The sequence below is a fragment of the Shewanella sp. MF05956 genome (genome assembly GCF_059758055.1).
Window position 1 is genome coordinate 346028 of record NZ_JCAYNV010000001.1, and the last position, 55795, is coordinate 401822.

Annotated in this window: 66 protein-coding genes (2 of these 66 cut by a window edge); 18 read left to right on the forward strand and 48 right to left on the reverse strand. The window is 44.6% G+C overall.

Annotated elements, in window-relative coordinates; genetic code table 11:
- The 5 genes in view from bamA to uppS are tightly spaced (at most 31 nt apart) and all read right to left on the reverse strand, a layout consistent with a single transcriptional unit that may run on beyond the window.
- Positions 1–2398, reverse strand: the 5' portion of a protein-coding gene (gene bamA, locus AC19MX_RS01405; RefSeq protein WP_432401475.1) for an outer membrane protein assembly factor BamA. 86 nt of this gene lie to the left of the window's left edge; only the first 2398 of its 2484 coding nucleotides appear in the window; it begins with the start codon at positions 2396–2398; its stop codon lies beyond the left edge, outside the window.
- Positions 2399–2429: 31 nt separating this feature from the next.
- Entirely contained in the window at positions 2430–3800 is a 1371-nt protein-coding gene (gene rseP / locus AC19MX_RS01410) for a sigma E protease regulator RseP (RefSeq protein WP_432401556.1), read from the reverse strand.
- 12 nt (positions 3801–3812) lie between these two features.
- Positions 3813–5003 (reverse strand): 1-deoxy-D-xylulose-5-phosphate reductoisomerase, encoded by a 1191-nt coding sequence (ispC, locus tag AC19MX_RS01415; RefSeq protein ID WP_432401558.1) that lies wholly within the window; start codon positions 5001–5003, stop codon positions 3813–3815.
- 5 nt (positions 5004–5008) lie between these two features.
- The gene (locus AC19MX_RS01420) at positions 5009–5866 is read right to left on the reverse strand and encodes a phosphatidate cytidylyltransferase (protein ID WP_432401477.1); all 858 of its coding nucleotides are present in this window, start codon (positions 5864–5866) and stop codon (positions 5009–5011) included.
- Between the two features lie 22 nt (positions 5867–5888).
- Complete coding sequence (gene uppS / locus AC19MX_RS01425) at positions 5889–6713, reverse strand: polyprenyl diphosphate synthase (protein ID WP_432401479.1); 825 nt, start codon at positions 6711–6713, stop codon at positions 5889–5891.
- An 852-nt stretch (positions 6714–7565) separates the two neighbouring features.
- Here uppS and AC19MX_RS01430 point away from each other — a divergent pair.
- Positions 7566–7778, forward strand: a complete 213-nt coding sequence (locus AC19MX_RS01430; RefSeq protein WP_498296306.1) for a hypothetical protein — start codon at positions 7566–7568, stop codon at positions 7776–7778.
- 38 nt (positions 7779–7816) lie between these two features.
- Here the strand turns inward: AC19MX_RS01430 and AC19MX_RS01435 are convergent, their stop codons facing one another.
- From AC19MX_RS01435 to AC19MX_RS01465, 7 genes are all read right to left on the reverse strand, one after another.
- Positions 7817–9235, reverse strand: coding sequence for an SGNH/GDSL hydrolase family protein (locus AC19MX_RS01435; RefSeq protein WP_498296307.1), 1419 nt, complete (start codon positions 9233–9235; stop codon positions 7817–7819).
- 1 nt (position 9236) lies between these two features.
- Positions 9237–9407: a hypothetical protein gene (locus AC19MX_RS01440; protein WP_498296309.1), complete on the reverse strand. Its 171-nt coding sequence runs from the start codon at positions 9405–9407 to the stop codon at positions 9237–9239.
- Between the two features lie 9 nt (positions 9408–9416).
- On the reverse strand, positions 9417–9683 hold the full coding sequence (locus tag AC19MX_RS01445; RefSeq protein WP_498296311.1) for a hypothetical protein: 267 nt from the start codon (positions 9681–9683) through the stop codon (positions 9417–9419).
- A gap of 219 nt (positions 9684–9902) precedes the next feature.
- On the reverse strand, positions 9903–10379 hold the full coding sequence (locus AC19MX_RS01450) for a hypothetical protein (protein ID WP_498296313.1): 477 nt from the start codon (positions 10377–10379) through the stop codon (positions 9903–9905).
- Between the two features lie 9 nt (positions 10380–10388).
- Positions 10389–11201, reverse strand: a complete 813-nt coding sequence (locus AC19MX_RS01455; protein ID WP_498296315.1) for a phage antirepressor KilAC domain-containing protein — start codon at positions 11199–11201, stop codon at positions 10389–10391.
- The gene (locus AC19MX_RS01460; RefSeq protein WP_498296316.1) at positions 11194–11415 is read right to left on the reverse strand and encodes an Arc family DNA-binding protein; all 222 of its coding nucleotides are present in this window, start codon (positions 11413–11415) and stop codon (positions 11194–11196) included. The genes AC19MX_RS01455 and AC19MX_RS01460 overlap by 8 nt, the downstream gene beginning before the upstream one ends.
- Positions 11412–11576 carry a hypothetical protein gene (locus tag AC19MX_RS01465; protein ID WP_498296318.1) on the reverse strand — a complete coding sequence of 55 codons (165 nt, stop codon included), beginning with the start codon at positions 11574–11576 and terminating at the stop codon, positions 11412–11414. The genes AC19MX_RS01460 and AC19MX_RS01465 overlap by 4 nt, the downstream gene beginning before the upstream one ends.
- A 120-nt stretch (positions 11577–11696) precedes the next feature.
- Here AC19MX_RS01465 and AC19MX_RS01470 point away from each other — a divergent pair, with 120 nt between their 5' ends.
- Positions 11697–12119 carry an Arc family DNA-binding protein gene (locus tag AC19MX_RS01470; RefSeq protein ID WP_498296320.1) on the forward strand — a complete coding sequence of 141 codons (423 nt, stop codon included), beginning with the start codon at positions 11697–11699 and terminating at the stop codon, positions 12117–12119.
- Positions 12120–12151: 32 nt separating this feature from the next.
- On the opposite strand, the gene AC19MX_RS01475 is transcribed toward AC19MX_RS01470, so the two are convergent.
- The 35 genes from AC19MX_RS01475 to AC19MX_RS01645 all read right to left on the reverse strand — a co-directional run bounded on the left by AC19MX_RS01475 (position 12152) and on the right by AC19MX_RS01645 (position 45526).
- On the reverse strand, positions 12152–13039 hold the full coding sequence (locus AC19MX_RS01475; RefSeq protein WP_498296322.1) for a hypothetical protein: 888 nt from the start codon (positions 13037–13039) through the stop codon (positions 12152–12154).
- 38 nt (positions 13040–13077) lie between these two features.
- The gene (locus AC19MX_RS01480) at positions 13078–20886 is read right to left on the reverse strand and encodes an LPD38 domain-containing protein (protein ID WP_498296324.1); all 7809 of its coding nucleotides are present in this window, start codon (positions 20884–20886) and stop codon (positions 13078–13080) included.
- 59 nt (positions 20887–20945) lie between these two features.
- Positions 20946–21794, reverse strand: a complete 849-nt coding sequence (locus AC19MX_RS01485; RefSeq protein WP_498296326.1) for a hypothetical protein — start codon at positions 21792–21794, stop codon at positions 20946–20948.
- Positions 21794–22336 carry a hypothetical protein gene (locus tag AC19MX_RS01490; RefSeq protein ID WP_498296327.1) on the reverse strand — a complete coding sequence of 181 codons (543 nt, stop codon included), beginning with the start codon at positions 22334–22336 and terminating at the stop codon, positions 21794–21796. The genes AC19MX_RS01485 and AC19MX_RS01490 overlap by 1 nt, the downstream gene beginning before the upstream one ends.
- 15 nt (positions 22337–22351) lie before the next feature.
- The gene (locus AC19MX_RS01495; RefSeq protein WP_498296329.1) at positions 22352–23263 is read right to left on the reverse strand and encodes a hypothetical protein; all 912 of its coding nucleotides are present in this window, start codon (positions 23261–23263) and stop codon (positions 22352–22354) included.
- 2 nt (positions 23264–23265) lie between these two features.
- Entirely contained in the window at positions 23266–23688 is a 423-nt protein-coding gene (locus AC19MX_RS01500) for a GNAT family N-acetyltransferase (protein ID WP_498296331.1), read from the reverse strand.
- Between the two features lie 42 nt (positions 23689–23730).
- Complete coding sequence (locus tag AC19MX_RS01505) at positions 23731–25650, reverse strand: hypothetical protein (protein ID WP_498296333.1); 1920 nt, start codon at positions 25648–25650, stop codon at positions 23731–23733.
- A 130-nt stretch (positions 25651–25780) separates the two neighbouring features.
- Complete coding sequence (locus AC19MX_RS01510) at positions 25781–27130, reverse strand: hypothetical protein (RefSeq protein WP_498296335.1); 1350 nt, start codon at positions 27128–27130, stop codon at positions 25781–25783.
- A complete protein-coding gene (locus AC19MX_RS01515; protein ID WP_498296337.1) occupies positions 27127–28062 on the reverse strand; it encodes a hypothetical protein in 936 nt (311 codons plus the stop codon). The genes AC19MX_RS01510 and AC19MX_RS01515 overlap by 4 nt, the downstream gene beginning before the upstream one ends.
- Positions 28052–28528, reverse strand: a complete 477-nt coding sequence (locus AC19MX_RS01520) for a hypothetical protein (RefSeq protein WP_498296338.1) — start codon at positions 28526–28528, stop codon at positions 28052–28054. Before AC19MX_RS01520 ends, AC19MX_RS01515 begins: the two co-directional genes overlap by 11 nt.
- A 2-nt stretch (positions 28529–28530) precedes the next feature.
- Entirely contained in the window at positions 28531–29181 is a 651-nt protein-coding gene (locus AC19MX_RS01525) for a hypothetical protein (protein ID WP_498296339.1), read from the reverse strand.
- Between the two features lie 9 nt (positions 29182–29190).
- A complete protein-coding gene (locus AC19MX_RS01530) occupies positions 29191–30783 on the reverse strand; it encodes a hypothetical protein (protein ID WP_498296341.1) in 1593 nt (530 codons plus the stop codon).
- A complete protein-coding gene (locus AC19MX_RS01535; RefSeq protein ID WP_498296342.1) occupies positions 30783–31427 on the reverse strand; it encodes a phage adaptor protein in 645 nt (214 codons plus the stop codon). Before AC19MX_RS01535 ends, AC19MX_RS01530 begins: the two co-directional genes overlap by 1 nt.
- Before the next feature lie 11 nt (positions 31428–31438).
- Entirely contained in the window at positions 31439–31951 is a 513-nt protein-coding gene (locus AC19MX_RS01540; protein ID WP_498296344.1) for a hypothetical protein, read from the reverse strand.
- A gap of 60 nt (positions 31952–32011) precedes the next feature.
- The gene (locus AC19MX_RS01545) at positions 32012–33022 is read right to left on the reverse strand and encodes a N4-gp56 family major capsid protein (RefSeq protein WP_498296345.1); all 1011 of its coding nucleotides are present in this window, start codon (positions 33020–33022) and stop codon (positions 32012–32014) included.
- A gap of 12 nt (positions 33023–33034) precedes the next feature.
- Positions 33035–33934 (reverse strand): hypothetical protein, encoded by a 900-nt coding sequence (locus AC19MX_RS01550; protein WP_498296347.1) that lies wholly within the window; start codon positions 33932–33934, stop codon positions 33035–33037.
- Between the two features lie 89 nt (positions 33935–34023).
- The gene (locus AC19MX_RS01555) at positions 34024–34224 is read right to left on the reverse strand and encodes a hypothetical protein (RefSeq protein WP_498296349.1); all 201 of its coding nucleotides are present in this window, start codon (positions 34222–34224) and stop codon (positions 34024–34026) included.
- Positions 34224–36434: a portal protein gene (locus tag AC19MX_RS01560; protein WP_498296351.1), complete on the reverse strand. Its 2211-nt coding sequence runs from the start codon at positions 36432–36434 to the stop codon at positions 34224–34226. Before AC19MX_RS01560 ends, AC19MX_RS01555 begins: the two co-directional genes overlap by 1 nt.
- A gap of 5 nt (positions 36435–36439) precedes the next feature.
- On the reverse strand, positions 36440–37942 hold the full coding sequence (locus AC19MX_RS01565) for a hypothetical protein (RefSeq protein ID WP_498296352.1): 1503 nt from the start codon (positions 37940–37942) through the stop codon (positions 36440–36442).
- 1 nt (position 37943) lies between these two features.
- Positions 37944–38501, reverse strand: coding sequence for a terminase small subunit (locus AC19MX_RS01570; protein WP_498296354.1), 558 nt, complete (start codon positions 38499–38501; stop codon positions 37944–37946).
- Complete coding sequence (locus AC19MX_RS01575) at positions 38491–38745, reverse strand: phage holin family protein (RefSeq protein WP_498296356.1); 255 nt, start codon at positions 38743–38745, stop codon at positions 38491–38493. Before AC19MX_RS01575 ends, AC19MX_RS01570 begins: the two co-directional genes overlap by 11 nt.
- Entirely contained in the window at positions 38729–38980 is a 252-nt protein-coding gene (gene lysC / locus AC19MX_RS01580; RefSeq protein ID WP_498296425.1) for an Rz1-like lysis system protein LysC, read from the reverse strand. Before lysC ends, AC19MX_RS01575 begins: the two co-directional genes overlap by 17 nt.
- Positions 38883–39320 carry a hypothetical protein gene (locus AC19MX_RS01585; protein ID WP_498296427.1) on the reverse strand — a complete coding sequence of 146 codons (438 nt, stop codon included), beginning with the start codon at positions 39318–39320 and terminating at the stop codon, positions 38883–38885. Before AC19MX_RS01585 ends, lysC begins: the two co-directional genes overlap by 98 nt.
- Positions 39313–39786: a lysozyme gene (locus tag AC19MX_RS01590; RefSeq protein WP_498296358.1), complete on the reverse strand. Its 474-nt coding sequence runs from the start codon at positions 39784–39786 to the stop codon at positions 39313–39315. Before AC19MX_RS01590 ends, AC19MX_RS01585 begins: the two co-directional genes overlap by 8 nt.
- A gap of 5 nt (positions 39787–39791) precedes the next feature.
- Positions 39792–40355 carry a Gp49 family protein gene (locus tag AC19MX_RS01595; RefSeq protein ID WP_498296360.1) on the reverse strand — a complete coding sequence of 188 codons (564 nt, stop codon included), beginning with the start codon at positions 40353–40355 and terminating at the stop codon, positions 39792–39794.
- A gap of 146 nt (positions 40356–40501) precedes the next feature.
- Positions 40502–40732, reverse strand: coding sequence for a hypothetical protein (locus AC19MX_RS01600; protein WP_498296362.1), 231 nt, complete (start codon positions 40730–40732; stop codon positions 40502–40504).
- Positions 40733–40980: 248 nt separating this feature from the next.
- The gene (locus tag AC19MX_RS01605; protein ID WP_498296364.1) at positions 40981–41160 is read right to left on the reverse strand and encodes a hypothetical protein; all 180 of its coding nucleotides are present in this window, start codon (positions 41158–41160) and stop codon (positions 40981–40983) included.
- Positions 41161–41274: 114 nt separating this feature from the next.
- Positions 41275–41853 (reverse strand): hypothetical protein, encoded by a 579-nt coding sequence (locus AC19MX_RS01610; RefSeq protein ID WP_498296365.1) that lies wholly within the window; start codon positions 41851–41853, stop codon positions 41275–41277.
- Positions 41854–41856: 3 nt separating this feature from the next.
- A complete protein-coding gene (locus AC19MX_RS01615; protein ID WP_498296367.1) occupies positions 41857–42336 on the reverse strand; it encodes a hypothetical protein in 480 nt (159 codons plus the stop codon).
- Positions 42326–42778: a hypothetical protein gene (locus AC19MX_RS01620; protein WP_498296369.1), complete on the reverse strand. Its 453-nt coding sequence runs from the start codon at positions 42776–42778 to the stop codon at positions 42326–42328. The genes AC19MX_RS01615 and AC19MX_RS01620 overlap by 11 nt, the downstream gene beginning before the upstream one ends.
- On the reverse strand, positions 42775–43053 hold the full coding sequence (locus AC19MX_RS01625) for a hypothetical protein (protein WP_498296371.1): 279 nt from the start codon (positions 43051–43053) through the stop codon (positions 42775–42777). The genes AC19MX_RS01620 and AC19MX_RS01625 overlap by 4 nt, the downstream gene beginning before the upstream one ends.
- Positions 43031–43744 (reverse strand): replication protein P, encoded by a 714-nt coding sequence (locus AC19MX_RS01630; protein ID WP_498296373.1) that lies wholly within the window; start codon positions 43742–43744, stop codon positions 43031–43033. Before AC19MX_RS01630 ends, AC19MX_RS01625 begins: the two co-directional genes overlap by 23 nt.
- Positions 43695–44519 carry a hypothetical protein gene (locus AC19MX_RS01635; RefSeq protein WP_498296374.1) on the reverse strand — a complete coding sequence of 275 codons (825 nt, stop codon included), beginning with the start codon at positions 44517–44519 and terminating at the stop codon, positions 43695–43697. Before AC19MX_RS01635 ends, AC19MX_RS01630 begins: the two co-directional genes overlap by 50 nt.
- A gap of 328 nt (positions 44520–44847) precedes the next feature.
- On the reverse strand, positions 44848–45333 hold the full coding sequence (locus AC19MX_RS01640; protein WP_498296376.1) for a phage regulatory CII family protein: 486 nt from the start codon (positions 45331–45333) through the stop codon (positions 44848–44850).
- A gap of 13 nt (positions 45334–45346) precedes the next feature.
- Positions 45347–45526: a Cro/CI family transcriptional regulator gene (locus tag AC19MX_RS01645; protein ID WP_498296377.1), complete on the reverse strand. Its 180-nt coding sequence runs from the start codon at positions 45524–45526 to the stop codon at positions 45347–45349.
- 142 nt (positions 45527–45668) lie between these two features.
- On the opposite strand from AC19MX_RS01645, the gene AC19MX_RS01650 reads away from it, so the two are divergent.
- The 16 genes from AC19MX_RS01650 (at position 45669) to AC19MX_RS01725 (ending at position 55300) form a co-directional block, all read left to right on the forward strand.
- Complete coding sequence (locus tag AC19MX_RS01650) at positions 45669–46412, forward strand: S24 family peptidase (RefSeq protein WP_498296379.1); 744 nt, start codon at positions 45669–45671, stop codon at positions 46410–46412.
- 12 nt (positions 46413–46424) lie between these two features.
- Complete coding sequence (locus AC19MX_RS01655; protein ID WP_498296381.1) at positions 46425–46682, forward strand: hypothetical protein; 258 nt, start codon at positions 46425–46427, stop codon at positions 46680–46682.
- Positions 46683–46837: 155 nt separating this feature from the next.
- Entirely contained in the window at positions 46838–47134 is a 297-nt protein-coding gene (locus AC19MX_RS01660; protein ID WP_498296383.1) for a hypothetical protein, read from the forward strand.
- On the forward strand, positions 47127–47459 hold the full coding sequence (locus AC19MX_RS01665; RefSeq protein ID WP_498296385.1) for a hypothetical protein: 333 nt from the start codon (positions 47127–47129) through the stop codon (positions 47457–47459). The genes AC19MX_RS01660 and AC19MX_RS01665 overlap by 8 nt, the downstream gene beginning before the upstream one ends.
- A gap of 2 nt (positions 47460–47461) precedes the next feature.
- Positions 47462–48682, forward strand: coding sequence for a PD-(D/E)XK nuclease-like domain-containing protein (locus AC19MX_RS01670; RefSeq protein WP_498296387.1), 1221 nt, complete (start codon positions 47462–47464; stop codon positions 48680–48682).
- Between the two features lie 9 nt (positions 48683–48691).
- Entirely contained in the window at positions 48692–49672 is a 981-nt protein-coding gene (locus AC19MX_RS01675; RefSeq protein ID WP_498296389.1) for a RecT family recombinase, read from the forward strand.
- A gap of 59 nt (positions 49673–49731) precedes the next feature.
- Positions 49732–50781: a hypothetical protein gene (locus AC19MX_RS01680; RefSeq protein ID WP_498296391.1), complete on the forward strand. Its 1050-nt coding sequence runs from the start codon at positions 49732–49734 to the stop codon at positions 50779–50781.
- Between the two features lie 11 nt (positions 50782–50792).
- Positions 50793–51017, forward strand: a complete 225-nt coding sequence (locus AC19MX_RS01685; protein WP_498296393.1) for a hypothetical protein — start codon at positions 50793–50795, stop codon at positions 51015–51017.
- Positions 51018–51038: 21 nt separating this feature from the next.
- Positions 51039–51341, forward strand: a complete 303-nt coding sequence (locus AC19MX_RS01690; protein WP_498296395.1) for a hypothetical protein — start codon at positions 51039–51041, stop codon at positions 51339–51341.
- Between the two features lie 5 nt (positions 51342–51346).
- The gene (locus AC19MX_RS01695) at positions 51347–51766 is read left to right on the forward strand and encodes a zinc-finger-containing protein (RefSeq protein ID WP_498296397.1); all 420 of its coding nucleotides are present in this window, start codon (positions 51347–51349) and stop codon (positions 51764–51766) included.
- 3 nt (positions 51767–51769) lie between these two features.
- Positions 51770–52054 carry a hypothetical protein gene (locus tag AC19MX_RS01700; RefSeq protein ID WP_498296399.1) on the forward strand — a complete coding sequence of 95 codons (285 nt, stop codon included), beginning with the start codon at positions 51770–51772 and terminating at the stop codon, positions 52052–52054.
- Positions 52051–52695: a hypothetical protein gene (locus tag AC19MX_RS01705; RefSeq protein ID WP_498296401.1), complete on the forward strand. Its 645-nt coding sequence runs from the start codon at positions 52051–52053 to the stop codon at positions 52693–52695. The genes AC19MX_RS01700 and AC19MX_RS01705 overlap by 4 nt, the downstream gene beginning before the upstream one ends.
- A complete protein-coding gene (locus AC19MX_RS01710; protein ID WP_498296403.1) occupies positions 52692–52961 on the forward strand; it encodes a hypothetical protein in 270 nt (89 codons plus the stop codon). The genes AC19MX_RS01705 and AC19MX_RS01710 overlap by 4 nt, the downstream gene beginning before the upstream one ends.
- On the forward strand, positions 52961–54673 hold the full coding sequence (locus AC19MX_RS01715; protein ID WP_498296405.1) for an MT-A70 family methyltransferase: 1713 nt from the start codon (positions 52961–52963) through the stop codon (positions 54671–54673). The genes AC19MX_RS01710 and AC19MX_RS01715 overlap by 1 nt, the downstream gene beginning before the upstream one ends.
- On the forward strand, positions 54670–54921 hold the full coding sequence (locus tag AC19MX_RS01720; protein ID WP_498296407.1) for a hypothetical protein: 252 nt from the start codon (positions 54670–54672) through the stop codon (positions 54919–54921). Before AC19MX_RS01715 ends, AC19MX_RS01720 begins: the two co-directional genes overlap by 4 nt.
- Before the next feature lie 22 nt (positions 54922–54943).
- Positions 54944–55300 (forward strand): hypothetical protein, encoded by a 357-nt coding sequence (locus AC19MX_RS01725; RefSeq protein WP_498296408.1) that lies wholly within the window; start codon positions 54944–54946, stop codon positions 55298–55300.
- A 10-nt stretch (positions 55301–55310) separates the two neighbouring features.
- On the opposite strand, the gene AC19MX_RS01730 is transcribed toward AC19MX_RS01725, so the two are convergent.
- On the reverse strand, positions 55311–55795 hold the end of the coding sequence (locus tag AC19MX_RS01730; RefSeq protein ID WP_498296410.1) for a tyrosine-type recombinase/integrase. 775 nt of this gene lie beyond the right edge of the window; only the last 485 of its 1260 coding nucleotides appear in the window; its start codon lies off the right edge, out of view — the gene reads right to left on this strand; the stop codon is at positions 55311–55313.

Sequence of the window (55795 nt, forward strand, 5' to 3'; positions counted from 1 at the left end):
TCGGACCCATTGGTGATAGCCACTGTACGCTCATACCCCATGACGCACGAATACGTTCAGGGTCACTATAATCACTTAACTGCGAGAATTGATCGGCTGGCAAATAACGATAGCCATCGTAATCAAACTCAGTATCCCATACGTTACCGGCGTCTAAGAAGAAGCTGGTACGTACCGAGTTTGTGTAAGCTTCATCTAAGAATGGTGTAGGCACAATCACTTCTATACTCGCCGTTGCAATAGCATTACCGCCGATAGAGTTTCCATCACTCACATAAAGTGTATCTAGGTTGCCAGGCAAGTTACAACCCTCTCCAGATGGATCTGGTGAACAGGCTTCACTACCACGATATAAGTAAAATGAACGAGGTCCTACGGAGTTAGACTTAAAGCCACGTAATGAGCTTGAACCACCTGAGTAGTAATTTTCCCAAAACGGTAGAATTTGATCATTATCTTTAAAACTGCCATAACCGTTCGCGTAACCTAAATGGGCGCGAGCTAACAACACAAATCCATGCTGACGAGTTAACGGTAAATAGTAGTTAGTGTCAAAATCGGTTTTGAAATATTGTAAATCCGACCCTGGCACTGTCATTTTACCACTTAAGCGCTGAGATGAACCGTCTGTTGGGAACGTGCCACGGTTGAGCGTGCTGCGGTACCAACCCGCAGTTAATTCAAAGTTATCAAAACTTAAATCAGCATCAACTTCATCGTTTTCACGGTAAATATTGTAAAAACGCACAGCTTGTTCATAAGACGAAATTTCTGAAATCGTGTTATGACGATAACCAATACCGCCATTTAAACGGTTAGATTCGTTAATCGGGAAACCAGAGTTAAGCGCTAAGCCATAAGATTTATTCTTATAACGTTCAAGGTTAGCCTGGTTCGCGTCAAACTCATTCCAGTAAACACTGCCACCTAAACTCACGCCATCTTTAGTAAAGTATGGGTCGGTATAAGACAAGTTCGCACTTTTTGAATACTTGTTAGTATTGACACTGAAACCAGCTTGGTTACCTGTACCAAGGAAGTTATTTTGTTCAACCCCAAACTGCAAGCTTACGCCTGATTCAGTACCATATCCCACACCTGCGTTGAACGAGCCAGATGGCTGCTCTTTAACTGTAACGGCTACATCGACAAGATCGTCACTGCCAGGCACTTGAATCGTCTCAGTTTCTACCGTTTCGAAGTAACCTAGGCGGTTAAGACGAGTTTTAGATTGCTCAATTTGTGATGAGTTTAACCAAGCCCCTTCCATTTGACGTAACTCACGGCGCATGACTTCATCTTTAGTCACAGTGTTACCTGTGAAATTGATGGAGCGAACATACACACGCTTACCTGGTTTAATATTGATGTTTAATACAACTTCTTTGTTTTCATCATCAATTTCAGGATAAGTTTTCACTTCTGGGTAAGCATAACCAAAGCGGCCTAAATATTTGCTGTACATTTCTTCGGTGAATGTCACATCCGCACCGTTGTACATATTGCCCGCTTTAATTGGCAAAATTGAAGTCATTAACTCTTCGCGGCCCATTAAGTCGCCGACTAAGTTAACTTCTTTAACTTTGTATTTCTCGCCTTCTTTAACGTTGATTGTGATGTACAAACCTTTACGGTCTGGCGTCATCGCAACTTGCGTTGAAGTCACTTCAAAGCGGATATAGCCTTGGTTGTGATAATAGGTCTTAATGGTTTCTAAATCGGCCTGTAACTTCTGCTTTTGATAGCGACGCTCACCGAATAAATCCCACCATGCAACATAGTCTTTAAGCTCGAGCATGCTGATAAGCTCTGAGTCAGTAAATACCGTGTTACCTACCACGTTTATTTGACGAATTTCTGCCGCTAAACCTTCGGTAAACTTAAACTTAAGCTCAACACGGTTACGCGGTAAGTTAATAATTTGCGCTTCAACTTTGGCACCGTACTTACCCACGCCGTAATAGAAATCTTGCAAGCCTTTTTCAATGCCTGACAACATGGTTTTATCTAACGACTCGCCAGATTTCACACCAGAACCATCAAGACTTTCTTGTAACTGCTCGTCTTTAATGTCTTTGTTACCTTCAAACGAGATAACGCTGATGGTTGGACGTTCTTTTACGGCCACATACAATATGCCATTTTCATGACTGATACTGATGTTTTCAAAATTAGTTGAACCATATAGGCTCTTAATTGCTTGCTGTAATTTAACTTCATCTATTGTGTCACCTATTTTCACAGGTAAGTTTAATAGCGCCGCACCGAGAGCAACTCGTTGCAGACCTTCTACTTGAATGTCGGTCACTTCAAAAGGTTGGAAAGACTCTGCCCAACCATTCCCTGAAAAAGACGCGCCGACGAATAACATCGAGGCAAAAATTTTATTCAATCTCATAGAGCACTTCTAATTATTAGTCTGTCCTTGCTCAGAGTCGGGCAAAATCGTTGAATAGGGCGACACCCATCAACATTAGCAGCAATGCTGCGCCAAACCTGAAACCTATTTCCTGCACCTTTTCGGGTACAGGCTTACCAGTAATCACTTCAACAAAGTAATACAGCAAGTGTCCACCATCAAGCACTGGCAAAGGCATTAAATTAATGATGCCTAAGTTAACGCTGATGAGCGCGATAAACCCAAGAAAGTACACTAAACCGTAACTTGCACTGGCGCCTGCGCCTTGTGCAATCGAGATAGGACCACTTAAGTTTTTCACCGACACATCGCCGGTAAATAATTTTCCAATCATCTTGAAACTAACAACAACGAGTTGCCATGTTTTGTCAGTCGCTGCGATAAAAGAATCTACTATGCCATACTCAAGATCAAAGCGCATATTGTCAGGCCAAGGTGCTTGAGTAGGGCTAATGCCAACAATACCAATGGTTTTGCCATCTGGGTTTTGCTGAGCTTTAGGTGTTACATCAACATTGATCACTTGGCCGTCTCGCACCAATGTCATGCTTATTGATTTGTCTGCCGATGTTTGTACCACATCGACAAAGTCTTTCCAATCACTGTAAGGATTGCCATTAATTGATGATAATTTATCACCGACTCTTATCCCTGCTTGTTCTGCAGCACTCTCAGCCGACACTAAAGCAATGGTAGGGTCAATCCCTGGGCGAAATATCCCTAAACCTAACGAAGTAATAGGCGACATTTTTTCTGGGTCAAAAACCCAGGCGCGAGTATCTAGTGTCACTGTTTTCGTTGGCATATCCATGCCAGACAATGTGGCAAGGGGCGCTAAGGTTAATTCAATGCTTGCATCACCAATATGCCCCACTAACGCTAAATTCACTTCTTCCCAGGTGCGAACTTTTTGCCCTGATACCGCGAGAATCTGTTGCGGTTCAACCACATTAATAATCCCTGCTTGGCTGTCTAATTTAGTGCTATCGATAACAGGCTTAAGCGATGGTGTGCCTATCAAGTACATAATATACAAGGCAAGTATGGCAAAAATAAAATTGGCAATTGGGCCTGCTGACACAATCGCGATACGTTGCCATACTGATTTGCGGTTAAATGCTTGATCAACCAATTCTGCTGGTACGTCTTCTACACGCTCATCGAGCATTTTGACATAACCGCCCAATGGGATCATCGCGACCACATACTCGGTACCGTCTTGGCCCACTTTGCGCCAAATCGCTTTGCCAAAGCCAATAGAGAAACGTTCTACTTTGACACCGCAACGACGGGCAACCCAAAAATGACCGTATTCATGGGCGGTAATTAAAATGCCCAATGCCACGATAAATGAACCAAGGCTCCAAAAAAAATCTATCATCATTTCCCTGAATTAATTAAGTGCGTTAATAACCGATTTAGCCGTTTTGCGCGCTTGCTCATCAAGCTGCAAAATATCTTCAATACTGGCTAAGCGTGTTTGTTGCACTGAGTCTAAACAATGATGATTAACATCAGCAATATCGGTAAAACGGATCTGACCTTTTAAAAATGAATCGACGGCAATTTCGTTAGCCGCATTTAATACTGTCGTTGACTCTTGACCTTGTTCGCAAGCTTGCATCGCCAGACGTAAGCAAGGAAAACGGCTAAAGTCAGGTTCACAAAAGCTTAATTGTCCGACTTTGAAAAAGTCCAAAGGTTCAACACCTGCATGAATTCTTTGCGGATAGCTCATACAATGAGCAATTGGAGTGCGCATATCGGGATTTCCCATCTGTGCAATCACTGAACCATCTCGATATTGCACCATGGAGTGAATCACACTCTGAGGATGAATAACCACTTTCAGCTGATCTTTTTGAGTGTTAAACAACCAGCGAGCCTCGATAAACTCTAAGCCTTTATTCATCATGGTAGCGGAATCGACCGAAATTTTAGGTCCCATAGACCAATTAGGGTGATTACATGCCTGAGCCGGTGTCATGGTGCTCAAGGTGGTTAAATCGGTATTTAGAAAAGGTCCACCCGATCCTGTTAGCAAAATATGCGAAATACCATTGCCATTAAGATCGCAGTAACCGAGTTGGTCTTGTACTTGCTGAGGTAAACATTGAAATATAGCGTTATGCTCGCTGTCGACAGGCAGCACTGTTGCACCTGAAGCCTTAGCGGTGTTCATAAATAATTCGCCAGACATCACCAACGCTTCTTTGTTGGCCAACAATACACGCTTACCAGCTTTAACAGCATCAAAGGTCGGCACTAATCCAGCCGCACCAACAATGGCAGCCATCACGGTATCTGTTTTACTGTCAGTCACTAACGCATGCAGCGCCTCAGCACCGGTTGTCACTTGGGTAATACTATGTGAAGGCAACTGAGCTTTAAGCTGCATAGCAGCGGCCTCATTAACCATATGAGCATATTGCGGTTGATACTTAACACATAGGGCTAGCATTTTATCAACACTGGCATTGGCAACTAAGCCATAGACATGGAACTCGGCAGGATTATTTGCTATCACGCTCAGAGTGCTTGCCCCGATGGAGCCTGTCGCTCCTAGTATCACCATATTTTGCATCGACATTACATCCACATCGCAATATAGATAAAGGTAAACACAGGTAATGCGGCCGTTAAGCTATCGATACGATCTAAAATGCCACCATGGCCTGGTAAAATAGTGCCCGAGTCTTTGATGTTGGCAGCACGCTTAAACATGCTTTCAGATAAATCACCAAATGCTGAAGCTAACGCAGTGACTAACGTCACGACAACCAACAAGCCAAGTTCTTGTTCTGGTGCGACATACATTACGCCTGCAACGACTATCATTGTGGTTAACAAACCACCTGCTAAGCCTTCTAAGGTCTTGGCAGGGCTAACGCTAGGCATCAACTTATGTTTACCTAATTTACGACCCGCAAAGTAAGCTCCGGTATCGGTGGCCCAAACGACCAGCATCACCAAAAACACTAAGGCGCCGCCATAATAAGGGTCAACATTATTGCTTAATGACTTAAGCGCAATCAATGAAGCAAAACACGGCACTAATGTTAGTTGTCCAAACATAGACTTTAACATTGGGCTGGTTTTCCAAAACTTAGCACTTTTAGGAAAGCTAAACACTAATATACTGCTAACAATCCACCAAAACACACCAATACTAATGATTGCCAGGTACATTGGGTGTAGTTGGCCTTTAAACCACAAAACATCCACTGGCACGGTCAAATTAAGGGCTATCAGCAAAAAACCTAATGTTGCGGTAAAAGACCATTGAGTTGCATTGCACTGAGGGTCAATGAAACTGCCCCACTCTTTGGCTGCAATCAAAAAAACTGGCACCAATACCCAAGCAAAGAAGTTTGCTGGTAGTAAAAAAATTGCCCCGAGTACAATTGGGATTAACCACAATGCTGTTATTATTCGTTGTTTTAGCAAAAACTAATCCTCTTAATATTTTTTATATTGCGCGTATCTGTTCGATTTGACTCCCAGTCAAACCAAAACGACGCTGCCGACTGGCAAAAATGGCAAGCGCATCTCGAAATGCTTGCTCATCAAAGTCAGGCCACAAGGTGTCAGTAAACACCAATTCGGCATATGCAGCCTGCCATAACACAAAATTACTAATGCGGTAATCACCGCCAGTACGGATCATTAAATCAACTTCGCTCTGATTTTGCATGCACAAATGTTCATTTAGGGCATCTTCGGTCATCTGACTGCTGTTGATTTCGCCAGTTGCGACCTTTTCGGCTAATTTTTGTGCAGCTTGCAAGATATCCCAACGGCCACCGTAGTTAGCCGCTACATTCAATATTAACCCGGTATTGGCCATCGTTTTTTCTTGAGCTGCTGCAATTTGCTTTTGCAAACGCGCTGAAAAGCGACTGGTATCGCCAATAATATTGAGTCTTACTTGATTTTTGTCGAGCAATTTTAGCTCGCGCTGCAACACAGTAAAAAACAGTTCCATTAACAAACTGACTTCTTTATCAGGTCGGCGCCAATTTTCACTCGAAAACGCGAACAGCGTTAACGATTCAATCCCTAACTGACTTGCGGTGCTAACGGCACGACGAACGGCTTTAACACCGGCTTTATGGCCAAACACACGGGCTTTACCCTGCAATTGTGCCCAGCGACCATTACCATCCATGATAATTGCAACATGCTTTGGCAGAGATTGTTTAACTACATCAGATAATTGTCCCGGCAGTAATGGCGAAGTCATAGCCTCCGGATCTGCATTAGGGTCTGATTCAAACTCAACTGTAGATGACATCTACGGCAATCCTTTATAAAAACAAACGCCGTGTAGTATACCCTTACACGGACGATTTAATTAACTCTCTTAAACTCAATAACTTAGCTTATGTATTTTCAGTTATTTGATAGCTATGTACACAGCCATGTACAAATATCTAAAAGTGACCTGATTATACGCGCAATGTTTCCTATCCGCAAAACTGTTGTTTGCGTATGCGAAACTCAAGCTTGCGCTAACTTTTTTGTGTGATAATTTTGAATGGTCTGTATGGGTAAAGATGTATAACGCTAATTGCTTCCATAGAATTGCAAGCCAGCATCCTGACACGAATAACGCATGTTAAAACAAGTGCTGTTATTTATAAACTTGACTAGCAAAGTGCTGTGACCGTAGGTGCGGTTTTGAGATCAGATTTGCATTACTCGTTAAAATGGCATTTATCCGTGTAGAACGGATTGTTAAAATCTTGACTGATAGGAAAGACTATCAAGACAAGGATAACGCGTAATGGCGATGCTGCTAGGAAAGGTCTTAAACTCTTATAGCCCAGTTACTGAACTGACAAATCAGAGGCAAGTTACCGCACACGCGGTTTATTATATTGTTAAGGTGTTTGTCGCTGCGAGTCACTCGATAAGTTCAGACCTATCCAGATCAGACACCTTTAACAATGTAATAACCTGCGAAAGCACAGAGCCCGCATGCGGGCGTCAGCGATTAACTGGCCTAGACGATGGCGGTTATCCATTACTTAGATTGTTAGGTGTTCAGCTTTGGCGCATCTGCGTAGCCTGACCCAAAAGCCAGTGAATCGATAAGAGTCAGTGAACGCCTTTCAATCTAAACCTAATTCAACAAGGACGAACAATGCACATAATAATTGCACTCGCACTATTAATACTCGGCTATGCTGCCGGTGAAAACCTTAGCTGGCTAATTGGTATGCCTACTATATGCGCTGGCTTATATATGTTTGTTGCAGGTAGTAATAAGTGGCGGGAACGCCAAGAGGGTTTATTAACCCTGCTTGGCTTGTTGTGTGGAGTGGGATTGTTACTTGCGGGATTTATGGGTTGGTAGTTGAAAGTTTAGCCGCTGGTTAGGCGGCATTTTGTTTACTATATTACTTCATATAAAATAGGATTAGAAACGGTAAACTCAACTGGTGACGCTCCGCCGCAGTCTATTTTTATATATAAAACAACGGATGTTGCAGTGCCAAACACCATCGAGTTTGTGTAGAGCATATTTCCATCATATACAATTTGCTCGCCAGCACCACCAGTCATAGGTATGTTGAAATTAGTAAGTGTTTGCGCCCCGCCTCCGCTTGCGTATATAGTGCCATAACTTGCCGCCGCAGTATTAAGCATTGTTATTTTTACGCCAAAGAAGTAATTCTTGCCAGCAACTATACTTACGTTTCCAGTCCTGAATAGCCCCATATTTTCACTCGCAACGTTAGCTACTAACCCAGTTTTAACAGTGTATGTGCCATCACCATTCAGAACACCACCAAGGCCAGAGCTTCCGCTCGAAGGGTCTGCATAGTAAAGTCGCCAATCTGTAGGCGCTACACCTGTTGCTCCGTTTAGGACTAGGCCAGCACTTCCAATAAATGAAGGGTTAGGGGCTAGGTTAACCCTTCCAGCAGGGCTTGTGCTTATGAATCTAGAGTCTAGAACATCCTTCACAGTTAGCCCCATCAGCCATGCTCCATATGAATTGGGATGTAGCCCATCCGTTGTGACGTCTAACTCAGTACTCGCCCCGCTATCTATTTTCGCATTGAACGCAGTGAAATTGCCAACCATAGCTATATCGGATGCTCTAGCTGCGGCTATATTAGTATATAGGGTGTTTAGCGAGTCTATTTCATCATTAAACCCGTCTGAAATCTTCCTATGAGGGACTGGGCATAACAAGACTTTTTTACCAGATGCTATTATTTGGTCAACGATACTTTCAACATTAGATGCAATGGTTGCCACTGGAGTTAATATATTTACATCGTTAGTGCCTATCAGCAGCATAACTATTTCGGCGTTGCTTGTTGTTACGTCCGATATCCTATTCAACAAATCCGTGGTTTTATTCCCACTAACACCAAGGCCATCAAGCAAATCAAACTCTTGCGATGATGAGTTAATAGCGTTAACCCAATAACCTCTGGTTGATCTGTTGTAGGATGTTAACGTTCTGGGGCTGTCACCTATGTCAGTTATAGAGTCGCCAAATGCAACTACTTTTAATCTCTCTCCATAAAGTATTGCTGATGATTGAGTTTCAACTACCCCGTACCCACTAAACGATTTAAATGTAGATTCGTTACCTGCTGAATAATTATCACCGTAAACTATAACACCCTGACCATCAGAGCCAGAAGCACCAATATCAATTTCAATTAGATCCCCGTTCACAGGGAACTTGCCTTTGAACAAATCATTACGCTGCTCACTGGTATCAGTAATGCGAAAATAGACTTCGCTCAGGCCACTAGGCATATCTTCTGTTTCAAACTTTACTAAATTACCCATACTAACCCCACTTAAACTGAGACTTCCAAGTAAACTGTTTTGTCACTGGCGAACCATTACTGACACCGCCACCCACTATCATATTCGCCTGCTTAGCAATACCAATACCGGTCGCTAAACTGGTCAGGCTGGCTGGTATACCGCCAACCACAACTCGTTTATGTATTTTCATGGTACCGCCTTATTCAGCTTGAATTTGACAGTGGCCGTAAGCCCACACTTCTGGGTTGCCGGCTGGGATTTCGATAATTGCATCACTGTTAGATGGCGATAATCGATAAGCCAGCGTGGTGACTGCAGGCTTTGAGGCTGCAATGCTTAATTTAAACTTCTTGCCATCGGTTTGGTTTTGAATGGTGAAAGCGGTACCCACAGCAATACCGAACAATGTATTAACGCTTTCGTATTCCTGACCCTGTAAAACCTTTGCTACTTTAGTTGCTGCCATGTTGATTCACCTTTTTATTGACGTAAAAAAGCCGGAACAGAGTCCGGCTAGTATTGGGTTAAATTGCTAATTACCACTCGCGCAAATTGAAGTTCGTGTATGCCGCTTGGTAAATCGCATTCTTTTGCCGTGTTATGGCGTCTAGTTTTTCGCGTTTCTCGCTGCCGCTCAACTGGTTATTGTTGTTGATAATCTCGGATTGCTTATTAAGCGCTGATACTAGCTATACTTTTTTGCTAATTGCGACTCGTCAAAGTTAATTCCTAAATTTGCGGCCTCAAGATTTGACGCTCTATCAAAGCGATTTAGATTGCCATCGCTAATAAAGCCTACATACTTCATAAATTGCTCAATTTCTCTAAAGAATCCTGTTATTTGTCCGTTGATAGCTCTTTGCTCTTCTGTATTTACGCAAACTGTTTTTGACATGTCCTTTGCAATTAATTGGAGTAATCCGCCTTCGTCCTCATAACTACCGTCAATTAAATGTTTGATGTAAATTTTAGCTAGCGCACTTCCAGTGGTTACTCCACCGTAAAACCCTCCGGTTTTAGGAACATTCCAAAAAGACATACCCTGCTTCATTGGGCAGAAATCAACAAATGGCAACGTATGTGAATGGTGCTCTTGGTTGGTTTTGAATGCTAATGGCTTAGGTAGCGATGTATGCCCAGTATTAGTCATTATGTTGTTCATGGCTTCCTCCTACATTAGTTGTTGAGTAAAGGTTTCTGATAATTTAGTTAACCCTTTGGCGGTCAACCTAACTTGCGTGGTAATGCGAGTCGTTCCATCACCTTTATCTATCTCAGTCACCTTATGCTCGAGCAAACCTTGCTGAATACGCTCTTGGTAAGCTAACCAGCTTGTACCTAATCTACGGTATATCCATTTGTTCGATTGCAAGTAAGCAAATAAATCTTTAGGACGAACCTGCAATTGCTTAGCCGCATCACTAATACAAAAACTGCCATCAGCCGTAGCGATGCGATCAAGCGCTTGCGCTTTTGGTTGCGATACTTTTAGTTGATCTTCAAGCACTAATACTTTTTCACTAAAACCAAGTAACAAACTTCGCATGGTTGCGGGATCGCGTAACGCATCCATTGGATCAACTTGAGGCTGCAACCGCCCGTTGCGGTAATCTAAAAACACCTGATTAACCTTTAACTGGAATGATGGGCTGATCCATCCAGCATAAGAGATCGCAAGTAGCTCATGAGCGAAAGTGCCTTGTGATGCGCCGCCTTTCTTGGCTTCTATTGGCGATGGACAATTTTGTCCATCGGTTAATTCTTGAACAAGCTCTTTTACTTGAGCATTACGCAGCCACTTTGCTGGAGCTTTACTTTCGCCCTCCCCACTCGCTTTATGCAGTGTGTTGAGGTTGAAGCGGCCTTGTTCGTCAGTGGTAATGTCTACGCCAGCGATGGTCGGACAATGGTTATAATTAGACATTGCGACATTTGGATTTTTTTCACGTTGTATTCCGTTCACGTTGTTTGGTATATTATTCATTGAAGTCACCTTTACTTTGCTGTTTGGTTGATTCGTGAGCCTCGACTGTTACAGCAGTTGGGGCTTTTTCTTGGGCTTGCTGATGCTGAGTTAACGCATACACTATTTCAGCATTCATTGATCTAAAGTTTTTCGCTGCGTTCAACCTTACAAACTCCACTAATTCTGTTGGTATTCTCACGTTGAACTGAGGCATTGTTCTTGAGTTTTTCATGCTTCCTCCTGATTTGCTTGCTTTAATCCGTAAACCTTTTCTAGCTGATGACATATTTCACTATTCTGCGTTCTACTTTCAGCGCTAGCCGCCTGTAAGATTTTATCTTTAAGCTCTGGGCTGACGCGGATACGCATCATTGGGTAATCGCGCACTTTCATACTGACTCCTGATACTGTTACCAAAACCAATTGGAACCACGGTGGTTCCATTGAAAGATAAACCAGTGTGGTTTATCTTGTCAAGTAATGAAGTTGATTAATTAATAAAGAAGGCTAGTTATGCGCGAATATCCACAGATGAAGCTTCGATTACCTCCAGAACTAAAAGAGCAAGTTGAATCAGTGGCAAAAGATAACGGCAGGTCTATGAACGCTGAAATAGTTCATCGCCTTGAATCAGGATTTTTAAATCAAATTGCACCAACAAAGCTACTCACCCCAAGCGAAGCTAAAGCTATTGCTAAGGCTGCAAGGGATAATTTGTACAACGTTTTATTTAGCCACTGCGTCGATGAAATCAACAAGGCTGCAAAAAATGGATCAGAATTCGCAGCCGTTGATGTTCCCAATATAGTTGGCGAAGATTACTATGATGACGAAAGTGCTATTTGCACAGAAGTTGTTAACCCAGCTATAAAAGCCCTTATTGATGTAGGTTATAAGGTTGAGATAAATGCCGAATCAATCGTGATTAACTTTTAATAAAAAAGGCCGCTAGATGCGGCCTTAATGTATTAGAACGGTATGTTTGTGTAATTTATCGTGTAATCAATTTCATTCTTTTGGTACGGGACACTGTTACCACTAAAGCGTTGACTCTTTACAATATCAGCCTTTACAACACCAATCTTAGGGTAATACCAGTAATAGCCCTCAGTAACATAGTAAACTCTTGATGTTGTTGATTGAGTACTTAATTCACGGTACATTTTTAGCTTATAGGTTTCAAAGCTCCCTAACTCAGTTTCAATGACCTCTTTCTTTTCAACTTCCCATTTAACAATAGAATCATACTGCCCTTTGGGGTCCATAGTTATTAGCGATAAACCCCTATTACTTTTACCTGCAAACTCCCAACTATAACCGACCTTAAATTCACTAGGCGATAAAGGTACTGGGTAACATGTATTTTCATCGATGCTATAAGCAACACAGTAAATACTGTCATCCCAGGACTTATCAACTATTACAATGTCTTTGTCTGATATTAAATGGTAACCACCAGAGACTTCTGGGTAATCAACTCTGCTTGGCTGAATATAACGTTCCGTTATTTGAGTTTCAATAAAACCATCTATATCTACCGTATAAGTTGATGTTAAGGTTTTACTTCCATCAGTGTCGAACCATTCGCTTGGGTCGGTTTCAACCTGCCATTCTAAGCCGCCACCATTCCAATATTGACCAGAACCATCGCTATAAGTCTCGTCAAAATTAAACGTGTAAGAAATATAGTCACCAAGCTCATACTGCCTTAACTTGTCTGAATCTAGAACATAATCAGCCACTGGTTTTGGCGTTGGTGTTGGCGAGGTTGTACTTGATGAATTTTCGTCACCTCCACCGCCACAGCCTGACATTGATAATGCTGCGACCAATAACGCAAGTTTAATGTCTTTCATAAAATCCCTTTCAATCATGTAATAAGCCTTTGATGAAATTACCACTCTCTCAGCTTAAAGCCAATATAGGCAGCTTGATAAATTGCGTTTTTCTGACGGGTTAATTCGTCAAGCTGCTTGCGTTTTTCTGTACTGCTTGCATTGCTATTGCTGATCGTTTGCTGCTGGTTACTGAGCTTTGACACCTGGCGCTGCACTCGATTAAGGGCAATTCTTGCGCCTAGTTTGTCGCGGTTATCTTCAAGCAACTCCATCATGCGGCTAGAGTCTTGTTCTTCCATTGCGCGCTTATAACTGCCATATACTTGGTTAGCATTATCAAGCGCATCATAAAACTCACTTTGAAAGTACGTTGAACCGGCAGGAGCATCGCCACCATAAAACGCTTTGATTACTGGGTAACGACTAATTGGTGTTTCCGCTGTTTCAGTGCCTAGTATTTGACGCGCAATAACATCAGACATACCCAATACATAACCGCCAAGCGTGCCAGTGTAGCCTTTGATCCAGTGTTCTATTTTTTTAGGTGATACATTAATTGCCTTGCCTAGCTCACGCGCTGTGTCGCTGGTGTAAGCATTATAACGATCACCAGCTAAACGATTCTCGTCGCCCATACCCTCAATACTTGAATCTTTGAAAAACGAATAATTCAACCATGTTTCTACTACTGGCATAGCAAATTGAGGAATAGGGTTTAACGCTAACGTACTTGAAAGCGCATGCAATACTGACTTGCCTAAATCATTACCGGTTTGTGAGCCTGTACCAAACCCAAATAAGCGCTCTGGCAATGTGCCAAACACAATGCCTAATTCGAACGGCTTAGGGATACGAACATGATCATCACCTAACCAGAAGTGCCAGTTAGTATCTTTGTCCCAATCTGGTAGCTCTTTATAACGGTCATCGTCATCGTTCATTGCAGCCAATGCTAGTGAGAATGCAGCCACCTTTATGCCTTTCATTGCCAGGTTAGCTGATAACACTTTCAGCACTCTATCGTTATCCCCCGCAGCAGATGCACGGACTAACTTACTTAACCCCTGCAGGCGCGCATTAAAGAATGGCAAAAAATCAATCATCGTTGAGATCAGGGTAAAGTTCCCTTTTAGGGAATAATCCATTAAGTCTTTTGACTCATAAGCGGCTTGACGTCTAGTCTTACCCGCATTTAATGCAGACTCGTAAGTCGCTAAACGGTTGGCATTTTCAAGCTTGTCGCTGGCATTGCGATACCTTTCTAGTAATGAAAGTCCACTTGTTGCAATTGATTTTAGATAATTGTCTGTTTCATTCTTAGTTAACCCTTTTTCACGTAACGCACGGCGTATTTGCTGCGCCGCTGCTTCGGGATCAGCTCCATGAACATAACCACCCTGGAACGCTGCACCTGAGAAAATCAAATCACGATAATTTTCATCTTCTTTAAATGCTTTGCGTATGCCTTTGATTGAATCAGTACCTAGCTTAAAGTCATCCTTGTTAATCATCCAGGCATGAGCCGCATCACGCACAAAGTTTTTAAAGATAAAATCAGGCGACAAGGTAATACCGGTTGTTAAAAAGCGTTTAGCCGCTCGGCCTACCCTGTTGAGTAATGCTCTGCTTCCTGCGTCGTTAACCGACATTAAGCCACGCAGCAATGCGGGGTCAGATACAACATAAGTTGTTGGCTTGCCATCACGCATCACTTTCACGCGCTGAATTTTATTTAGCTCAGCTTGCGATAATTCAGCAAATTCTGCTGAGTCAGTTGATGCCATAAATCCTGTGCCATCTAGGTTGTCGGATATTTCTATCATGGCTTTGTTTTTCAGTGACGCATCAATCATAGTCGCCTGGCGATGAATAATGTTTTCAAGCAAGTCCTTAGTAGACTGCTTACCGCCTTTCAACTCTTTGATTTTTGCAGACTGACCGGCTAAGCCTTTTTTAGTGAATGGCGCGACTACCATAGAGGCAATATCTTGCATTTCTGGATCTTGATCCATTTCACGGAAAAACGGCACATAGTATTCTTCGTCAAAGCTATCGCGTTGCGCCTGACTTAATAAGCCTGCTTCTTGAGCCATATCCAAAACAGCTGAGTTGATTTTGTTGTACTCAGTACGTACTGATTCAAACTCGGCTTCCTTGCCGTCAGCAAGGGCTAACAGCTCGTCAATATCAGCTTGGGTTAAGTTGTTTTCTCTGCCCTCGGCTTTTAGTTGTTTAGCACGATTAGCACCCATCCAGGCAAGCCAGTTATTGAGTTCACCCTCTGGTAGCGTTCCAAGCACTTCAAGTAATCCCTTGGTATTTTCTTTGCGCTGCACTACGCCATCTTTCCACACCGGGGCGCCATAATGGAATGTGCCATGCAATACATCGGCAAGACCAGACGCCAGGCGCGCAGACACGTAACCCATTTGATTTGGGTCCGTAATACCGGCTGCAATTTCGGCGTTTTTAATACCGCTTAGTCCGTCAAAAATACCCTCGTTCATGCGCTGCCAAAATGGTGCACTCTTTAAGGTGTCGGCAGTATTGTGGTAGTTCTGTTTTATTTTTTCGCTTACTGTTTCTTTGGTTTGTTCAGTTATTCCCAGTTTTTCTTTTGCTGTACGGGTGTCTGGTTCGTCGGCCGTTTTGCTAAAAACGAGATCGCTTGCTGTTTCTTTAGCGGAATTTGCTGACTCACCTTTGCTGTATGCCATGTCACTATTATTACTACTCGGTGTTACAGCGTTATCTTGCTCACGCTTAAAGCCTTTAGTGATGGCATTTATCATATCGAGCATATCATTTTTGGTAGACTGTTGCGTTAACACGCCGACCTGTTCAAGCTGCCTGCGTAACCAAGTGAGCAAGGCGTTCCACCATTGTTTTACACTGCCCGTTTCTGGTTGGTTTTGCACAAAATTGGCAAATACTTCTTCTGCTTTTATACGATCGCTAACGCCTGCGTAGTCTTTATCAATTTTATCCCAAATATCGGCAAAGTCTTTTTTGCCACGGCTGGCAAGAATTCTGTCAATAAATGATTGATATTTGTCACCGCCAATAGTGCCTTGCAAACCACCATGTGCTAATACCTCATGAGTGACTGTTTGCCTTAACTCTTCTGTGGTTGAATGGCTGTCGGCAATAATATAAGCAATATGGCGCTTTTCGTCATAGGCGCCATAAATTACGCCGTCACTTAAACTGCCACTTGGTAACTTTAGGTGTTGTTCAAAATCGGCAATGCTATTGATCACCTTTACTGTTATGCCACCACCACCATGCAGTTTTTTCATGGTATTGCTAACAACTCTGTCAACCATGTTACGGCTTAATGTACCTTTAATTTTTGATTTATTAGGTTTGTTATCTTTAGAAAAGAACTCAATACCTTTTTCGGTTTTCTTTGTATCAATCTTGTCGAATAGCTGTTGGTATGCTGAATCGATAGCGGCTTGTTCTGACTTGGTAGGGTATGGATAATCCGGCGTGTTTTCATCGGCTGTCATCCAGCCATCTTCCGGTACAACATTGGCTAAATAGTCATTTGCAAAACCTTTGCGGTCTAATTCGCTAATGATAAAGCTTTCAAACGATCTCGCGCCTAACTCAGCATCAGTTGACCAGTATGCTTTAGATCTGCGCTTATCCAATTCTTTGGAGCGCTTAACCATATCGCTTTTATGAATGGCAGCTTGTACCGTTTTAAAGGCTGCGAGCAATTCCTTGCGAACACCTTTGTTGGTAAGCTCGTATGGTCGTTCCGAAATGAATGAATCTGAATCGCCACGCTTTTTAGATAAGTAGTTATCTAATGCGTGATACCACTCATGCGCCAATGAGCCAGAACCGTTTTTCTTAGTTAGGTTGATCACCATTTTGCCACGTTCATAATGCGCAGCTGCAGGGTTAGTACCGCCAGAACCCCTCGCACCAAATGCAAGTCCAAGATCACCATTGAGTGAGATAGCTAATGGATCAACTCCAAGTAAATCAGCTAAGTCCATTAAGCCATCATATGCCTGGTTTAAATCCTTTTGACGTTTGCCTTGCTCAACCCAGTTGCCAAACTCGACACCGCGAAAACCAAATGCTTCTGCAAATATTTCAGGTGTAACATTGCCTGCAAATCTTTCAGGACCAATGCGAGCATTGTTTACCGCTCGGCGTTCGTTAGGTGTGCTTTTTATTTTGGCTAACTTAGCTTCAACATCCTGGCGATTATCTTTAAGGTATTCACGCGCATCACTAAATGTCTCAAAGTTTTGAATACGTAACACACCAGATGAACCTTTCCAGCCTAGGAATACTTGCTTAGTGTAGCGGTCTGAATAAACACTGACATTGCTTTGCTTGCCGGTTTTATCAGCAGACTGTTCTTTGCTAATTATTTTTTCTAATGCCGCTTCAACATCTGATAGTTTATCGCTCGAGTTATTGTAATCAGTGCGACCATTTCGAGTAATGAAATAAAATACTTTTTCAGGGTTGTATCTGATGCTATTGAACACGCCAAAACTTCCAGAGCGGATCCGGTAATCAGCAATAGATTTAAGGTTTGCCGTATCAGCTTTTGCCAATACCTTGGCGGTTCTAACGATTGCTTTCAGTTCACCAGACTTTAAGCTCATGCCTTTGGTGGTTTCATCTTTAGGCAATGCACCGCTTAACAGTGCGCGAGCAAAGCCTTTGAGCATATTAACGTTGTCACTCCAACGTTTAACCTTGTGATTAAGGCGAGGTTTTGCGGGGATTTCTGCGCGCATGGCAGCAATGAGGGCTAGTATTTCTTTATCTGCACCACCATCTTCAAGCGCTTTGTAATCTGGCTCTGGCCAAGACTTACTTAGTGGTAATTCAGAGGTATTGTGATCATCTTTAATTGCTTCATCAAAGCCGCCCCAAGTGTCCTTTTTGGCACCACCTAGCTTTTCGCCAAAGTCTGCAATTGGATCTAATGGCTTAGCATCAGCGTTGTTCTTATCGGCAACAACTTTGGCACTTGGTGTTACTTCTGGTGTTACTAAATCTGTAGCTTCCGCATCATCTTGGACGTTGCCGGCTTTCGGTTCAGTTCCCTTTTTGGGAACTTGATTGGACTCGGCCTGCAATTCATTAAATGCTGCTTCAACATCGTCCTGAATACTTTGTTCTAACGAGCCATCTTGTTTTACTTGTTTTGTTGGCGCTTTATCGGTTACATCAAACTCTTTTCTTAGTTCGTCATAAGCCATTCTGTTGATACTTTCTGGCGTATCATTATTAAATTTTTGATAGGTTTCAAATGATGACTCAGCAAGCGCTTTATCAATAGCAGGCTCATACGATTCATTGATTTTAGCTATAGCAGAGTCAAAGCCAGGAGATCCATTTTTAATGCCTTGCGATTTAGCTTCTGCTTGAACCCACTTTGTTTTAGACATGCGTAAAACCGCAGGCAAATTGGTTGTGTCATTACTATTTGTAATTGGTTTTTCAGGCAGCGCGTTAGTTTTTTGATTACTAACTTGTTGAGTATCAGCTTCTTTATTTGAGCTAGGAAACTCATTAGCCAAAGTAATAAGTTCTTTAATTGGTGCGTTAAGCCTGATCACCTTGATTGGTTCTTTGTTTTCACGCTTAGCTAACCATTGATGATGCCCGTCTAAAACATAGTTATCTGATGACACTAAGATTGAGCGGTCATTATCAGTAAAGCCCATAGCTTTTTTAACTTTTTCAGGAGAAAACTCGGTTTGCGTTGGCTTTAACGAATCGGCTTGAACTTCTTCTTTAGCATGTTCAATGCCACGAGCATTCATAAAGTTAACCATAGCTCCGCGATGTTCAGACTTAATCTGTGGCATTTCAGCACGAGGAATATTTAAGGTTCCCGTTTCAGGCGCAAAGGCTGTCCATTCTTTATCAATTTTATCGCCGGACAAGTCTGCTGCTGGTCCTGCCTCTACTGTCGGCTCTAATTCTGTGTCTGCTTTAGGTGTGGAATCATTAATTGTTGAAGCAGTATTAACATTATTACCCGCCTCTAATGCTTCAACTTGATTATCCATAGCAACATTATTATCAACAGCGGCATTGATAGGCTCTTGCTTCTGAATAGCGGACCAGCCGTAACCTTTAGGTAGCTTTACCGCTTCAATCGCTACACCATCACGTTTAGCCTGGCGCGCTTTCTTGCTGCTTAATGCTTCTTTAGCACTGCCGAACGGCAATCCATTACCTTTAACGGTTACGCCGCTTTGGTCATCAGCAAAGACAATGCCCTTGTCAGTAATCTGCTTTGGCTGTTTAGCGGTATAACGCCCTACAGTATCGGCAAACTCTTTAGCGGCTTGTTGTGACCGGTCATCAGTACCAAAAATGGTAGTAGACTGCGTTAATGGTGTTGGGTCTTGCGCTGCTGTCGCTTCACGAGCTTGTTGTGCTGCTAGGGTTTCACTGTCGATAGCGTTAGTGCCAAGCAATCCGGTTACTGCGCTACGGCCTTGGCTTTCAGGACCAAGCCACTCACCACCGACACGGTTATCCGTAAGGGCTCTAACATCATCAAGTGCTTGCGCCACTGGTGATACGTTTTGACCTGGTACAACGGGAAAGCTACGGCCACGAACTGCATTATCACGCGCAATAGCCTGATCACCATATGAACCTGTTTGCATTGTATCGCCCATGCCTGCGCGTCTTGCTGCGGCTGGTTGATCAAAGTTAACGCCGTTATCATTAAAGCCGTATGCTTGTGCGGCTTGTTGTTCATCAAAAATTGGCTGTTGTGGTGCTGGTCCTGGTGCGAGATCACCTCGACGGTTTTCTGCTTGCTGTGCCATTGCATCCATTGCACCGGCTAATGTTGGGTTTGAATCACGAATAGCATCAGCACTTGGGTTGGTTACTGGCTCTTTAGGTACACGATTAAGTAAACCACCGGTAAAGCCTGCACCCGCACCGAACGCGCCGCCCATAGCTGCATCGTTTAACGCTGCTTGTGCCACGTTAGCCATAGGATCACGGTTGTCAATGCGCGATACAGCATCATCAACACCATACTGACTTGTACCCGCTTGGACGGCTTCTGTTACACCCTCAGTCACGCCACCATAAACCGCACTACGAAATGCACCAGACTTAGCCAATCGCGCACCGGTTAGGGCTCGGCCGATAATTGGGTCGCCAATAGCGGAAGCGGCAAAGTTAGCCAGTAACACTTTAGGATCTGCGCGCACTTCACTTGCTACCTGCTCTGCAAGTTGCGCCTTGGCTGTATTCCACTTATCAATATCGCTTGCTTGTGGCTGTGCTTGGTCCACTTCTAAGAATTTTTGAGCAAACACGGACGAGTCAGCCAGTAAGCTGTCAGGGATCTGCATGACTTCGCCGCGCGCTTGTTCCATCGCTTGACCGGTAGCGGCTGCGCCACCAGTACCACCCATACTTACCGCCTGGGCGACTTTGGCACCTTTAGCGCCTAGGCTTGCTGCTTTTGTCGCTGCACCCGCGATCCCCGCGCCAGGAATAGCCGTTGGGACAAACTGACCGGCAACGTTCGCCATACCAAGTAACCAGGTATCTAAATCCGTTGCGCCCTCACCTAATGCAATATCACCGTTTTCGTCATTGGTAAAAATGCTCTTGCTCATGGCATCCTGGCCACGTTGCGACATTTGTTGGTATTGGTCATCAGCCAGGCCGTAAAACGACTTAGCCATGCTCGATGCACCAAAGAAATCAAAAATACCACCCAGGCCAGAAGCCGCACCCGCTTGAACGCTATCTACCACATCGCCAAAGCGACCTTGTTCTTGTGTTGGTGCTGTTTTGGCTGCGCCTGTGGCGTACTTGCTTGGGTCGAAATCGATTAGAGACATTTAAAAACTCCAAAAAAAAGCCCGTCACATGGGACGGGCGAAATTGCCTTGGGAGAAAACTAATAGGTGGGTAACGCTGCTGCACCGTAAGCGGATTGAATGCCGCTTTGCTTTAACTGTTCTTGGCGCTTTATTTGTTCAGGACTGAGCAAGCCAACTGGCTTATTAGTTTGCCCTCGGTCATTTAACAGGTATTCAAGTGCTGCATCTTTGCCGGTTAACTGGTTGTAGTTCGCATCTGTCGCGCCTGGCTTTTGCTCACCGCCGCCACGGATCTTATTAACAAAGCTGCTAATATCAGGCATTTGTGTTGTTGGCTCTGCAGTGATGGCTGCTGGTACTGTTGCGGCTGGCGCTTCTTGCTTGCTTGGTAGGTAGGTAGAGAACCCGTATTTGTTTACTAGGCTTTCATCAAGACCTGAGCGCTGCACCAGTTCAGCCGCGCTAGTCGTGTACATGCTGCGTAGCTCAGCCATTGCCGCACGGTAGCCCTCTTGGTCCGTTACCATCTTGGTCATTGGGTCAACAAACATTTCTTTGATCTGCGCTTCTTTATCAGCACGGATCTTGTCTAGTCGCTCAATGCCTGACGACAATGCATTAACAGCTTCACGCTCACCTGCGCGCGCATTCGCATCTTTTTGACTTCGAGTCGCCGCTTCATAACGCTTAACAGTGTCTTTGTAGCGTTCGTCGTCTTTGGCTTGCCCGTCTTTGTAGCGTTGATCTTCCTTTTTAACACGAGCATTGTATCGAGCATCTTCAACGGCCCAACGCTTTTCCATGCTAGCCTGGCGCATACGTTCGCGTTCTTCATCGCTTAGCATTTGAACGTAAGCGTTCATGTTTCGGCCAACGGCTTGGCCTGCTTCAACTAAGCCCCTGCCTAAACCAGCTAATAGTGACATTAGACACCTCCACTTTGAATGCGTGACAACAAGCCTTGTGCCTGGTTAGGCGCTTGTTGCTGCGGCTGCGCTGCTGACTTCTTAACAATACCGAGCTCCTCACCCTCTTTTTCAGCCTGTTCAACAGAAAGCTTTAGCTCGTTAGGGTCAAGTTCACCCATACTTTCTTTCGCAGACAAATAGTTGGTGTAGGCTTTGCTCAATGTTCTATCAATGAAGTCGTCGTTTATTTCATCTTCTGATAGCGCGCCGGCGTCAACGGCTGACTGGGTTAGTTCCATGAAAATTTCTTGTGCCAAAATCAGTTTAATGTCATCACTAAACTGCATTTTCTTTGACACGATTAGCAGAACGGTAGCAATTGCGCCGCCGATGCCATCAGCCACATTTTCAGTTTGCAGGACCATTTTAGCGATTTCATCACCGGTTTTGCCCTCACCATGAATAACTTGCAATGACAAATCTAACGCCTGCGCAAGCTCAGCTTCTTCCTGTTCGGTCAGTTCTTCGCTTTCTAATTCCTGGTCCTGGGGTTGTTTCAATTTAGCATCCATCGTTTAGCCCACCGTTTTAGCTAGTTGATCTAGGGTTGTCGGCTGGCTAACTTGCGAGCCATACGGAGTTACACTAGACATAGGCGCAAGCTGAATTTTGTTAAGCAGACCGCCAACGTTAAGTGATTGACCCTCACCCTCGCCATCTACACCCCAATAAGTCATACGCTTACGTGCTTCTTTTTCAGCATCTTCGGCGGCTTTGCCTTGCATCGCATTACCAATGAGTGACGTACCAGCCTGAATACCTGCACTGTAAAGTAAGCCCTCTGCTGCTGTCATGCCTCCCGCTGCGGTTGCGCCTGCTGCGGTCCCTGCAGTTGTCACACCAGCCATGGAACCAACACCCGCTGTACCAAGTTCTGCCGCACCTAAGCCTGCTGCCTCTGATAGTGCAACACCGTTACCTGCACCCCAAACACCGCCGCCAATCTCTGCCGCTGCTGTGCCTGCGGTCGCTGCGGTTGTCGCTCCTGTTGTTGCTGCCGTAGTGGCTCCTGTCGCCGCCGTTGTCGCGCCCGTTGTCGCCGCTGTAGTGCCTGCGCCAATTGTACCGGCTGCTGTTCCTGCCGCTGCCGCCCCCGCACCTACCGCGCCCGTCCAGCCACCTGCAATTGCTGACCCCGCCGCCGCAAAGTTACCGCCTGCAATCGCAGACCCCGCACCAGTAACACCGCCCCATGCTGAACTCATTCCGGCTGCTGCCGTGCCTCCCGATCCCATCGAGATCAGTGCTGCACCTCCAAAATAGATAAGCACTGCGGCTGCAACAACTTTAAATACTGGGCTGGCCTCAATCTTTTCTCGGATCTTTTTGGTTTTTTCGTGGACCCACTTAAATACTGGATCGAGTTTGCCAGTAATTTTGCTTGCAAACTTTCGTACCTTTTTAAACGCTTTGCCAACTGCACTCATATTTATACCCCGTCACCAATAATGTTTACAAACAAACCACCGGCATGACTGAACCCATGTTTTTTATACAGTTCACCTAGTCTGCCATCGTGATCCATGCCTGAACTAATTCCTAGCATGATGCTCTTAACCTTGTTAAAGCCCTTGGCCCATCGCAAGAAACGGCGCAATAACCAAACCGCTTGTTCTGCGTGTTCTTTGTTTACACAAAACACCAAATCTGTCGCGTAGCATTCGCGACTAAAAAAATGTTCTTCTTGGATACCCAAGATAAACCCGACCACTTTACCGTCTACTTCGGCAACAAATGCACACATATTGCGGTCTGAAATACAACGACGAATAGAATAGCTCGCCTTGTAGTCGTCCATATCAACCGGATAGCTAGGCGAGTTTTTTAACGTCTCGCGTCCAATATCTAGCATTACTGCTATATCGCTATGTGTTGCGTTCCTAATCATTGAAACCTACTTTTGCTTTTGGCCTGGCTTGTAAGTACCACCGCCGCCGGAAGATCCGCCGCCTGACGAACCACTATTCCCAGTACCAGTAACGCTGGTGCCTGGTGTTGTTGTTGGTGTATAAGGGATTTGAGGCAAATTCGGGTTGCGAATGCCTGTGGCTGGACCAGTGTTTGTGCCAGTTGCAGTGCCAGGCGCAGGCGCAGGGATAGCACCATACAAAATGCCGAGCATGTTAGTTTGCATATTAAGCGAGTTCATGATCTCGGTAACTGCTGCCGCTTGCTGTTCTTTGGTCATGTTGGCGTTGTTCATCGCCAAACCAATTGCATTAAGCGCGGCGTTCGTGGCATCACCAATGCTGTTACCATACTGGATCTGCATATCATGGCTTAATTCCATTTGGCGCAATGACACTTGCGAATCGATTTGAGCGGTTAATTCTTTCCATCGCTGATCGTTCTGTAAATCATTTAGTTCAACCTGGTACTTGTTTAGGATGGCGTCGCGCTCAGCCTGAATGCTGGCGCTCTTTTCCATTTGGATAAGCTGCAATTCTTGCTGCTTATCCAACGTACCAAGCTGCTGCCTGTATTGGAGATCTGCAAGCTGCGTTTGAAAGTCTCTGTTAACGTTATTCTCACCAGTTTGCCAAGACTGCTGCGCGTTAAGCTCTTGAAGTCTTTGTGCGCCTTGCGCATCAAGTGTTCCAAGTGATTGTTTGTACTTGAGATCTTCAAGTTCTGCTTGTTGGATTCTATCAAGCCCTTTTTCTTGGCTCTGCCAAGACTGCTGCGCGTTAAGCTCTTGAAGTCTTTGGGCGCCCTCAGCATCAAGCGTTCCAAGAGATTGTTTGTACTTGAGATCTTCAAGTTCTGCTTGTTGGATTCTATCAAGCCCTTTTTCTTGGCTCTGCCATTGCATTTGATTATTTTGCAAGGCGTTATTAATAAATCCCTGCTTATCTGCCATCGACGCTTCATGTGTGCGATTAGCATTATCTTGATCATTGGTAAATTGTTGTTGCCATCCTAGAGTTTGCGCTTGACCATAGGTTTGCGCGTCTTGTTGAGCAATAGGTAAAGCTTTATCTATCATTGATGACAAAGCCGTTTCATTGCCAATTGAACTAGACTGCAGCCCTCTAGATGCGCTATAAGCTTGCGCATTAGCGATGACCTTTTTCATCATATCGCTGTTTGGATTAAGCAAACCAGTGATCTGATTTTGCACCAAAGAATCATTGTTAGGCGTGTAATCATAACTATTATTCGTTTGCGTTCCAGTGTACCCGTCAGATGAATAGTTATTCCCTACAAAACTAGAAGTAGGAACGTTCATCTTAGGCGCATTAGCTAGCGCCTCACCAGTTACGGAGTTGTACTGTGCATTCTGATAACTAGAAGTAGGAACGTTCATCTTAGGCGCATTAGCTAGCGCCTCACCAGTTACGGAGTTGTACTGTGCATTCTGATAATTGTTTTGGGCCGCATTCATAGGCGGCACTAAATAATCACTATTAGTATTACCTTGATTACTTTGATTAGTTGATTTTGGTGGAGTTGTCGCACTATTTTCATTACCGCCGGTATAGGTTGTGCCAGGCTTAGGCGGCATTCGACCAGGTTGCTGTTGTGATACTTGCTGCGGCGCTTTAGCCTGTGCATCAGTTGTGCCGCTATTGGTTCCGTTGCTTGTGCCATTAAAGCCAAAGCCAGGCTGATCTGCATTGCCGTTATACGTGGCTTTCTGCCCTGCATACTGATTATTCAAGCCATCCTTGCCATTGGTCGCTTTACTTAACAAACCTAGCTGCGCATCACTGCCAGTTGCACTAACAGGGTAAACCGTCTTGTTGGTAGATTTCTGCGGCGCAGGCAAAGGCGTATCCAAAGCAGCGCTTTGAACAGGGGTAATTTGTTGCATGGTAAATAAACTCCTAATTAGAGTTTGAAAGTTGTCAGTTAAGTGATTTGGAGAAAAGTAACGCAGGAAAGGGTAAAACGCCTACTATGTAGAAATAATAAACGTTTTAAGGCAAATTGCAATAAAGTGATTAAGTAAAACCTTTATAAGTCCAGCTATCAGGTCTATAGTCATAAACCCTTGCTTCGCCTATTTGAGTTATGCCGTCATTATCGTAAATCGGCGTTAGGTCGTTATTCATTAATGGTTTCTTGTCAAAAAAGCATTTAGCAATCTTATCTCCATAAGAAACAAACATATCTGATAAAGATCCCCTGAAATTATTAGACTGCTTTTTATCAGCGTTCCCCCCAAACACAAAAGTCGCATTTGGTTCAACAGAATTTCCAACAGATAGGGCGCTGTATCCGCTAGTAAAATAAGCGGGGTCATTTCTATACTTTAATAGAACCAGCAAGTAATATTTACCATTACGGCGGTAAAAATTAAACACCCACGTTGCCGGTTGTATTTTGTAAGATAGAAAACACTCAGTTTTTACCCCTCCCAAGATAACTGTTATCGAACGGTAATCCGAAGTATTAACGGAGACAATAAGACTAGAGCCATCACCGTGTGGACCTGTTTTGTATGTGTTTTTTTCGCTTTGACTAAACAGTATCACCTCGCCTTTGCTTGCCTTGTAGTCGATAGATCTAATATCGAAGCTTACATATAAATCATCATCCTGGCCTTTCCAAATGTTTTTACCAAAATCAATCTTGCTGCCGTACCCTGAAAGTGAATATTCCCACCTACCACCTGGAGGATCTGGCACAACTACTGGCGGGATAGGATCCGGCGGTTTATAACCTGTGTCTTTGTAGCGGTAAACAACTTGAAAGCGGTTATCGACGCGCATACCTGAACTGACTAATTCAAGCCCTGTTACCGGTGTAACGCCGTCACCAAGGAATATTGATTCAGGGTATTCTGTTTGCCAACGGTCCCGCTGTATACGCATGTAAATATTATTACTTCGAGTGTAAAATATCATGGCGTCAGAGTCGGGATCTGATGTGTTGCTAATAATATCAAAACCCGCTTCCAAGTTGGTACCAGTAGAGATAAGCGCCACCGTTTGCGCCTCAAGTGTTGGGTCATACCAAAACAGGTAAAGATTATTACCCACTTGATAGAACACCATTGCGCGGCCTAACTGGTCAAAGGTGAGGCCAATATCTGATATTTCACCAGATTCTTGAAACAGTACAGTAGCACTATCCCAACCATTGCCAATCGCACCAACAAGTAAAACATCTGCGCCGGACTGATATATAGCCCAATAGCGGCTGTTTAGTTTCGATTTACTATCACCGATTAGCTCAGGCCCTAGTGACAAACTAGATTTAGCCGTTGGTTTATTGGGCTTGGCAAAGCCTACCATTGGATAGGCGGCTATATCTTGGCGTTCTGACCAGTTGGGTGAGTTTGGGATCATGATTCGTCTCGTTCAAATTTTCTGACGAAGTTTAATTCCATTATATCGTTACTTGTTTTGCTTAAAGCTGGCTCAAATAACCACTTATACCCAACACCATTAGGTCCAATAGGTAGCTGCAGAGTATGTATGTCACTGTAGTTAGCAGTATCTACAGGGAATGTAACTTTATAGTTTATTCCACCGTAGTTAGGTAATGTTGATTTGGTTGTGGATACATTATAAAAACCTCCACGCTCTACACCACCAGATGTGTTATCACCTGCAACACCAAATACAACACCTGCACCAGTCCTAAAACTCATCCAACTGTAACCTGTGTTGAAATCAAGCGCAAAATCATCAAAAGTATTTAAATATGAGTTACCAAATCTACCAGTGATAGTCGTAAACTCTCCTGTTTTAAACTCCACAGACGATACAGCGTCAACGGTAAACGGCACTGTAATTTTAAGTGTATGCGTAACAACTAGCTGCTCCGATGCACTAACAGATATGGTTGTTGGGTTGCCGCTAGAGTCCCTTATTAATGCCCTTGTCACAATAGGTTGGCTAGGGTTTGAGTTCCCCCCATTAGCTAGGCCAACTTCGGATATATTCCCAACAACATCCCCAGCAGCAAACCTAAAAACGTGTTCTAGCTCATAAATTACGTTGTCACCGCTTCTGTATCCATACTTTGGATCTCTTATGTCGTGTGGATACTTAGCGGCTAATGGTGATTGAAGCGACGTATCAGATGCAGTAACTGCCGAAGTCCCTGAACCTACAACACACGCCATATTGTATAGCGGCGAAGAATCATGGCTATTCATCATCAGCAGCCACGAGTCAAGAAGCATATTCCCTTGGTTATTAGTGCGCTCATTCATGTTTGCATCAAACACTTGGACTTTAAATGTCCCCTTACTTTTTATTGCGCTACTGTGCATATATTACTCCGTGCGATAATGTTGGTATGCTAGATTTTCCAGCATCGATTACTGATGAATTTACAACTACTCTAAGTATTTTCCCTGATGGAATGCTAGGGACGGAAGATTTGCCTGCGTCCATTTGATTTTCATTTGTAATTAACCCTTTGATTACTCCACCTGCAATAGTAGGAATTGAAGTTTTTGCGATATCTGGGTTTACAGACAATTCATTCAAGACAGAGCGAATACTCCCAGCATGAAGCATTGCCAATGTAGACTTTGCTGATTCATCAATATCATCAATTATTTTAACTACCGTCAAAATACTGCCGCTAGCTATTGCCGGTATATGCGAAAACCCTTTATCACCAGCTTGGCTTTCATACAACCCACTCACCAAAGCTTTGCTAACCCAATAATTAACCTTTCGCCTTGTCGAGCCAGCTATGACAGCAAGTAACGTTTGCGCTTGTGAGGCCATAGCTACCCCGTTACATCAACGTCGCTAACATACACATCACCCATCAACAGCCAGTGCGTGTTGCTGATAGCTAATAGTGCGATAGTTGAATGCTTGCCATAGGCGCGCAATAAGCCTGGACTATCAATCGTAATGCCTAGGTTTTCATCAGGCGCTAGCCATAACTCTGCATCTGAGTTGTTAGTAAAATAAACCATTGAGCCAGGTATCGCGGTTAAATCACCGTCAACCGTGCGCAAGCCGCTACCAACCGAGACAATGATTTTACTTTCTGCATCCGTTGGATTTTCAGGCATGACATAGCTCATGGTGAAGAACTGGCCATGATTATCAGCGTTAATTGCCAGTGCATTAGCCGTTTCATCAATAATGGTAATGTCGTTTTGTGCCTGGCCAAGCAAGATGTTCTTGTCTAGCAGATCAACATCGCCGTCTTTGTTAATGTAAATCAGCTTATTGGCATAAGATTGTTCGGCTATTTCAGTGTTACCGGTGAAATTTTCCGGTAGCTTAATCACAAAGCCGTTAATCTTAGCGGTGATTTCTTGTAAGTTTGCCGAGATCCCGCCCATTTTTGTATTCATTGGTTGCGCGCGAATAGTCGTGCGCATTACAAATGGTGACGTATCTTGCCAGTGCGTTAATGCTGTCATTGATAAACCTTATCGTCTGCGGCTGAGCGGTTTTGAATGGATAAATAGCGTTGAGATAATGTGCGGCGGCATCTTGCTTGATGTGTTACTGAGGTAAAGCGCTATTGTGCGACTCACGCCAGCAATGTACATATCGGCCCAACTGATAGAGCTACCGCCCCAAACAGCATCATCCCATTCGGATAAGTCCCACTTAGAGCCTGCGCCAATTAACAGTTCGTCATCTGGCAGATCAGGATCCATGTAGTCCAGGTATGCGATGGCGTTCAGCAATACTTCGGTCACGCTGTCACACTCAACAACGAGTTTGTGCCATTTCTTTTTCGTTTCAGGACTGCCAAAGCTCATGAAGCCGGTAAGCAAATAGCTTTCATATTCCAAGCCGTCAAAGCTAAAACCTTTATCCAGGTGATACACGTAGCCATCACTTGAGCCTGCATAAACCGACTCAATACCGCTTTCGTTTTCTGATGTATACGCGCACACAATTGGCACACCGTAGTTAACCTGGCTAAATTGTGGCGCGCCGTTTGCGTCGAACGTTGAAAATAGCGCAGAACCATCCTCAAAGAATAAGCGGTATTGGTTTTTAGTCTTAACCGTAGCACTGCACACTTCACGGCCAGCGTACTGGTCAATAAGCGGTTGCACCTTTTGGCTAATAGCTGATTGAGCAAAGTCACCAAACTGCTGAACACGGCTTAACATCGTCAAGCCTCGGTCGTCCAGGAACAGTAGTTCACTCAGGTTTTGCGCGGTCCGTTTACGCATCCCCACTTTAGTGCTTAGGCTTTTTAGCTGAAAGTCGGCGCTACTTGTACCGTACAGCATGTAAGTGCGGTTCTTACAACCAATCACACACGTACTATCGGCCTGCACTTGCATTTCGGTTATGTCATCAGATACCGCAATTTCGCCGCCGCCCTCGACAGGACTAAACGACGTCGGATCGCCTATTTTGCTAAACACAAATGAGCCGCCGCCATACGACAACAGTAATACCTGTGACGGCAATATCTCTAAGTTTGTCGGCGCATCGGGTGTAATAGGACCAACAATTTGCGTGTAAGTCGTGCCGTCAAATCTGAAAGCCGGATTGTTACCATCAACACCGATAACTTCAAGTGTTGCCGTGCTGCCGGTAAAGTTTGCGGGTTTGACAATAAGCTGACCATCAGGCAATAACGCTGGTGTAGTAACCAACTGCCAGCCAGCACCGCTCGAACGATAGAGGTTGGCAGCGTTGCCGCTAACATCGTTTCGCATTGCATAGACAATTCCCGCGAACGTGAACACGCCCAGGACCTTGCCGCTTCCTGGTACTTGTAATATAGCTGCTCGTCTGGCTTCAACTTCCACATCGAGCGCCGCCAATGCTGCTTCATCTGTCTCGAATGGGTAGCCAGGCAGATCCACGATGCGCGTATCTGCTGGTGAAAGTTGACCATCATATCGTTCAAAACCAGTAACGCGCTGATAGCGACCAATAGTATTGATTTCATAATTGACTAGCTCCTTACATTCCCCAGGGCTAAGCTTTGAATCGGCATCAGCCAGGTTCAAGCCGCCTCTGAGGTCAATTTGCGCGGGAGTAAATGACATTAGATTAACCCTCTAATATCGAACCCCATGATGGGTAGTTGCGAGTTACAGAGATCTGTTAGTCGCGTTTCGTAGCGCGCGCTTGCCATTTGGTATAGCTGCATATCTTCTTCAAAAGTCGCGTAATACATCAATGCTTTCTGCACAATACAGTCATGGTATTTAGCAGGGATAAGGCTTACATCGCTGTCATTACTTAGCGCGGTGGGCTCGGTGTAGTAATTCACTTTTATCGCCATATCCGATTCAGGTACGGGGTAAAGGTAAATGTTACCGGTGGGGTCCACTGATAAGATGCGAGGCCAGCCAAGATCCTGGTTGCGTTGGTCAAAGTCGCCTAGCCAATCTTGCCAAGGCACACTAATGACCTGCTCGTTATCGACGAACACGCTATCAATCACATTTAGGTTAGTGATGTTAAGTGCTGCACCACTGTAAACCTGCTGACCAGCCGTTAGAGTTGCGTTTGCTCGACGCCATAGAAACTGCCATTCATTCTTCAGCGCCTGAATATCCATATCTGCATCAATTACCCACGACACAAGTTTGGCCAAAACACCGCTTTGGTTACTGGTTGTCGTTGGGCTCTTGCCAGAAATACCCGACTGTTCATGCACTCGCTTACACAACTCTAAAAAAGTCATCTTACACCGCCTTATTCAAAGTGCTTTTCAACAACCTGGAACGGCCAGCGCTTCGACTTGGTTTCTTTCAGTGACTTCATTTTTGTTGCGGGGTCTGTCACTGTGGTGTATTTGGTTTCGATAGCGTTTTGCAGTACATCGTATACGCCTGCAGGCACCTTGGCTTCAACGCCTTTCATTACCTGGTGCATCACGCCATTAACGCCAACTTGCACAAAGTTATCGCTTTTTTCATCACCGTCGTCGTTAATCACAATCGTGACAGCTTTTAACACTTTAGCTTTTGGTTCTGTACCACTGCCGCCGCCTTGCAAACTTACATCACCACTTTTAGATTGAGGTTCAGTGTCAGATCCACCGCCATCAGTCGTGTCGCCAGTATCATAAATGCCAGGTTCAGCTTGGTTTAATTGCACAATCAATTCAGCGCGATCATCTTCTAAGTGTGATAAATCAATACCTAGCTCTTTTTTTGCGTAGTTAATCATGGTCTTGGTTGCGGTCTTGCTCGAAAACTTAGACATTGTTTTTTCTCCAAAAAAAAAGGCCCCAAACGGGGCCTTATTGATTGCTACAAGTAGCGGTTAAGTTGGGTCAACTTCTGCAGCGACTTCGCCGCGAACTAACCATGCGTCATTCAAGATGACTGCGGTGTACCAGGTTTTCCAAGCAACAGAGCCAGACTGACCTAGTTCATCGCCGTGCGATGGGGTACCAGGTTGACGGACCATTGGCTTAATCGCGCCGCCGGCTGCTTTAGAGCCTTTCAGTGCGATACAACCAAACGATTTCGCAGCCATAAACAGCACTGGGTAAACGTCTGCTTTAGTACCAGTGGTAGACACTGCAGTAGTGCCAGCAGTACCGCCCACATCTGCCCAAGCATTAAATAGCGGTGATGCGATGTAACGAACATCTTCAACGCTACCGATTTCTTCGGCACAGATAACCTGGCGGCTACCGTACTTTGCAACAGGCACAAAGTTAGGCATCTTGCGAACGCTCGATACAATGTCAGTGTGACAAACAGCAACGAACGCAGCTTCAATCGCTTGAGTGCTTACCTGCGTACTTGCAGACAGCACAGAAGTGATGCGTTTACCGCGCTGCGCCATTAGCGAACGAACCGCTAAACGTTGCACACGGATATTAAGCGGCGTGTTCACACCGGCGCGCGCAGTACCGTTTGCGTAGATCACGTTAGTACCAGCAATTAACTTGCCGTGCGTGACCAACTCAATGGTTTCTGCCGCTTGTTCGCCAGCCATCATCGACATATCAGAACCCACAGGATCTTCATGCAGATCGGCTACCTTGTCGGTTAGCTCCATCCAGGCACCGTACTGCGCCAACGTTGCCGGTACATCTTCGTATCGGAAGTTGGTTGCGGCAGGGCGAACGCCCTCGGCAATCGGTGTTAGCGCCGCACCTAATGGCACAGGACGACGGAACTTAATCACTTCACCGGTGTTGCGTGGCATAGGTTTGTGATCACCAAGCTTATTAAGAACCAAAATAGGTTCAGCGTGTTCAAGCATTTTCTTTTCAGCGTGTACGCCAATGCGCACGCCAATATCACCATAGTTGTTAGACATGGTTTGACTCCTTTATGAGCTAGTTATTTGATTAAATAAGGCGATTGGATCAACGTCATCAGAGTCGCCATGCGCTTTACCTGCGCCCTTGCGCGGGATTTCGGCATAGTCTGATAACGAGCCTTTACCCTTTTGGCCTTGAGCTGCAGGCTTCTGCGGGTGTTGAGTTTTGAACAGCGTTAGCAGTGCAATGTTGTCGTCTGCCAAATCACTCTTTGCCATTTCACGAACGGATGGCGGCTGCGTAGCTAACCATTGCGTCAGTTGTGGTGAAGATGCGATCTGCAGATAATCGGGATGCACACGCTCTAGGCGCTGGAACTGAGATTGAATAAACTCTTGTTCCTGCTTTTGCGCTTCACGTTGCTCTAGCTCACGGACTGGCTTTAACTTTTCTTCAAAAGTGTTTGTTGCCCGTTGAACTTCACTGCGAATGAGGTGGGCGATTTCAGGCCATTCGGCTTCAACCTCGGAAAAATCTTTTCCTTTCAGGTCGTCGGCTGTTGGCAATCCATGCTTACTATTCGCGTCACCACCGTTTTCAGTTTCATTGCGCTTTAATCCGGCTTGCACTTCATTGAGCTTTTTGGTCAATGCAGATACACGGCCTGAATTGGCGCGATGGTCTTGCTCTAACTGTTGGTGATTTTGTTGGAGTTGTTGATATTGGGTCCGTAAGTGTTCAGGTGCAGCAGCCCAGGGATCCTCGTCTGCGCTTGACGATTTACTTGCTGGTTTGTCCGGTGCTTCTTCATCACTTTCGTTGTCGCCATCTTCAACGCCATGATCCAATTCATCTAATTCATCACTATTCGAGTCGTCAGAGTCGTTTGCGATTTCGTTAAATAAATTGATTGCTTCATCGTCGTAACTCTCGTCACTTTGATGTTGCTCATTGCTTGGGTTTTCCATAGTTGAGTGCCTCTTGCAGTCATAAAAAAACCCACTGCAATGAGTGGGTTCGTTAAAATTAGGTACAAAAAAACCGCCCTTATTGGCGGCTATTCATCATCTGGCGCATTGCCAGGCTTTAATAATCTTGGGTACGAGTTCAATATCTCGTCAATCATTGCGACACGGCCACGATACTTAGCGGTTTCAACCTGGTCCCTGTCCATCGCTAATGCTTCTAGGTATTCAGCCCTGTCTTTTAGTAGCTGCTTTTTAACTGCGGCCCAGGTATCACTTGTTACACTAAACATTATTCAAGACCGTAGTTAGCGGTAAGACCGGCTTGCTTCTTCATATTAAATTCAGCCATAAACTTGTCCCACTCAAGCTGCGCGCGGTTCTTGACCTTTTCTAGCTCAACGAGCATTTTCTCATTGCTGATCTTCTCGTTCTGCGCCAACTTCATGATCTCGATGCGCTCTTGGCGTTCTGAGTTCTGCATATCCGCTGCAATCTGTTGCGCTTTAATCTCAAAGTTAGCTTGCATTTCTGCTTGTTTAAGCGCGGCTTTCGCTTGTTCAAGCTGCATTTCAAACTCATGCTTTTGCTGTGCGGCTTGTTGGCGCATGGTTTCAATTTGGATGGCGGGATCTTGCGGCTGGTTCTGGCTTTGTTCTTCCATTTCCTTTTGATACTTCTCTAACTCGTCGTCAGTCGGCACGATAGACTTAGGCAAGCCCTGAGTGTTGATAAACTCTTTGAGTAGTTGAACGGCTTTAAGCTTCATCACCGGCGCAAATACCGGACTGTTACCCGCGATATTGATAAAATTAATTAACGCCTGGCCAACTTGCTCTTTAACCAATAACGCAGAAGTGCCGCGCGCATCGACCTGATAATCGCCTTTAACGTCGTTATCGTCGCTGTGCATCATATTGAAGTGGTAGAAATCTTTGATTAGCGGTTCAGTGATGAAGTCATCCCACTGCTTAACCTGGTTGCGACGTACTGTGTTTGCTGCATTCATCAGCATCGACATACCGCCAAGCGTTTGCGTTGCCTGGCCTTGTTCGCCTTGCTGTATCATTGGCACACCTGATACTTCATCGAACAATACGCGAGCCGTGTTATAAATCATGCTCAGTTCATTAATATGGCTGTTAAATTCAAATGTCGTGAACGCCTGCTTAATGTCTTGTGTGGTTCCCTCAACATTCCAAAACTTGCGCGGTTTTAGGTTCCAGTTACCGTCTTGCGGTGACACGAGCTTCTTGTTAACACCAATCTGCGGCCCACTGGTAATCGCGCCGTTGTCTAAAATCATGCGCCAGGTTGAATTGATAATCGCCTGTTCGTCACGCACCATGCGCGGTACGCCATAGCCAAAAATGCTTGAGTCGTCTAATTCCCAATTGTAGACGCGATACGGCATCGCTTCGGTGTAGTCCATTAACGCTAACCGTGCGCCCATTACTACACCACCGCAATAAAACACGACGGCTTCATATTCATCAACATAGGTTTCATCGTTCGGGTCGATAACTTCAATCACCTCAAGCTGCTCTAATACTTCGGCAGGTATTGGGCCGTGATATTCCCATGTTTCATAGCGCGTATCGTTCAGCGTGTCAGACAATCCAGCCATGATGCGAATATCATCAACGTATGAGCTATGGTGCTGTGTCTGTGTTGACGTCATTTTAAGAACCTTGTTAATACGGTCCTGTTTAAATCCTTTCTTGCGCGCTAGCCCTCTAAGCTGCTTTTTGCTCAGGTAGCGGCGTTCAAATACAAATTCAGCTTCTTCAATCGACGACGCCGACATATCAGGGTAAAAGTCCCAAGGGCGCACTACTTCGCAGCCAGGCTCAAACGTCTGCTTGATAACCGTAATAAACTCGCCGGTTTGTTTGTCCTGGATATACGCTCTATCAGTCTTACCCAATACAACCGGACCTTTGATTACACCGGTACCCACAACACATGCATCGTGAATAATGTCGCGGCATTTGGCGTTGTATTTGGTTTCGACAAGCTGATCTTCAATGAGCGTTTCCATTTTTAAGCAAGCGGCTTTGGCTTGCTCTTGCACTCTATCAGCCACATCAGCGTTCGTTACCGGTGTGCCATCTTCGTGCTGAAACGCTGTATCACCCAACTTAAACTCTGTCTCTTTGTCGTTTAGCATATCGACAATGCTAGGCTTGGGCGTGGCCTTAATACCCCAGTTTTTATCGTCATTGGGAAATAGCAGATCAACTAACTGCGCTTCACCGGCATTGGTTTTAGCGCGAGTCAGCTTAATGAATACCTTGGCTGTCTCGTTGGCTTCCATCGCTGCCAACGTCTTTTCATCATACATGCCGTGGTAATTGCGCAGATCTTCAATCATGCGCGTATCGATGGTGTTTCTATCAGCAATGGTTTCGCTTAACTTGCGCTCAAGATCCAGCGCTAAAACATCGAGCTTATCGCCTGGGTCATACTCATGCTCGTATTCTTTGGTCTTTGCGTTTGCCATCGTGATTAATATCCCGTTAGTGTGTCAGCAGCAGCGGTTTGTGCGGCTGTCTGCCTAATTTTTTCAGTTGATGCGTAATCGATTTCGCCTTGCGCGCCCTGGCACAAGTATTGAAGTGCATCGTGTGGATGCGAAAACTTGTTTTTATCTGCAACACTGGTGTACCTGGCATCACCAGACACTTGAATGCGCCGCAATTGATAGCCGCCATTGAACCCTTTGCGCAGCGTTTTGCACTGTGCGCCCATCAGGAACGCGACAACCTTGTCGATTTTCCCTTTCAAGAAGAACCGCACCGACTCCCATCGATTATCTGGTTTGTTGCTGGTTGTGCCGTAAGCCGTGATCCCGTATTCCATGTTGAGAATTTCAATAGGGCTGTTCTCGTCATTGCCTGACTTAGCAATACCAGACGGATCGCAGTACGCTTCATAATCCGACTTGTTAAAATCGGGGTAATCTCTGCGTAGCACTGGCATCAACTCGTCCATGAATGAGCGGATACCCATGTTCTCGCTGATAAACTCACGAATGATGCGCAATTGGCCCTGTGGTGTTAACTGACCAATAATGCAAGCGGGAGTACGACCGAAGTCGAACCCCATTAATATTTTTCCGTGCTTCTTGATTGGCAGTAGGTTTAACGACGTTGTATGTAAAACATCGTTCCACTGCCCCTTGTAGATCGGCATACCGGTTGAAACAGTGCCGTAATCGTTGGCCAGGTTGACCCTGATCCAATCATCATCCTTACCTTGTACCTGTTTGATGTAATAGCCATCAGGTAGGTTCGCCAGGTTTTCAGCATCTTGATTAGCGCGCCACTCGATAATCCGCTCGTCGCCAATCATCTTAACAACTTCAATCACGCCGCCAGGTTGACGCAAAAAGGTCCAACCATCTGGGTGTTTTTCTTCTGCTAACTCGTAATACCAATGGTCATCATCTGGCGCGTTAGTATCGCCAAGCATCCCATGCCAACTCGGACCGCCCTCTGCTGCAGACGGGTAACGGCCATGACGACCGTCGCACATATCGACAATAGGCTTTGATAACTCTTTGACTTCATTCAGCCAAAAGCCTGTTACCTGCAAACCCCTGAGCTTTCTTACTGCGTCTGGTCTATCCAATGCCAGGAACACCAATTCAGCTTTTACCCTGGTACCATCATCTAAATCAAAATCAAGGTAATGCGTTGGTGGGAAGTCCTGATTGAACCTGCCTAACTGACAGTCCTCATTGTGATACAGGTCGCACCAATCCTTGATTGTTGTGCCTTTAAGATCTGGGTACGTGTTACGAACGGCAATAAAGCGCGTCTTACGAACGCCGAACTGATTCGGTTTCTGCTCGCACATTTGGCTAAACACGCGCATTGCACTGCCGTATGTCTTACCAGAACCAATTGGCCCCATAATAAGAGTGTTACGGCCACGCGCATGAATGTATTGCTCAAGCACCTTACCTTGTGCTGCAACATGAAATTCATACGTCGTTTGCTCTGACACACTATTCTGACTCCTGCGCCTTGGCTTTCTTGTTGCGACCGGTGAAGTCGCGCACAATCACTTTGGGCCTATCTGCTATTTCAATCTTGTCAGTGAATAGCTTGAGATTTCGACCCAACAACTCTAACGCCCTGATCTTGTCGTTAAACTTAACCTTTTTAGTGTATTCAACGTCGCCGTCATCAGTGGTGTAGCTAACAACTTCAAGACTCGAAAGCCCTCTTGCGCTAGCCTCGTCCAGTTCGCTGACATTTTTAAGCTGATTTGCATCGCCAAAAAACATGCGCGGATCTAAGAACGCTGTCATAGCGATTTCTTGCAGTACACGTTCAGCGGTGATTTCGATTTTTTCAAGCATCTGGCCAAGGTGCCAATCAATAGCGTGTTTAATATGTTCCTTGTGATAAACCTGGTGGCCTATCTTCTCAGCAGTCTTTTCGCTGTACCCTGCACGAATAGCGGCTTTCGTCATGTTTTTATCAATGAGATATTCAAAAACGAATAGCTTTTCTCGGTCAGTGAATTTGTGCCAACTCCAATCGTATTTTTTAGCGCTCATCTTCAATCCTTGATAGCTGCTTAATCAATATCTCTCGTTGCAGATCTGCTAGACGTTCCTCACGCGAATTTTTACGCGCCTGATAAATCCCGTTAGCAACAGCGGTAGCGATGGCGCACACAATACCAATGATGATACCGATATCATTCACTGTTAGCGCACTCCCCAAGAATGTAGAAAACGACGCAACGTAAGACACTGCAGGGACTATTTTTTGTGTTCCTAGCTCAGTCGTTACGCTCATGTGATTGCCGCCATTTTTGAAGTCGCTCAATGTTCGTATTGCAAACATCTATCGAGTTCGTTTGTTTCAGTGAATGATTCAGTAAATCGAGGTTCGTTTTACCGTTGAATTTAGGGTTGTCGCACAGTAACAGCCAATCAATTGGCGGTAGGACATACACCACTTTGGTTTGCGTCACTACTTTTACAATCGGCTTGCTTGAGCAACTGCAAAGCATCGTTAGGCAAATCAGCATTAGCCCAAGTTTTAGTTGGTTCATGTTCTGAGGTCCTTAACTGTTCAGCGCGTTCTAGCTTGCGCCCAAGGGCCGATTCGAGATCGGCCACTTGCTTTCGATGTGAGTTATTCAAGTCGCTGACTATCTTGTTATCACGCTCAAGCCTGGCGATTTCTGCCGCTTGATTTTCGTTACTGCTGATTAACGCATTAACACTGACCTGCGCATTAACCAGTTCAGCATTTAATGCTGCGTTCTTTGCTTTAAGAGACTGCATACCAAGCGCACCAACGGCTAGCATTAGGCCCATGATTAGGGCTGCACATAACAGCACTGTGGCTTTGAAGTCGTTAAACATTGAGATCCCTTAAACAAAAAAGCCGCTCATTTGAGCGGCGTTTGATTAGTCCAGGTAACTTTTTGCCTTTGGCATAAACCCACCGAGTCAGTTCATTGCAAGCACCAACACGATCACCGGACCATAGTTTCTTGCGAAGCGTAGAAGCCCCAAAAGCTTCTGCCCCGACGTTGTAGATAAAACTAAGGTAAGCAACGTGTTCGCCCTCACTAAGTGGAGGCGTTAACCTCATTAGCTCCTTGTCGAACGCGCGTAAATCTGATGCTAGCAAGTCAAGGCATTGCTCATTGGTGAACACCATGCCGACTTTAATGTTATGGCCAGTTTGACCAAAGCATGCGGTTTGGATGCCAACGGGATCGATGTATGTACTTAATATCTCGCCCTCGCTGTTAGCAATCAGTACGCCGCCAGTAAGCAAGGCACCTGTAAAGCCGATGGCGAGTAAGCGAGATCTGATGTTCATCTTTATTAAGCCGGTTTTGCGTGAACTACTCGTCGTGACATTCTTGACTCAAGAATACCAAGATACACTTTCATTGCCGCAAGTTGCGAACGCATATCATCTTGTTCGTCTGATGGTAACCCTTTAAAAATCTCATTTGACTCGATGAATGATTCAAGATTGCTGATTTTATCTGCAAGATCAAAGTTCTCAACAAGCATTCGTTGCCAATGATTATAATGCTTGAGTGGGTCCTCGTACCTGCTTTTAGCTAACGAATAACCCTCAAGCTCCCATAACTTATTCTTTGCAACAGCTTGCGCTTTCTCAATGCCATACTTGGCACCTTTTTCAGCATTGAAGTTGCGCGGGTCCACACATGCCATAATTTCAGTGCATAGCGTAAAGTTGATAGGTCCAATTGGTAGCATGGCGGTAACAACCGTTGTCGTAGTGCCAGGACAAACATGAACGTCATACTTAACGTGTGACATTAGCTCGTCGATACGTTCAACCTTTACCTTTGGGTATACTGCGCCGTTGCTTTCAAAGTCGGCTTGCATATCTTTATCGCTAGTTACTTTTGGCATTGTGGAGTTCTCCGTGAAGTCCATAAAAAAAGCCCCTGCATTGCTGCAAGGGCCAGAAACAAGAAAGCCACCGGTTAAGGTGGCTTTTCTGCGGGTAAAGACAATTACCCACGCTTAGACAAATAATAAACAATTTAAGGCAATAGTCAACAGTCCGGTTTTGTGAGCGCCCTAACTTTATCTTCAAGCAGCATCACCTGGCTATTGAGCTTATACACTTCACTGCGCGCTTGCTCTAACCGTTGTTCTAGTGCTTCAACGTATTCAACAACTACATTTGGATAGTCGCCAACAGTTAAACCATCTTCATATGCCGCTTCAAGTTCGTCGTATTTATCCTGGTTTATTAACTCACCCGATATTTGTAGTTCGCTCATAACTTACTAATCCTCTTTTTAAAATCATTTCGTCCAGTTCGCGACTATCACTACCGCTTAATCTGTGGTTGAACTCAGGCGTAATTGCGTAAGAACTACCACGTTCGATGCCTCGCAATTGTTCTGGCTTACTAACGTGATAGAAGCCATCGATGCCATTTGACTGCGCATACCTGGCCGCTTCACTCTTGTTTCTGGCTATGATGATTGCCTTGTTCATAAATGACCCTAATCACCTCTAAAAGTTGTCACTTAACTGACTTAATCAAACCATAACCAGCTTCATGCAACTTGGTCGCTATACCCGTCGCGCTAGTCGTTTGACACTCAAGCACTATCGCAGCGATGGCGCTAATGTTCTGCTCGCGCTCAATTCTCTCGAACGCCTCGCGTTCTTCTGGTGTTTCTGTTTTTACATCAACGTCCATGCCGACCTCCCTGATCTGGTTTTGCACCAATCATAAAAACGCATAGCAGCGCAGTAACCGCCAATGAAAACAAAATAAACCCGCCAAATAGCAGGTGCACAGTGCCAACACTCATTAAATTACCTCCGCTTGCTCAAACGTTGCTTCCAGTTCTTCACGAATGGCATACGACGCCGCTGTTTCAGCAACATGCAATTCGTTAATAATGTCCATGTAATCGTCGTAATACGCCGCACTAAATACCCGCTTGGTAATGTCCTTGCCAGTTAACGCGCTCAATTGCGCCGCCAGGTTAGCCGATGTAAGTAATATTTTGCCGGTACCATGGCAAGCTGGACACTCAAACATCTTGGAATAGCGACGACTTAACCGCTCACCAGTGCCATTACACAACTCACACCTTGGCGTTCCGCACACTTCTCTCGCTGCCAAAAACGCCATGCCGCGCGCAATGACTTCATCAAACCCGCGATTAATCAGTAACAGCGATGCCGTTCTGTTGATTTTGCGAGTAGCCGCTTCATCGCCGGCAATCTTAGACTGTAAGACCAACATGCCGAGTTGATGCCTTGACTGAACCATGGCGAGTACGCCAAGCGCATCCTCTTTACTGAATACACCGCGACTCATTGGCGCAGACAGTTGAGGACTTTTGATGCAAGTCATCATCAAGACGTTTTCTAGTGAAATCATGGGCTACCCTCTAGTTAACTCAAATTGACGTCTGCTTGGCGCAAATGCCTGCATCGCTTTGTTAAATGCTTTTTCTCTTTGCGCATCAATGTATTGCGCTGGCGCGGTTTCTTCCTTTCCCGCCCTAGCTCTCGTTAACCCTCTTGATTTAAGTTCTAGCCCTAAATCCTGGTTATTGAGACTGAATAAAAACGCGCAACGCATGATGCTAATGCCGGCTTCTTCAACGTATGTTCTTATCGCAACTTCCATGCGTTCAGCCTTTGGCGTGTCACGCAGTAATAATCGTTCACCGGCAGGCGCTAAGCAGTCGGTACCTCTTGGACCACTTCTTGAACACGCAACACACTTGCCTGTTTTGGCGTATCTAACGAATGTGCCACATGATTTTTTAGTCTTTTGGTCAATGTGCGGTTTTTTATCAACGTAAGTGAGTTGGTCTGCTTTTATCGCCGCTTCACGCTCAATATTTCTAGGCTTCATCCTTAACACCTCCAAACATCGCCAGAAGCGCAGCATCGCGTTTATCTTCTGAGCTAGTACCTTTCCAACCCGTTAGCGCATTAAACACAATGGCGTTTGATTTTGCCGCCTTTACGGTGCCTCTTAATGGCTTAACCATGACCACATTCACGCCCATATCATCTAAAAACGCTTTTATGTGCCTTGCTGTGGCTTTCACCTTGCCAACGTCTTGAGCAACTTTAAGCTTTGTTGACAGTTTGGTTACGCTTTGTCTCTTGAACGTCGGTTTAATTGCTTCAACATCTTCAAGCGCTACCGTTAGCTTTGGCTCACGCTTTTGCACGACAGCGATAAACTTGATTAACTCGACCATGCTCTTTGCGCTTAGGTCCATTAATTTGCCGTTTTCAACGATGGCCACACCGTTTTTAACTAAGTCAGGGTCTATTCCGATAATCATCTGTATTTAACCGCCGTTTCGTGTAGGTATGTATTTGCCGCTTTTCTGCCTTTGCCTTGCGCATAAAGCTGCTCGTACTTGTCCGATACTTCTATTTTTAAATGCTCTGGTATTACGCGCATCCTGCTCATAACAAACTTCACATCATCCTCGCCGCGCCTTGAGTACCAAAACTTTGGGTAACCGTGAAATACACCCGTTGGCTTCGTGGCTTTCACTTCGGTGATGCTCGAGTAAAAATCAGGTGCATCATCACTGAGTTGCTTGAGCGCCATGGTTCTTAGCCTCTCTCGCTTTCAGTCTTAACTTTTGCATCCGTGCTTCAATCAATGTCTTTGGCGTTCGAGCTTGAATTGCATTCTCAATATCAACTCGTGCGCTTGGTGCATGGTTTTGCAGTAACGGCACATCGATGCGCGCTATGTATTCACCCCGTGCTTGCTTAGCGGCGAAAACTTTCATGTAGCTAGCAAATAATCGGAACGCTTTGTCTTGTGGTAATTGGGTCTTGCATTGAAAACCACATTTCAACCGTGTCGCATGTTCAACGTCTGTGAGCGGCTTCTTACGTTCAATCATTCGAGTGAACGCTTCGATTAACTCAGTTTCACTAAATGCGCTTGGGTTACACCATTCAATAAACTGGCCTACGCTTGGCATAAACGGGTTCGTGTCTAACCGTGCGCGCTTAATGCCTTGTTCAACTTGTGCGATGGTGCGAATACCGTTCTCAGCAAATGCAACTGCCCATTGCTCTTTCCAGCTTGCGATGGCGCCAGGCTCTGACATTGCTTGCTTCCATGCCGGCTTAATGCTGATTAGTTGGCGTAGTATTTCATTCACTACGGCAGCAACTTGCCCGTTAGGACTTACGCTTATCGCTGGGCGCTGCTTTTGGGCGGCTTGTTCGATGTATTCAATCGTGCTGTTTTTCAGTGATTGAATTGTTCCAGTTTGATTTCGCATAAACACCTCCACTTTCATCAAAAACTAAATTTTCAGCCCAAGATGTATCATTCAACCCCAATGGGTCGTCGTTCTCACTTTGCCCTTGGCTAACCTGGTTAGCTCGGTTCTGCATCCATGAGTGAATGAATTGGGTGATCTTGGTTCTCGGTCTTAGCTCGTCAGGTCTTGCATGAAAATGCCCTGCAATGTTTCTAAGCTGCTGCTCAACGTCTAGTGCCGGATAAAACCTTTCCAAGCTGCTAACAAGATCGTCAGTCACTAAAAAATTGTTATTGCCAGAAGTTTGAATTTCTAACTCAAATTTTTTAATTCCCCGTTGTTGATCTTTATCCTGTTCCTGTTCCTGTTCCTGTTCCTGATTAGGCATAGTCTTTGGCAAAGGCTTCTTTAAGGCTTCCCGAAAGGCTTCGTCAAAGGCTTTCTTGTATGCTGCACTAAGCCCGTCAACAAAGGCTTTTAGCTCGATAAGTGCTGCAGTCTTTAGGTCGCATTCAGGGAGCAAATCAAACTCTTTACCCCAACTTCTTACAACGTTTGGTGACTCTGGTTTGTTATGCTTAATAGCATTCGGTAGCCACACGAATTTAGCGTTAAAGTCAGCTCTAACCATCCCTTGCGTTAAGGCTTCCCGAAAGGCTTCGTCAAAGGCTTCGATTGACCACCCTAGTTCCTCAGCCATAGCTGCTTTACCCGCCCTGAACATTCCAGGTATCGGTCCAGTAAACGGTCCTGTCAGCAAGAAAAACCAAAGAGCCTGACCGCTTGGCTGCATTGGCGTTAGGTTCCTGAACTTTTCGTCAGACCACGTTCTGACTTCTATCTTTCTATATCTACTCATATCCACCCCAAGCCAAAGGCTTTCGTTAAGCCTTTGGCAAAGCCTTTCGATAAGGCTTTACTTATGGTTAAGCGCATTGCTGATCTCAATCGCTTTACTATGCGATAAGTTAACGATTGAACCCTTGGCCACACGGTATACATAGTTGTACCTAAGGTCGTGCTTATTGCAGAACGCCTTTAATGCGCCGTACTCGGCTAGCATTCCCAATAGCTTTTTTCTTATTTCGGCGGTAGTCATTGTTGTGACGTTATTCATCTACTTACCCCGCCCTGACTTGTGACTTGATAACTTCATCTAACTGGTAGATCGTTTGGATTGAATTAACTGTATTGCGGTGAATATCAATGTATTCTTCTTGAGTGATAATGCCGTCAGATCTGGCCCCCAATATCACCATGCTCAAGTTCCCCAGTTGAGATTGAAGTTTTAGTAAGAGATCTGAAAACTCGTCATCCGTTACGCCGCTTGAGTCGGGTTCTTCAACCAAAATAAAACCAAGTGAGCGAGCCCAGGCTTTAAGTATTCTCTTGTCGCCGGTGATGTTGGTTATAGCGATGGCTTCACCGAGGTTTAATTGATGAAAATCACTATCGTTATTTAACTTTGCCAGCAAGGTTTTGGGGTTCTTCCCCATGTGCCTAGCAATGTTTGAAATGTTGTGCTCATCAATTAATGATGCCGCCGCTAAAAATGGGTCTTGCGAACAATCAGATCCTTTTCGCGTGTCTTTTTTACTAAAGAACATAAACTTCCCTTACTTAATGTGAATTAGCGGGTTCTTCTGCTTTAAGCTTGCCACCAGATAAGCGTTCAACCTGGTAAGCGCGGCGCATAGGGATAACATCACCCCACATTGAAACAGCTTGGCCTTTGACTCCAAGTGCTTTAGCGGTAGCCGTAACGCTACCGAAGAACTTAATAACGTCGGTTTTTTTCATGTGAACTCCGATAAATCGACTAAAAATGTAAATAAACTTACACAAACACAAGAATAGTAAGCTTACTTACGTTTGTAGTCAAGTAAATCTACGGTGATTGGTTTCCGCTTTCGATGTAAGATTGCTTACGTGGAGGAACACAATGAATAAGCGCATAAGAGCTAGACGAAAACAGTTGAAGTTCTCGCAAGATGTAGTAGCCGATTATGTAGGCGTTAATCGCGTATCTGTCAGTAATTGGGAGAACGACGAAAACGCAATGCCTAAAGGCGGCAATCTATTAAAGCTTGCCGAGGTATTAGAAGTTGATCCTGATTGGCTTCTTACTGGTGATGGCCCAATGGAGCCAAAAATACACAACTATGACCCGCCAATGGGTAGCGGCAAAACGCTGCATGGAATAGATGAATTTAAGTCGGCTGTAAGCTATGAGCTTGGCGGCTTTGATTTGTGGGATAATGATACGCCGCTCAGGGACGATGAAGTGGCTTTGCCATTTTTTAAAGAAATTGAACTGTCGGCTGGTAATGGATCTACCTTAGTGCAAGAAGATACGAGCTTTAAATTAAGATTTGCAAAATCTACATTAAAAAAACTTGGTGTTAATTCGTCAGATGCAGCATGTGTAACAGTGGCAGGTAATAGCATGGAACCTGCACTAAATAACGGCGCGACGGTTGGAGTTGATACAAGTAAAAAGACAATTGTCGATGGGAAGATGTACGCAGTGGATCATGGCGGCATGTTAAGGGTAAAGATTTTATACAGACAACCCAATGGCATTAAGTTGCGCAGCTTTAATATAGATGAACACCCAGACGAGACTGTTGATTATTCAGATATAAGAATAATAGGCCGTGTTTTTTGGTCGTCTAATTTTCACTAAATAAGGATATTTATGGATAAAAAGAAGCATCCAAACGAGCCAGGTTTTATAACAAGGAAATCAGAACTCACGGAAGATGAATTAAAAGAGTTGCAGTGGAAAGCTAAAAAGGAAGAGCGGCTGGCAGCAGAACGAAATCAGCTTTTTATCATACTTTGGATCGGTATTGGGCTGCTTCTTTCAGCCATGGCTGATGACGTTAGCTACTATCACTGGTTGGCAGCTTTAATCGCTTCTGGTCTGTATTCGTATATTATTTATAAAAGATAACAGCAAAACACTTATCAAACCCGCATTCTTGCGGGTTTTTTTATGCCTACCAAAAATAATGTAAATAAACTTACGTAAATTTATTGACGAAATAACGTAAGTTGACTTACTATTTACCCATCGAATGATATTTGACTCATCAAAAGGTGGAAGTGATGCAAAAAAGTAAAAATCAAACAGAGCGTGAACTTTTGCATAGTCTAGCAATTTCATGCTATCGCGCCAAAAAGGGCGACTTAATGAAGTCTAAAGCGGTTAAGTCTAGCGTGTTAGCACTTGAGCATTACATCTTCAACAATCTGCACAGCGCCTCTTTTGATGAAAAATTTTGCCAACGTACCGGCAACCTTAACGAGCATTTTAGTTTGCACGTTAATTGCCACGGCAAAGCCAACGTTTACCGAAAAACTCGCCAGGTAATCCACAACATTAAAGAGGTGCAACATGCTTAACGCTAATTCAATCAGCGATTCTTTAACGGATCGCATGTTCAGACTGCAAGAAATAAGCGAAGCAACGGATGAAGCGATTGATGCTAAAGCCGAGCTAATCGAGAAGCAGCTTTTAGAGGGATTAGAGGTTGAGGGAATTAGCCTGGTCGATATTGCTGAAATCGTACTTGATGACGCTATCACGCCGATCGCAATGGCGACGTTGTTCACTACTGGTAAAAACCAATTCTTTATTAATGCGATGCAAGACGAGTTAACCAGAACCGCGCAGCGTATGGCGCCAAAACTGGTAGCCGCTGAAACCGCATCATTCATGGAGTATTAATCATGCAAACCTATTACCTCCAATTTAACCCAAAAGCGAGCAGTCGTGCATTCAAGGTCAAGATGGCTATTGAAGCTAAAAGCCTAGATGAAGCCATGGCAACAGCTGAGATCAACTTGCGCAGTGATGGATATAAGCGCAAAGACTTTATGTTAAAAGTCGCTGTATTAACCGAGCAAGACTATAACGGTTATGAAGTTGATCAGTCCACGCTTGAAGCTGTGCCAAAAAAAGAAGCGCAATCAGAAGCTGTCATTAAAAAGGCTATCGAAGAAGTTGCCGAAATTGATGAAGATCCATTTGCTCGATACATCGAAAAAAACAAGTGGACCATTGAAAAGCTCAACACCAAGCTTGAAATGCTACCACCTGGCGAACGATTAGTTATCGATGGCTTGGACGATGAAATCTATCACGGCTCTATTGGTGTCAGCTGTAGCAAGTTAAAAATGTTCATCGAATGCCCTAAGAAGTACAAAGCGCATTACGTTGACTGCATTATCCCACGCGCTGAAAAAGCTTACTTTGATATGGGTAAAGCCATTCACACTATCACGCTTGAAAGTCACAAGTTTAAAACCTCATACGTTTGCCAGCCTGACGACATTAAGGTGCGCAACGGTAAGAAGTGGGATGCATTTAAAGCCGAAGCAGAAGCCGCCGGACAAGTCGTTCTCACTAAATCACAGTGGGATGATATGCCAATCATGCGCCAATCACTTGAAAACGAGCCTACTGCACTTGCGCTAACCACTGGTGGCGTATCTGAGCAAAGTATCTTCATGCGTGATGTTGAAACAGGTTTAATCGTCAAGTGCCGTCCTGATTACAAAATTGATGACTTAATCATCGACTTGAAATCATCAGCAAGCGCAGCGGTTAAAGACATTCAATACAAATTCAAAAAGCTTGGCTATCACATTCAAGATGCACTTTACACCGATGTAGCCCAAGCCAAAGAGTTTGCCTTTTTAGTTGTCGAGTCTAGCGCGCCGTTCGTGTGGGTTGGTCCTGTAGAGTTTGAAGAACCAGCTAAGCGCTTAGGTTATTTGCGGTACCGCAAAGCCATGCGCGAGTTAAAGCAGTGTTTAGAAACTGACGTATGGCCTGGCTACACAGACGAACCCGTCATTATCGGCCTAAACAAGTTTGAACAAGATCAACTTGAATCGCTTGAAACAGAGCAAGCGCAAGCTGAATACAACCAAGAACAAGCAGCATAGGTGAATATTATGAGTACCCAATTAACAGAAAGTGAAAACCAAAGCTTTAACAGCACTACAGATATGGTTCTGAACTATCAAGCGATGGAGCAAATGAACAACCTAGCGCACTTAATGGCTAGCGGTAACTCAACAGTACCAAAGCACTTACAAGGCAATCCAGCCGATTGTATGGCTATCGTGATGCAAGCAGCACAATGGAAAATGAACCCATTCGCAGTCGCGCAAAAGACTCACGTTGTTAGCGGAACGCTTGGTTATGAAGCACAGCTTGTTAACGCTGTTATTTCATCGAGTCGCGCCATTGTTGGCCGCTTTCATTACGAATATGGCGGTGATTGGAGTGTTACTGGCGCTGGTGTTGGTGTTGTTGATAGACAGCAAAAAGGTCAGAACGTCAACATGGGCACTCAAATGAACGGTAGCGCATGGGTCAGTGTTGGCGCGGTATTAGCGGGTGAGACAGAAATCACCTGGGGCGAACCTTTATACCCTGCAAGTGTAACCGTTAAAAACTCACCATTATGGAAAACGGCACCTAAGCAGCAAGCAGCTTACTTGGCAACAAAGTATTGGGCTCGTTTATATGCGCCAGCTGTGATCCTAGGCGTTTACTCAACTGACGAGCTAGAACAGCGTCCACGCACTGAAAAAACCATCAATGAACAAAGTGAAAGCAAAGTCGATTCACTGCTAAGTAAAGCGATGAACAAGGCTAAACCTGATCCAGTTCAAGAAGAAACCGTCATAGAGCCTGAGCAAGAAACTGTTAACACCGAACAGCAAGGGCCAAGCAAATTCGAGATCCTTGAAATGTCATTCCGTGACTGCACTTGTGTCGAAGAACTAAACGAAGTAGCTGACGAAGTTGGTAAAGCAGTAAACGCCAACCAAATTAATAAAAATGAGCGTGATGAACTTGGGAAAGTTTACAACCGCCTAAAACGCGAGTTTTCACAAGCTAACCAAGAAACTGGCGAAATCGCCTAACTGACCAGCCAGGGTTAACGCCCTGGCAGTCACTTAACTGACAATAAAGAGTAATCATTATGACAACAGCAATCCAACTTCCAATCGAAATCGAAAAGTTAGACGCACAAAGCGGCCAGCTAATCTACTTACCGCAAAATGGTTTAACACCTTACTTTGAGCACATTAAAGCGCAAGTAACTGGCGAAGTACCAGAGCTAGCCACCAAAAAAGGCCGTGATCGTGTTGCTTCATTATCAGCCCAGGTATCGCGCAGCAAAACAGCTGTAGAGAAGCCAGGCCGTGAATACTTAAAGCTACTTAAAGCACAACCTAAGTTAGTCGAAGCCCAATTAAAAGAGTTTGTTGATAACTGTGATGCATTGCGTGATGAAGTGCGCAAACCGCTTACAGATTGGGAAGCCGCTAAAAAGCTACACACTGAAATGCTTGAGCAAAAAGTGGCGTTCTTTGAAACTGCGGCGAGAAATGTGCAATTCGAGTTAAGTGAAGTAATAGACGCAGCAGCATTCGATGAACAACGTGAATACATCAACGATGTTATTAGCGAGATTAAAGAAACCGTTATCGATGACAGCTTTGAAGAACTTAAAGATAAAGCCGGTGCCGCTAAGCTTTTCGCACTCGAATCGCTGGATCTTCTATTGGTGAAAATCAATCAAGCAGAAACCGATTTAATCGCATTCAAAGCGCAACAAGCTAAAGAGCAAGAAGAACGTGAGGCGCGCATTGCATCAGAAGCAGCTGCACAAGCCAAAGCCGATGCAGAAGCCGCAGCGCAAGCGCAAATCGACAAGGCCAACAAAGCCGCAGCAGATGCAATTGCAGAAGTGGAAGCAGTTAAACAACGTGAAGCTGATGCAATTGAAGATAACCGTTTGCTTGCTGAAAAAGAAGCTCTACAGGTTACACAAGCTGTTGAGCCTAAAAAAGCATTAAGAACACGAAGCAACTTATTAAGCCCAGAAGAAACTGAGCGCCGCCGCTTCATAAACCGCAACGCTGTAGCGCAGTTAATGGCGCAGTTAAATATCGGTGAGTTGTTAGCCTTAGAGATAGTAAGAGCAGCAGCGCGCGGTGAGTTGTACCCACTAATGATGGACTACTAGGAGGTATCAAAATGTTTGACCAGGCGATTGAATCAGCCAATCAAGCTAAACAAGTTGAACAGTTGTTTTACTCGCCTGCTCAACTTGCCAAATTGCTAGGCATTGGTACCACGAAGTTATACGAGTTGTTCAAAGTTGAAAGTTTCCCCAAACCAACAACTAACCCGTATTTCAAAAACAAATACAACAAAAACGAAGTGCTGAACTGGTTGTATAAGAACCAGGATGCAGCGTAAATCAACAAAAGGACAGACCAAATGAACGCACAACTTAACGTATATATCGCACCAACGCAAGAAACCGGCAGAACGCCACGCCATTTAACCGTCGTAAAAACGGCAGCAGTGAGTTCGTATTTATCAGAAGAAGATGCGCGCGCCAGGCTTTACCCGTTCGAGCGCCCAGCGCAAATGCGCAACGCTCACGGTGACATTGTATTTGGCCAAGGCGTTACTACCGCGCATAAAAATGGTTGGTGTTTAATTGGCGACCGCTTCACTACCAGTAAAGCGACCGCGATTGAACACACTAAGCGCATCGACCGCATGTTAAAGCGATAAGCGCTATGGAATTTACCCCAATGGCCCCATGCCGCAAAGCAGTAAAAGGCGTGAACGATAGGGTTGAAATTCCTTGTGTATGCCGTTATTGCGGCGGGTTGGTTGAAGTGGCGCACCATTGCGCGATTTATGGTCGAGTAGCAGGTTCATGGCCCTGGGTTTATGCCTGCAACGATTGTGATGCGTATGTGGGTATGCACCCATTAACTAACTTGCCGCTTGGAACGCTCGCCAACAAAGAGTTAAGAACGCTGCGGGTACAAGCAAAAAATGCATTTACCCGCGCATGGCAAGCGCAAGGCATGACAAGGACAGGCGGCTATCGCTGGTTAGCGGCACAACTAGGGATAGCAAAATCAAAGTGTCACATTGGTTGGTCAGACGAACGCCAGTGTGAACGAATTATTAAAATATGTGGACGGTAGAGAATGAAATACATCACCAGCATTACAACGGCAACTAAAGATGAACAACATGTTATCGAGATAAATGGCGTTAACGTTTTTGTTGTTGAGTCGGCAAAGCCTGAGCCTTATGGCAATAAAGAAGGCGAAAAAACATTTAATGCAAATGGCATCAAAGTTTCTGCCGACTTAATGGTTAAGATTGGCGATTCTAATTTTCTACACCTAGCTCAAATCGTATTAGCCGTTGAGCAAGTGCGCTTTGTTCTGCAGTCAACCGGTAGAAAGATTGGAGGCGAAGCAGCATGAGCTATCCACAACTAATCAATGATCCTCGCTTAGAGGGATACACCCAAAGAATGCGCAATGGAAGCACTCAGACATTTTATCACGGCAACGACCATCGCGACTTTGAACGTTACCGTGCTGAGGGTGGGCCATTAGGTCATGCGATAAAAATGCACGACAAACCTGACACTATCCATATTAAACCACCTGAAAAGCACATTTACGCAGAGCTTATAGACGGGCATTGGTACTGGGTGAATGGTTGTAATGAATGCAACGGTAAACCTCGTGATTGGACTAATTATATTGAATGCGAAAAACACGATGTATGCGCTAACTGCGGTTGTAGCCGTTCACAACTTACAGAGGCACCTTGGGGTCGTAAAAATGGTTGGGTTTGCAAACCATGCGCAGATATAGAGGATGCAGCCAGAAAAGCAGAAGCGTTAGAAAGAGTGGCAGATTATGAATATGACGAGTGGGATTTTAATAGTAATGATGAAATCACCTGCCCTCACTGTAAAGCAATTATAGAATCAGACAGTGATGATTATGAGTGTAAAGATGATGAACGCGAGTGCCATGACTGCGGCAATACCTTTGAACTAACAGCTGTTCACACTGTTACATGGACTACCAAGCGCAAGGATGATGCAGTATGAAATACCTAATCCAAGGCGGCGAACCAGCCGCCAGGCTGCAAAAGATTATCGGCATGACCGGTATAACATCGGAAGTGATTAAGTCAGCACTTGAGGACCATTACATAAGAGGTATGGATCTCGAAATCGCTGCAGCAATCAACGGTGCGGATAAATCAAATCTTAAACGTGCAACGGTCCGACTTGAATTGATGGCAAAAGAGATTGAAGAAATCAAGGAAATGGATTGGGTTAAGTTTGGCTATAAGTTTGAGGGCGTAGCGTAATGATTAATGTTCTAAGTTTATTTGATGGTATGTCATGTGGTCGTATTGCTTTAGACCGTGCAGGCATTGAGGTTGGTCAGTATTACGCTAGCGAACTAGATAAGTACGCAATCCAAGTAGCGCAAGCTAATTGGCCTGAAACCGTTCAACTTGGCGATGTTACCAAGTGGCGCGAGTGGGATATTGATTGGTCAAGTATTGATTTGCTAATTGGTGGCTCACCATGCCAGGGATTTAGTTTTGCAGGAAAGCAAGCCGGAACTACTGCAGTTCTAAACGGTGAAAAAATTATTGTAACAGATAGAGAAACCTATCTTGACCTGAAAGAAAGAGGCGCGGAGTTTTTAAGTCAGTCTTACTTATTTTGGGAGTATGTTCTTTGTCTGGACCATGTTAGATCCCACAACAAAAACGCCAAGTTTTTACTTGAAAACGTCAAGATGAAAAAAGAGCTTTTAGATATGATTTCTGGTGCGCTAGGTGTTAAGCCTGTGTTTATCAATAGTGCTTTAGTTAGTGCGCAGAATAGACAGCGTTATTACTGGTCTAATTTGCTAATAGATGAACCTGATGATAAAGGAATTAAATTAATTGATATTCTTGAAAGTGACATAGACCCTAGCTTTTTTCATTCGCAAAAAGCGATTGAATACATGAATAGATGTGTTAGCGGTGGTAGAAACCACTGGGATTTTAAGCATCACTCAGATGCTGATGATAGTAAATCTGCATGTGTGACAGCAAATCATAGAAAAGGAATTCCTTATAACGTTCTTGTTATTTCTGACAAGGCGCTATTACGCATTTCGCGTGGTAAATATTCAAAGCCAAAGTTCAATCCTGAAAAAACTGGAACCTTAAATACCAAGAATAACTCAGGACAATTAAGTCTTGATAGCGGAACAATATTAGTCTCGTCAGGTGGGAACACTGTTGGGTGTATTAGGCGATTATCAGAGCTTGAATGCGAACGGCTGCAAACAGTACCAGATGATTACACTATTCATGTTAGTAGCACACAGCGCTACAAAATGCTTGGCAACGGATGGACGGTTGATGTTATCGCTCATATTTTTAAAGGCTTAAAAGAGCAGGCCGTAAGCAATGTTCAGGCAATTAAAAAGCAATCTATCTCACAGCAAATTGATATTTACAACACAGATAAAAAGTACCAGGTAATTTACGCAGATCCTCCATGGTCTTTTAATAGCAAGAAAACCGGCGGCTCAATGAAGTCAGGCGCATTGGCCCAATACAACACAATGAGCATTGAAGATTTAAAGGCGATGCCAGTTGAAGCGCTAACCACTGACGATGCGATATTGGTGATGTGGTATGTCGGCAGCCAGCCACAAGAAGCGCTAGACCTGGCAAAAGCCTGGGGCTTTACGGTTAAGAACATTAACGGCTTTGTGTGGGACAAACTGACGGTCAAAGGTAATCCGGTGTTTGGTCTTGGTTTCTATACTCGCGCCGGTAGCGAATCAGCGTTAATCGCTATTAAAGGTAAGGCCGGTAACTTGATAGCAGATCACAGCGTTCGCGCAGTACGCAAAGCCAAAATTGGCGCGCACTCGCAAAAGCCTGACGAGTTCCGTTCTGACATCGTTCAAATGTGCGGCGATGTGCCACGGCTTGAAATGTTCGCCCGTCAGTCGGCCCAAGGTTGGGATTGTTTCGGTAATGAAGTTGATTTAAGGAGTGCGTCATGAGTGATGTTAAGTTAACCAGCAAACAATTAAGTAAAATTAAACGTGCAATAAAATCTCTTGAATCCGTTGCCGTGGAATTACAGCGTGACAACCCAGAAAAATACATCAATTGGTATCTAGAGGATTGCGGTAACTTAAACCTGCTCGATGGGGATAGTCATGACGCATACAACGACCAAGGTGGTGCCAACCATGACGCAGTTATCGAAGTGTTTGATTTCCCAAAATCAGGCGGCGGTGGCTGGTAATTTGATTTTTAAGGAGTGCGTCATGAGATTGATTAGTGAAATATTTACTTTACCCGTTAAAGTTGTTGATGGTTTTAGCAGTGAATTTGATGTTGTACATGACTTATCTAGTGATGGTTCATACTGCTTAATATCAGAGCTTGATGATAAAGAAGAAGCAAAGGCTATTGCAATGGCTTTGAACTCATACGATGAAAATCAGGAGTTTATCAAAAAGCAGCAAGAGCAGATTAATCGATTTGCGGATAAGGTTATTAAGCAGCAGGAGCAGATTGAGGAACTTGAAGCACAGGTTGAAGTTAAAATTAAAGAGTGCCAAGAGTTAGCTCAATCATGCAATCAATACAAGAACTGGTGGCTTGAGCTTCAAACCAAATAAAAAACGGCCCTTATTGGGCCTTTTTTAATTCAACGACATTCTGATATGCGTCAGGATCTTTTAACCGCTGCAACTTCTGCCACCAAATCTTATACGCCTTAGCCTGCTCGTCTAAATAATCATGATGATCATACACTGACTGAATACCTGGCAGCTTATGCCCTAGCATTGTCTCGGCTACTTCGGTAGTCGTGATCTTACTCATGTTAGTTCGCTGCGTTCGGCGCAAGTCGTGAATGGTCCAATGCTCAATTGGTGTGCCATTGCTAACTAGGAAGTTAATTATAGGCTTGCAGAAATTGGCTAAACCACGCTCAGTGAATTGTTCACCCGTATTTGTCGGGAACATATAAACCGATCCGGCGCGTTCGCTCATTTCTTTGGCCAACTGAACGATTGGCAATATCTCGCTAATTATCGGGCGTAAAATTGGCTTGTTGGTTTGATTGCCGGTTTTGTGGTTTTCCGGTGGTACAGTCCATACGCCACTATCAA

What these genes read in the sequence shown, in the direction of transcription:
- rseP (WP_432401556.1), bottom strand. Translation starts at nt 3,800, where the DNA reads ATGATAGATTTTTTTTGGAGCCTTGGTTCATTTATCGTGGCATTGGGC.
- ispC (WP_432401558.1), bottom strand. Translation starts at nt 5,003, where the DNA reads ATGCAAAATATGGTGATACTAGGAGCGACAGGCTCCATCGGGGCAAGC.
- uppS (WP_432401479.1), bottom strand. Translation starts at nt 6,713, where the DNA reads ATGTCATCTACAGTTGAGTTTGAATCAGACCCTAATGCAGATCCGGAG.
- AC19MX_RS01430 (WP_498296306.1), top strand. Translation starts at nt 7,566, where the DNA reads ATGCACATAATAATTGCACTCGCACTATTAATACTCGGCTATGCTGCC.
- AC19MX_RS01435 (WP_498296307.1), bottom strand. Translation starts at nt 9,235, where the DNA reads ATGGGTAATTTAGTAAAGTTTGAAACAGAAGATATGCCTAGTGGCCTG.
- AC19MX_RS01440 (WP_498296309.1), bottom strand. Translation starts at nt 9,407, where the DNA reads ATGAAAATACATAAACGAGTTGTGGTTGGCGGTATACCAGCCAGCCTG.
- AC19MX_RS01445 (WP_498296311.1), bottom strand. Translation starts at nt 9,683, where the DNA reads ATGGCAGCAACTAAAGTAGCAAAGGTTTTACAGGGTCAGGAATACGAA.
- AC19MX_RS01450 (WP_498296313.1), bottom strand. Translation starts at nt 10,379, where the DNA reads ATGAACAACATAATGACTAATACTGGGCATACATCGCTACCTAAGCCA.
- AC19MX_RS01455 (WP_498296315.1), bottom strand. Translation starts at nt 11,201, where the DNA reads ATGAATAATATACCAAACAACGTGAACGGAATACAACGTGAAAAAAAT.
- AC19MX_RS01460 (WP_498296316.1), bottom strand. Translation starts at nt 11,415, where the DNA reads ATGAAAAACTCAAGAACAATGCCTCAGTTCAACGTGAGAATACCAACA.
- AC19MX_RS01465 (WP_498296318.1), bottom strand. Translation starts at nt 11,576, where the DNA reads ATGAAAGTGCGCGATTACCCAATGATGCGTATCCGCGTCAGCCCAGAG.
- AC19MX_RS01470 (WP_498296320.1), top strand. Translation starts at nt 11,697, where the DNA reads ATGCGCGAATATCCACAGATGAAGCTTCGATTACCTCCAGAACTAAAA.
- AC19MX_RS01475 (WP_498296322.1), bottom strand. Translation starts at nt 13,039, where the DNA reads ATGAAAGACATTAAACTTGCGTTATTGGTCGCAGCATTATCAATGTCA.
- AC19MX_RS01480 (WP_498296324.1), bottom strand. Translation starts at nt 20,886, where the DNA reads ATGTCTCTAATCGATTTCGACCCAAGCAAGTACGCCACAGGCGCAGCC.
- AC19MX_RS01485 (WP_498296326.1), bottom strand. Translation starts at nt 21,794, where the DNA reads ATGTCACTATTAGCTGGTTTAGGCAGGGGCTTAGTTGAAGCAGGCCAA.
- AC19MX_RS01495 (WP_498296329.1), bottom strand. Translation starts at nt 23,263, where the DNA reads ATGAGTGCAGTTGGCAAAGCGTTTAAAAAGGTACGAAAGTTTGCAAGC.
- AC19MX_RS01500 (WP_498296331.1), bottom strand. Translation starts at nt 23,688, where the DNA reads ATGCTAGATATTGGACGCGAGACGTTAAAAAACTCGCCTAGCTATCCG.
- AC19MX_RS01505 (WP_498296333.1), bottom strand. Translation starts at nt 25,650, where the DNA reads ATGCAACAAATTACCCCTGTTCAAAGCGCTGCTTTGGATACGCCTTTG.
- AC19MX_RS01510 (WP_498296335.1), bottom strand. Translation starts at nt 27,130, where the DNA reads ATGATCCCAAACTCACCCAACTGGTCAGAACGCCAAGATATAGCCGCC.
- AC19MX_RS01515 (WP_498296337.1), bottom strand. Translation starts at nt 28,062, where the DNA reads ATGCACAGTAGCGCAATAAAAAGTAAGGGGACATTTAAAGTCCAAGTG.
- AC19MX_RS01520 (WP_498296338.1), bottom strand. Translation starts at nt 28,528, where the DNA reads ATGGCCTCACAAGCGCAAACGTTACTTGCTGTCATAGCTGGCTCGACA.
- AC19MX_RS01525 (WP_498296339.1), bottom strand. Translation starts at nt 29,181, where the DNA reads ATGACAGCATTAACGCACTGGCAAGATACGTCACCATTTGTAATGCGC.
- AC19MX_RS01530 (WP_498296341.1), bottom strand. Translation starts at nt 30,783, where the DNA reads ATGTCATTTACTCCCGCGCAAATTGACCTCAGAGGCGGCTTGAACCTG.
- AC19MX_RS01535 (WP_498296342.1), bottom strand. Translation starts at nt 31,427, where the DNA reads ATGACTTTTTTAGAGTTGTGTAAGCGAGTGCATGAACAGTCGGGTATT.
- AC19MX_RS01540 (WP_498296344.1), bottom strand. Translation starts at nt 31,951, where the DNA reads ATGTCTAAGTTTTCGAGCAAGACCGCAACCAAGACCATGATTAACTAC.
- AC19MX_RS01545 (WP_498296345.1), bottom strand. Translation starts at nt 33,022, where the DNA reads ATGTCTAACAACTATGGTGATATTGGCGTGCGCATTGGCGTACACGCT.
- AC19MX_RS01550 (WP_498296347.1), bottom strand. Translation starts at nt 33,934, where the DNA reads ATGGAAAACCCAAGCAATGAGCAACATCAAAGTGACGAGAGTTACGAC.
- AC19MX_RS01555 (WP_498296349.1), bottom strand. Translation starts at nt 34,224, where the DNA reads ATGTTTAGTGTAACAAGTGATACCTGGGCCGCAGTTAAAAAGCAGCTA.
- AC19MX_RS01560 (WP_498296351.1), bottom strand. Translation starts at nt 36,434, where the DNA reads ATGGCAAACGCAAAGACCAAAGAATACGAGCATGAGTATGACCCAGGC.
- AC19MX_RS01570 (WP_498296354.1), bottom strand. Translation starts at nt 38,501, where the DNA reads ATGAGCGCTAAAAAATACGATTGGAGTTGGCACAAATTCACTGACCGA.
- AC19MX_RS01575 (WP_498296356.1), bottom strand. Translation starts at nt 38,745, where the DNA reads ATGAGCGTAACGACTGAGCTAGGAACACAAAAAATAGTCCCTGCAGTG.
- lysC (WP_498296425.1), bottom strand. Translation starts at nt 38,980, where the DNA reads ATGCTGATTTGCCTAACGATGCTTTGCAGTTGCTCAAGCAAGCCGATT.
- AC19MX_RS01585 (WP_498296427.1), bottom strand. Translation starts at nt 39,320, where the DNA reads ATGTTTAACGACTTCAAAGCCACAGTGCTGTTATGTGCAGCCCTAATC.
- AC19MX_RS01590 (WP_498296358.1), bottom strand. Translation starts at nt 39,786, where the DNA reads ATGAACATCAGATCTCGCTTACTCGCCATCGGCTTTACAGGTGCCTTG.
- AC19MX_RS01595 (WP_498296360.1), bottom strand. Translation starts at nt 40,355, where the DNA reads ATGCCAAAAGTAACTAGCGATAAAGATATGCAAGCCGACTTTGAAAGC.
- AC19MX_RS01600 (WP_498296362.1), bottom strand. Translation starts at nt 40,732, where the DNA reads ATGAGCGAACTACAAATATCGGGTGAGTTAATAAACCAGGATAAATAC.
- AC19MX_RS01605 (WP_498296364.1), bottom strand. Translation starts at nt 41,160, where the DNA reads ATGGACGTTGATGTAAAAACAGAAACACCAGAAGAACGCGAGGCGTTC.
- AC19MX_RS01610 (WP_498296365.1), bottom strand. Translation starts at nt 41,853, where the DNA reads ATGATTTCACTAGAAAACGTCTTGATGATGACTTGCATCAAAAGTCCT.
- AC19MX_RS01615 (WP_498296367.1), bottom strand. Translation starts at nt 42,336, where the DNA reads ATGAAGCCTAGAAATATTGAGCGTGAAGCGGCGATAAAAGCAGACCAA.
- AC19MX_RS01620 (WP_498296369.1), bottom strand. Translation starts at nt 42,778, where the DNA reads ATGATTATCGGAATAGACCCTGACTTAGTTAAAAACGGTGTGGCCATC.
- AC19MX_RS01625 (WP_498296371.1), bottom strand. Translation starts at nt 43,053, where the DNA reads ATGGCGCTCAAGCAACTCAGTGATGATGCACCTGATTTTTACTCGAGC.
- AC19MX_RS01630 (WP_498296373.1), bottom strand. Translation starts at nt 43,744, where the DNA reads ATGCGAAATCAAACTGGAACAATTCAATCACTGAAAAACAGCACGATT.
- AC19MX_RS01635 (WP_498296374.1), bottom strand. Translation starts at nt 44,519, where the DNA reads ATGCAGCCAAGCGGTCAGGCTCTTTGGTTTTTCTTGCTGACAGGACCG.
- AC19MX_RS01640 (WP_498296376.1), bottom strand. Translation starts at nt 45,333, where the DNA reads ATGTTCTTTAGTAAAAAAGACACGCGAAAAGGATCTGATTGTTCGCAA.
- AC19MX_RS01645 (WP_498296377.1), bottom strand. Translation starts at nt 45,526, where the DNA reads ATGAAAAAAACCGACGTTATTAAGTTCTTCGGTAGCGTTACGGCTACC.
- AC19MX_RS01650 (WP_498296379.1), top strand. Translation starts at nt 45,669, where the DNA reads ATGAATAAGCGCATAAGAGCTAGACGAAAACAGTTGAAGTTCTCGCAA.
- AC19MX_RS01655 (WP_498296381.1), top strand. Translation starts at nt 46,425, where the DNA reads ATGGATAAAAAGAAGCATCCAAACGAGCCAGGTTTTATAACAAGGAAA.
- AC19MX_RS01660 (WP_498296383.1), top strand. Translation starts at nt 46,838, where the DNA reads ATGCAAAAAAGTAAAAATCAAACAGAGCGTGAACTTTTGCATAGTCTA.
- AC19MX_RS01665 (WP_498296385.1), top strand. Translation starts at nt 47,127, where the DNA reads ATGCTTAACGCTAATTCAATCAGCGATTCTTTAACGGATCGCATGTTC.
- AC19MX_RS01670 (WP_498296387.1), top strand. Translation starts at nt 47,462, where the DNA reads ATGCAAACCTATTACCTCCAATTTAACCCAAAAGCGAGCAGTCGTGCA.
- AC19MX_RS01675 (WP_498296389.1), top strand. Translation starts at nt 48,692, where the DNA reads ATGAGTACCCAATTAACAGAAAGTGAAAACCAAAGCTTTAACAGCACT.
- AC19MX_RS01680 (WP_498296391.1), top strand. Translation starts at nt 49,732, where the DNA reads ATGACAACAGCAATCCAACTTCCAATCGAAATCGAAAAGTTAGACGCA.
- AC19MX_RS01685 (WP_498296393.1), top strand. Translation starts at nt 50,793, where the DNA reads ATGTTTGACCAGGCGATTGAATCAGCCAATCAAGCTAAACAAGTTGAA.
- AC19MX_RS01690 (WP_498296395.1), top strand. Translation starts at nt 51,039, where the DNA reads ATGAACGCACAACTTAACGTATATATCGCACCAACGCAAGAAACCGGC.
- AC19MX_RS01695 (WP_498296397.1), top strand. Translation starts at nt 51,347, where the DNA reads ATGGAATTTACCCCAATGGCCCCATGCCGCAAAGCAGTAAAAGGCGTG.
- AC19MX_RS01700 (WP_498296399.1), top strand. Translation starts at nt 51,770, where the DNA reads ATGAAATACATCACCAGCATTACAACGGCAACTAAAGATGAACAACAT.
- AC19MX_RS01705 (WP_498296401.1), top strand. Translation starts at nt 52,051, where the DNA reads ATGAGCTATCCACAACTAATCAATGATCCTCGCTTAGAGGGATACACC.
- AC19MX_RS01710 (WP_498296403.1), top strand. Translation starts at nt 52,692, where the DNA reads ATGAAATACCTAATCCAAGGCGGCGAACCAGCCGCCAGGCTGCAAAAG.
- AC19MX_RS01715 (WP_498296405.1), top strand. Translation starts at nt 52,961, where the DNA reads ATGATTAATGTTCTAAGTTTATTTGATGGTATGTCATGTGGTCGTATT.
- AC19MX_RS01720 (WP_498296407.1), top strand. Translation starts at nt 54,670, where the DNA reads ATGAGTGATGTTAAGTTAACCAGCAAACAATTAAGTAAAATTAAACGT.
- AC19MX_RS01725 (WP_498296408.1), top strand. Translation starts at nt 54,944, where the DNA reads ATGAGATTGATTAGTGAAATATTTACTTTACCCGTTAAAGTTGTTGAT.